General features: G+C 52.4%; 53 protein-coding genes and 2 tRNA genes (2 of these 55 only partly in view). 36 read left to right on the top strand and 19 right to left on the bottom strand.

Annotation, left to right across the window (positions count from 1 at the left end):
* Positions 1-305, bottom strand: the 5' portion of a protein-coding gene (locus CIP100161_RS08770; RefSeq protein ID WP_155873672.1) for an ABC transporter substrate-binding protein. Its footprint begins 1,222 nt before the window's first position; only the first 305 of its 1,527 coding nucleotides appear in the window; its start codon is at positions 303-305; its stop codon lies beyond the left edge, outside the window.
* 156 nt (positions 306-461) lie between these two features.
* Here CIP100161_RS08770 and CIP100161_RS08765 point away from each other — a divergent pair, with 156 nt between their 5' ends.
* Complete coding sequence (locus CIP100161_RS08765) at positions 462-2,288, top strand: BCCT family transporter (protein WP_155873670.1); 1,827 nt, start codon at positions 462-464, stop codon at positions 2,286-2,288.
* On the opposite strand, the gene CIP100161_RS08760 is transcribed toward CIP100161_RS08765, so the two are convergent.
* From CIP100161_RS08760 to CIP100161_RS08745, 4 genes are all read right to left on the bottom strand, one after another.
* Positions 2,266-3,219, bottom strand: coding sequence for an LLM class flavin-dependent oxidoreductase (locus CIP100161_RS08760; protein WP_155873668.1), 954 nt, complete (start codon positions 3,217-3,219; stop codon positions 2,266-2,268). The two genes, CIP100161_RS08765 and CIP100161_RS08760, sit on opposite strands and share 23 nt — an antisense overlap.
* Before the next feature lie 9 nt (positions 3,220-3,228).
* The gene (gene brnQ, locus CIP100161_RS08755) at positions 3,229-4,533 is read right to left on the bottom strand and encodes a branched-chain amino acid transport system II carrier protein (protein ID WP_155873666.1); all 1,305 of its coding nucleotides are present in this window, start codon (positions 4,531-4,533) and stop codon (positions 3,229-3,231) included.
* Between the two features lie 80 nt (positions 4,534-4,613).
* On the bottom strand, positions 4,614-5,744 hold the full coding sequence (locus CIP100161_RS08750) for a MalY/PatB family protein (RefSeq protein ID WP_155873664.1): 1,131 nt from the start codon (positions 5,742-5,744) through the stop codon (positions 4,614-4,616).
* 18 nt (positions 5,745-5,762) lie between these two features.
* Positions 5,763-7,622 carry an ABC transporter ATP-binding protein gene (locus tag CIP100161_RS08745; RefSeq protein WP_155873662.1) on the bottom strand — a complete coding sequence of 620 codons (1,860 nt, stop codon included), beginning with the start codon at positions 7,620-7,622 and terminating at the stop codon, positions 5,763-5,765.
* Positions 7,623-7,722: 100 nt separating this feature from the next.
* On the opposite strand from CIP100161_RS08745, the gene CIP100161_RS08740 reads away from it, so the two are divergent.
* The 5 genes from CIP100161_RS08740 to idi all read left to right on the top strand — a co-directional run bounded on the left by CIP100161_RS08740 (position 7,723) and on the right by idi (position 12,550).
* Positions 7,723-8,238, top strand: coding sequence for a hypothetical protein (locus CIP100161_RS08740; protein WP_155873660.1), 516 nt, complete (start codon positions 7,723-7,725; stop codon positions 8,236-8,238).
* A gap of 180 nt (positions 8,239-8,418) precedes the next feature.
* Positions 8,419-9,576: an HNH endonuclease signature motif containing protein gene (locus tag CIP100161_RS08735; RefSeq protein WP_155873658.1), complete on the top strand. Its 1,158-nt coding sequence runs from the start codon at positions 8,419-8,421 to the stop codon at positions 9,574-9,576.
* Between the two features lie 253 nt (positions 9,577-9,829).
* Positions 9,830-10,408, top strand: a complete 579-nt coding sequence (locus CIP100161_RS08730; RefSeq protein WP_155873656.1) for a DUF3558 domain-containing protein — start codon at positions 9,830-9,832, stop codon at positions 10,406-10,408.
* On the top strand, positions 10,409-11,980 hold the full coding sequence (locus CIP100161_RS08725; protein WP_155873654.1) for a hypothetical protein: 1,572 nt from the start codon (positions 10,409-10,411) through the stop codon (positions 11,978-11,980).
* Between the two features lie 18 nt (positions 11,981-11,998).
* The gene (idi, locus tag CIP100161_RS08720) at positions 11,999-12,550 is read left to right on the top strand and encodes an isopentenyl-diphosphate Delta-isomerase (protein ID WP_155873652.1); all 552 of its coding nucleotides are present in this window, start codon (positions 11,999-12,001) and stop codon (positions 12,548-12,550) included.
* Here idi and CIP100161_RS08715 read toward each other — a convergent pair.
* Positions 12,537-13,736 (bottom strand): alpha/beta fold hydrolase, encoded by a 1,200-nt coding sequence (locus tag CIP100161_RS08715; RefSeq protein ID WP_155873650.1) that lies wholly within the window; start codon positions 13,734-13,736, stop codon positions 12,537-12,539. The two genes, idi and CIP100161_RS08715, sit on opposite strands and share 14 nt — an antisense overlap.
* Between CIP100161_RS08715 and CIP100161_RS08710 the strand changes: the two genes are divergently transcribed.
* On the top strand, positions 13,735-15,744 hold the full coding sequence (locus CIP100161_RS08710; protein ID WP_155873648.1) for a M3 family metallopeptidase: 2,010 nt from the start codon (positions 13,735-13,737) through the stop codon (positions 15,742-15,744). The genes CIP100161_RS08715 and CIP100161_RS08710 overlap by 2 nt on opposite strands.
* Positions 15,744-15,944, top strand: coding sequence for a hypothetical protein (locus CIP100161_RS08705; RefSeq protein WP_155873646.1), 201 nt, complete (start codon positions 15,744-15,746; stop codon positions 15,942-15,944). The genes CIP100161_RS08710 and CIP100161_RS08705 overlap by 1 nt, the downstream gene beginning before the upstream one ends.
* A 146-nt stretch (positions 15,945-16,090) precedes the next feature.
* Here CIP100161_RS08705 and malQ read toward each other — a convergent pair whose 3' ends face one another.
* On the bottom strand, positions 16,091-18,259 hold the full coding sequence (gene malQ / locus CIP100161_RS08700; protein WP_155873644.1) for a 4-alpha-glucanotransferase: 2,169 nt from the start codon (positions 18,257-18,259) through the stop codon (positions 16,091-16,093).
* 96 nt (positions 18,260-18,355) lie between these two features.
* Between malQ and CIP100161_RS08695 the strand changes: the two genes are divergently transcribed.
* From CIP100161_RS08695 to CIP100161_RS08625, 15 genes are all read left to right on the top strand, one after another.
* Positions 18,356-20,185 carry an AMP-dependent synthetase/ligase gene (locus CIP100161_RS08695; RefSeq protein ID WP_155873642.1) on the top strand — a complete coding sequence of 610 codons (1,830 nt, stop codon included), beginning with the start codon at positions 18,356-18,358 and terminating at the stop codon, positions 20,183-20,185.
* A 75-nt stretch (positions 20,186-20,260) separates the two neighbouring features.
* Entirely contained in the window at positions 20,261-23,398 is a 3,138-nt protein-coding gene (locus tag CIP100161_RS08690) for a TIGR03773 family transporter-associated surface protein (protein ID WP_155874571.1), read from the top strand.
* A gap of 138 nt (positions 23,399-23,536) precedes the next feature.
* Positions 23,537-24,208, top strand: a complete 672-nt coding sequence (locus CIP100161_RS08685; RefSeq protein WP_003852345.1) for a hypothetical protein — start codon at positions 23,537-23,539, stop codon at positions 24,206-24,208.
* The gene (gene hemW, locus CIP100161_RS08680; RefSeq protein ID WP_155873640.1) at positions 24,198-25,331 is read left to right on the top strand and encodes a radical SAM family heme chaperone HemW; all 1,134 of its coding nucleotides are present in this window, start codon (positions 24,198-24,200) and stop codon (positions 25,329-25,331) included. Before CIP100161_RS08685 ends, hemW begins: the two co-directional genes overlap by 11 nt.
* Positions 25,332-25,370: 39 nt before the next feature.
* On the top strand, positions 25,371-26,408 hold the full coding sequence (hrcA, locus tag CIP100161_RS08675; protein WP_155873638.1) for a heat-inducible transcriptional repressor HrcA: 1,038 nt from the start codon (positions 25,371-25,373) through the stop codon (positions 26,406-26,408).
* A gap of 73 nt (positions 26,409-26,481) precedes the next feature.
* Entirely contained in the window at positions 26,482-27,621 is a 1,140-nt protein-coding gene (gene dnaJ / locus CIP100161_RS08670; RefSeq protein ID WP_155873636.1) for a molecular chaperone DnaJ, read from the top strand.
* Between the two features lies 1 nt (position 27,622).
* Complete coding sequence (locus CIP100161_RS08665) at positions 27,623-28,381, top strand: 16S rRNA (uracil(1498)-N(3))-methyltransferase (protein ID WP_155874570.1); 759 nt, start codon at positions 27,623-27,625, stop codon at positions 28,379-28,381.
* Positions 28,382-28,428: 47 nt separating this feature from the next.
* Positions 28,429-29,397, top strand: coding sequence for a PhoH family protein (locus CIP100161_RS08660; protein ID WP_155873634.1), 969 nt, complete (start codon positions 28,429-28,431; stop codon positions 29,395-29,397).
* Complete coding sequence (gene ybeY / locus CIP100161_RS08655) at positions 29,398-29,988, top strand: rRNA maturation RNase YbeY (protein WP_155873632.1); 591 nt, start codon at positions 29,398-29,400, stop codon at positions 29,986-29,988.
* Positions 29,985-31,313: a hemolysin family protein gene (locus tag CIP100161_RS08650; protein WP_155873630.1), complete on the top strand. Its 1,329-nt coding sequence runs from the start codon at positions 29,985-29,987 to the stop codon at positions 31,311-31,313. Before ybeY ends, CIP100161_RS08650 begins: the two co-directional genes overlap by 4 nt.
* A 10-nt stretch (positions 31,314-31,323) precedes the next feature.
* Positions 31,324-32,175, top strand: coding sequence for a pyridoxal kinase PdxY (pdxY, locus tag CIP100161_RS08645; RefSeq protein WP_155873628.1), 852 nt, complete (start codon positions 31,324-31,326; stop codon positions 32,173-32,175).
* Positions 32,176-32,227: 52 nt separating this feature from the next.
* Positions 32,228-33,145, top strand: a complete 918-nt coding sequence (gene era, locus CIP100161_RS08640) for a GTPase Era (protein ID WP_155873626.1) — start codon at positions 32,228-32,230, stop codon at positions 33,143-33,145.
* Positions 33,145-33,873: a DNA repair protein RecO gene (recO, locus tag CIP100161_RS08635; RefSeq protein WP_155873624.1), complete on the top strand. Its 729-nt coding sequence runs from the start codon at positions 33,145-33,147 to the stop codon at positions 33,871-33,873. The genes era and recO overlap by 1 nt, the downstream gene beginning before the upstream one ends.
* Before the next feature lie 19 nt (positions 33,874-33,892).
* The gene (locus CIP100161_RS08630; protein ID WP_166443163.1) at positions 33,893-34,627 is read left to right on the top strand and encodes an isoprenyl transferase; all 735 of its coding nucleotides are present in this window, start codon (positions 33,893-33,895) and stop codon (positions 34,625-34,627) included.
* The gene (locus CIP100161_RS08625) at positions 34,628-35,701 is read left to right on the top strand and encodes a VIT1/CCC1 transporter family protein (RefSeq protein WP_155873620.1); all 1,074 of its coding nucleotides are present in this window, start codon (positions 34,628-34,630) and stop codon (positions 35,699-35,701) included. It begins immediately after the preceding gene.
* Between the two features lie 7 nt (positions 35,702-35,708).
* Here CIP100161_RS08625 and CIP100161_RS08620 read toward each other — a convergent pair whose 3' ends face one another.
* Together CIP100161_RS08620 and CIP100161_RS08615 are read right to left on the bottom strand one after the other, a co-directional pair.
* Positions 35,709-36,137: a Fur family transcriptional regulator gene (locus CIP100161_RS08620; protein WP_155873618.1), complete on the bottom strand. Its 429-nt coding sequence runs from the start codon at positions 36,135-36,137 to the stop codon at positions 35,709-35,711.
* Between the two features lie 177 nt (positions 36,138-36,314).
* Complete coding sequence (locus CIP100161_RS08615) at positions 36,315-36,701, bottom strand: ArsR/SmtB family transcription factor (protein WP_155873616.1); 387 nt, start codon at positions 36,699-36,701, stop codon at positions 36,315-36,317.
* A gap of 311 nt (positions 36,702-37,012) precedes the next feature.
* On the opposite strand from CIP100161_RS08615, the gene CIP100161_RS08610 reads away from it, so the two are divergent.
* Genes CIP100161_RS08610 through CIP100161_RS08600 form a run of 3 tightly spaced genes read left to right on the top strand, consistent with a single transcriptional unit; the run spans position 37,013 to position 39,355 of the window.
* Complete coding sequence (locus tag CIP100161_RS08610; protein ID WP_155873613.1) at positions 37,013-38,398, top strand: glycine--tRNA ligase; 1,386 nt, start codon at positions 37,013-37,015, stop codon at positions 38,396-38,398.
* 25 nt (positions 38,399-38,423) lie between these two features.
* Complete coding sequence (locus CIP100161_RS08605) at positions 38,424-38,951, top strand: hypothetical protein (protein WP_155873611.1); 528 nt, start codon at positions 38,424-38,426, stop codon at positions 38,949-38,951.
* Between the two features lie 5 nt (positions 38,952-38,956).
* Entirely contained in the window at positions 38,957-39,355 is a 399-nt protein-coding gene (locus CIP100161_RS08600; RefSeq protein WP_155873609.1) for a DNA repair protein, read from the top strand.
* On the opposite strand, the gene CIP100161_RS08595 is transcribed toward CIP100161_RS08600, so the two are convergent.
* On the bottom strand, positions 39,352-41,367 hold the full coding sequence (locus CIP100161_RS08595; RefSeq protein ID WP_155873607.1) for a TPM domain-containing protein: 2,016 nt from the start codon (positions 41,365-41,367) through the stop codon (positions 39,352-39,354). The genes CIP100161_RS08600 and CIP100161_RS08595 overlap by 4 nt on opposite strands.
* A 54-nt stretch (positions 41,368-41,421) precedes the next feature.
* On the opposite strand from CIP100161_RS08595, the gene CIP100161_RS08590 reads away from it, so the two are divergent.
* A complete protein-coding gene (locus CIP100161_RS08590; protein ID WP_155873605.1) occupies positions 41,422-42,099 on the top strand; it encodes a YdcF family protein in 678 nt (225 codons plus the stop codon).
* A gap of 6 nt (positions 42,100-42,105) precedes the next feature.
* Positions 42,106-43,377: a deoxyguanosinetriphosphate triphosphohydrolase gene (locus CIP100161_RS08585; protein ID WP_155873603.1), complete on the top strand. Its 1,272-nt coding sequence runs from the start codon at positions 42,106-42,108 to the stop codon at positions 43,375-43,377.
* Here the strand turns inward: CIP100161_RS08585 and CIP100161_RS08580 are convergent.
* Both CIP100161_RS08580 and CIP100161_RS08575 read right to left on the bottom strand, forming a co-directional pair.
* Positions 43,367-43,606 (bottom strand): barstar family protein, encoded by a 240-nt coding sequence (locus CIP100161_RS08580; protein ID WP_155873601.1) that lies wholly within the window; start codon positions 43,604-43,606, stop codon positions 43,367-43,369. The two genes, CIP100161_RS08585 and CIP100161_RS08580, sit on opposite strands and share 11 nt — an antisense overlap.
* A complete protein-coding gene (locus CIP100161_RS08575) occupies positions 43,596-44,063 on the bottom strand; it encodes a ribonuclease domain-containing protein (protein WP_155873599.1) in 468 nt (155 codons plus the stop codon). The genes CIP100161_RS08580 and CIP100161_RS08575 overlap by 11 nt, the downstream gene beginning before the upstream one ends.
* 81 nt (positions 44,064-44,144) lie before the next feature.
* On the opposite strand from CIP100161_RS08575, the gene glmS reads away from it, so the two are divergent.
* On the top strand, positions 44,145-46,022 hold the full coding sequence (gene glmS / locus CIP100161_RS08570) for a glutamine--fructose-6-phosphate transaminase (isomerizing) (RefSeq protein WP_155873597.1): 1,878 nt from the start codon (positions 44,145-44,147) through the stop codon (positions 46,020-46,022).
* 10 nt (positions 46,023-46,032) lie between these two features.
* Positions 46,033-47,931, top strand: a complete 1,899-nt coding sequence (gene dnaG / locus CIP100161_RS08565; protein ID WP_155873595.1) for a DNA primase — start codon at positions 46,033-46,035, stop codon at positions 47,929-47,931.
* A 47-nt stretch (positions 47,932-47,978) separates the two neighbouring features.
* Here the strand turns inward: dnaG and CIP100161_RS08560 are convergent, their stop codons facing one another.
* The 3 genes from CIP100161_RS08560 to CIP100161_RS08550 all read right to left on the bottom strand — a co-directional run bounded on the left by CIP100161_RS08560 (position 47,979) and on the right by CIP100161_RS08550 (position 49,077).
* Positions 47,979-48,536: a neocarzinostatin apoprotein domain-containing protein gene (locus tag CIP100161_RS08560; RefSeq protein ID WP_155873593.1), complete on the bottom strand. Its 558-nt coding sequence runs from the start codon at positions 48,534-48,536 to the stop codon at positions 47,979-47,981.
* Between the two features lie 92 nt (positions 48,537-48,628).
* Entirely contained in the window at positions 48,629-48,871 is a 243-nt protein-coding gene (locus tag CIP100161_RS08555; protein ID WP_003852302.1) for a hypothetical protein, read from the bottom strand.
* 132 nt (positions 48,872-49,003) lie between these two features.
* A tRNA-Ile gene (locus CIP100161_RS08550) sits at positions 49,004-49,077 on the bottom strand.
* A 177-nt stretch (positions 49,078-49,254) separates the two neighbouring features.
* On the opposite strand from CIP100161_RS08550, the gene CIP100161_RS08545 reads away from it, so the two are divergent.
* The 4 genes from CIP100161_RS08545 to CIP100161_RS08530 all read left to right on the top strand — a co-directional run bounded on the left by CIP100161_RS08545 (position 49,255) and on the right by CIP100161_RS08530 (position 51,451).
* Positions 49,255-49,327, top strand: a tRNA-Asn gene (locus CIP100161_RS08545).
* Between the two features lie 69 nt (positions 49,328-49,396).
* Positions 49,397-50,167 carry a trimeric intracellular cation channel family protein gene (locus CIP100161_RS08540; protein ID WP_155874569.1) on the top strand — a complete coding sequence of 257 codons (771 nt, stop codon included), beginning with the start codon at positions 49,397-49,399 and terminating at the stop codon, positions 50,165-50,167.
* Positions 50,164-50,985 (top strand): serine hydrolase domain-containing protein, encoded by an 822-nt coding sequence (locus CIP100161_RS08535; RefSeq protein ID WP_155873591.1) that lies wholly within the window; start codon positions 50,164-50,166, stop codon positions 50,983-50,985. The genes CIP100161_RS08540 and CIP100161_RS08535 overlap by 4 nt, the downstream gene beginning before the upstream one ends.
* A 169-nt stretch (positions 50,986-51,154) precedes the next feature.
* Positions 51,155-51,451 (top strand): hypothetical protein, encoded by a 297-nt coding sequence (locus CIP100161_RS08530; protein WP_155873589.1) that lies wholly within the window; start codon positions 51,155-51,157, stop codon positions 51,449-51,451.
* Here the strand turns inward: CIP100161_RS08530 and CIP100161_RS08525 are convergent.
* A complete protein-coding gene (locus CIP100161_RS08525; RefSeq protein WP_155873587.1) occupies positions 51,448-52,257 on the bottom strand; it encodes an HAD-IIA family hydrolase in 810 nt (269 codons plus the stop codon). The two genes, CIP100161_RS08530 and CIP100161_RS08525, sit on opposite strands and share 4 nt — an antisense overlap.
* A gap of 36 nt (positions 52,258-52,293) precedes the next feature.
* Positions 52,294-52,581: an acyl carrier protein gene (locus CIP100161_RS08520; RefSeq protein WP_232053138.1), complete on the bottom strand. Its 288-nt coding sequence runs from the start codon at positions 52,579-52,581 to the stop codon at positions 52,294-52,296.
* A gap of 66 nt (positions 52,582-52,647) precedes the next feature.
* Here CIP100161_RS08520 and CIP100161_RS08515 point away from each other — a divergent pair, with 66 nt between their 5' ends.
* Positions 52,648-53,613, top strand: a complete 966-nt coding sequence (locus CIP100161_RS08515) for an alpha/beta fold hydrolase (protein ID WP_155873585.1) — start codon at positions 52,648-52,650, stop codon at positions 53,611-53,613.
* Here the strand turns inward: CIP100161_RS08515 and CIP100161_RS08510 are convergent.
* Positions 53,558-54,787: a glycosyltransferase family 87 protein gene (locus CIP100161_RS08510; RefSeq protein WP_155873583.1), complete on the bottom strand. Its 1,230-nt coding sequence runs from the start codon at positions 54,785-54,787 to the stop codon at positions 53,558-53,560. The genes CIP100161_RS08515 and CIP100161_RS08510 overlap by 56 nt on opposite strands.
* Positions 54,788-54,969: 182 nt before the next feature.
* Between CIP100161_RS08510 and CIP100161_RS08505 the strand changes: the two genes are divergently transcribed.
* The gene (locus CIP100161_RS08505) at positions 54,970-57,216 is read left to right on the top strand and encodes an acyltransferase family protein (RefSeq protein ID WP_179951831.1); all 2,247 of its coding nucleotides are present in this window, start codon (positions 54,970-54,972) and stop codon (positions 57,214-57,216) included.
* Between the two features lie 27 nt (positions 57,217-57,243).
* Here the strand turns inward: CIP100161_RS08505 and CIP100161_RS08500 are convergent, their stop codons facing one another.
* Positions 57,244-57,671 carry the 3' portion of a DM13 domain-containing protein gene (locus tag CIP100161_RS08500; RefSeq protein WP_155873579.1) on the bottom strand. It continues 214 nt past the right edge of the window, so only the last 428 of its 642 coding nucleotides appear in the window; the start codon falls outside the window, past its right edge; it ends in the stop codon at positions 57,244-57,246.

Raw genomic sequence — 57,671 nt, 5'->3', positions numbered from 1 at the left:
ACATATTCCTTACCATCTGGCGATACCGTCCAGCTTTGCGCCAACCACGGAATGATGGTGCCATCTTGCTGGATTCGCACAAGGCCCTCGTACACATTACCCATGAGTGCCTGGGGGATTGCTGCACCAGAGACAGTGGTGAAGTCGAGGGAAGCAGGCGGTGCCGTGAGTCCGAGAGACACAGCCTTTGCGGAGGTAGAGATGTGAAGCGCTTGAGATGAAGTCGATCCGGCCGAGCAACCGCTCAGCCCTACAATGCCGGCTAGTGCCAGTGTTGCCACCGCGCTCCGGGAGAAGGAAGTCATAAGAACACAGGGTAGCCGGTGGTATGTTCGGGGTTGAAACTGCACGGAACGTGATCTTGGTCAGTTCCCTAAAACGGGGGGATTTGCGGTTATTTATATGTTTGAAAACCAAGCAGAAATGGGTATCCCCCGCCGCGTTTTATTAGGGTTTTTATCATGTCCGACCCTATAGTCGCAGAACCTGTTTCTGCTAAAAGACCTTTTTTAGGTCTTAAAACAGACCCGTTTATTTTCCTAAGTTCGCTGGGATTTGTGATCGTTTTCGTTATCGCCACAATCCTCCTCGGCGAAAAAGCCAGTAGTGCCTTCACTACCATCGCCCAAGGCCTGCTAAAAAACACCGGCTGGCTCTATATCGGCGGTGTGAGCTTCATGTTCATCTTCCTCATCGCGATCTTTATCTCCCGCTATGGGCGTTTGCGCTTAGGCGATGACGATGATGAACCCGAGCACGGACTCATTGCTTGGTTCTGTATGCTATTCGCAGGTGGAATTGGCGCTGTTTTGATGTTCTGGGGAGTGGCGGAACCTCTCAATCACTCGGTGAACGTTCCGCAACAAGACGCTGAGCCAATGAGCGAGCAAGCCATTACCGAGGCTTTTGCTTATACCTTCTATCACTTCGGTATCCATATGTGGGCAATTGTCGCCCTGCCGGGTTTGGCACTGGGATACTTCATCTACAAGCGTAAGCTGCCGCCACGCGTGAGCTCTGTGTTTGCACCTATCTTGGGCTCGCGAATCTACTCACTGCCAGGCAAGCTTATCGACGCCCTCTCGATCATCGCCACCACCTTCGGTATCGCCGTCTCCGTGGGCTTGGGCGTATTACAGATCAATTCCGGACTGAAGCGCCTATGGGGCGTGCCCGAGGTCAGCTGGGTTCAGCTCGCCATTATTTTGATGATTACCGTCATCGCCTGCATTTCCGTGGCATCTGGGCTGGAAAAGGGCATTAAGCTGCTGTCCAACATCAACATCGGACTTGCAGTACTACTGATGATCTTCGTACTGGTCACTGGCCCAACACTGACCCTTTTGCGCTTTACCACTGAAGCCTTTGGCATTTACGCGGACTGGCTGCCAAACCTCATGTTCTGGACCGACTCCTATGGTGATAACCCCGGCTGGCAGGGTAAATGGACCGTGTTCTATTGGGCATGGACTATTTGTTGGTCGCCTTATGTGGGCATGTTCGTGGCCCGCATTTCCCGTGGTCGCACAGTGCGCGAATACATTGGTGGCGTTCTTGCCCTCCCAGCGATCTTCTCTGTTATTTGGTTTGCGATCTTCGGCCGCGCGGGTATCGAAATTGAGCTGAACAGCCCAGGTAAACTCACCGGACCTATCGTCCACGACGGCGATGTGCCATTTGCACTCTTCGGTTTCTTCCACGAGTATCCCCTGTCAGGGCCAGTTTCCGCACTCGCACTCCTTGTAGTGGTCATCTTCTTTATCACCTCTATTGACTCCGCCGGAATGGTCAACGACATGTTCTCCACGGGCGAAGAAGAAGTTTCACCCGTCGGTTACCGCGTGCTGTGGGTTGTAGCAATCGGCGCAGTTGCAGGTGCGCTACTGACCATCTCGCCGAATTCCGGCATCGCCACCTTGCAAGAAGTTGTCATCATCGTGGCCTTCCCATTCTTTATTACCCAATTCATCATGATGTACTCCCTGATTAAGGGCATGACGGATGACTCGGCAGCTGAGCGACGCATCCAAACTCGCCAGTGGCAAAAGACCGACACTGCCGAAAAATTGAAAGCACACGAAGCAATGCCAGCACCAGGCTATGACCTCGAAGGCAACGAACTTCCGGTGGTCGCACTGGCTCATGACGAAGACGGCAACATCGTTATTCCTGGCAACGTTGTCATTGAAGGCGACCTAGGCGTGGTCGGCGACATGGTCGAAGAGGAAGAAGAACCAGGCTTTAAGATCGTCGAACAAACACGACCTAAGACACAAGAAGACTGGTAATTTCCACAGCCCGCATGGTGTCCTCCCACGAAGGCGACAATAACGACACCATGAGCTCATCGGCTCCACATCGGCGCTGAAACTTGGCGAGGTAGTCACGTACTGCCTCGCCATTTCCTATAGCGGTGTATTTCAACATGTGGTCAATGCGCTGGCCTGCGACGGTATTCATCAAAATGTGGAGTTGATCGTCGCTGAGATTTCTCCCCGCGCGAAGGCGATGCCGTTTTACTGCCTCCAACTGTTCGTGTGCCTGCGATAACGTGTCTGCTGCAACGACGTTGACGGCCGCAATAACATAGGGCGCATCCAGTTCCTGTGAAGGAACAAAATTGTCGTGGTATGTGCGAATTGCCTCGTCGAGGTGCGTCGGTGCGAAGTGGGAAGCAAAACCAAAAGGTAGACCAAGTTTTGCCGCCAGATGGGCGCCGAAGAGTGAAGAACCCAAAATATAGAGTGGGACGTTTGTCCCCGCGCCGGGGATGGCAGTAATGCTTGATGTGCCGCTGAGGTACTGGTACAGCTCCACTACGTCTTCGGGGAAGGATTGCGCGGCGTGCGGGGAGCGTCGTAACGCTTGGGCTAGGGTGGTGTGATCCGTGCCGGGTGCGCGGCCTAAGCCAAGGTCAATGCGGCCAGGGTAAAGTTCTGCGAGCGTGCCAAATTGTTCTGCGATGGTGTAGGGGGAGTGGTTGGGAAGCATGACTCCACCTGCACCGAGTCGGATCGTAGATGTGTGGGCCCCCACGTGCGAGATGAGCACTGCGGGGGCAGACGACGAAATCGTGGGCATGTTGTGGTGTTCGGCGTACCACACACGTGAAAAACCCGCCGCCTCAGCTTGCTGCGCTAGGGCGACGGAACGTTGGAAGCTGTCGCGTGGACGTTCGCCTTGGTAGATAGTGGCGAAGTCGATGAGCGACAGCTTCATGGGAGGATCCTAACTCTTGTAAGCGAGGGCCTTGTCAATGCTTAGACCGATAACGAAGCCGATCAAAGCGGGCCAGATCCACGAGAGACTGATGTCATGGAATGGGGCCCAAGCAAGGGTATCGCCTGCGATGACTGTAATTGCAGACCACAGCGTAACAGCCCATGCAGGAAGGCGGAAGCCCCAGAACAAGTTCAGGTTTTTGACCAGCATTTCGATCACGGTGATGGCGACGAGAGTGATTGCGATGGGGTAGATGAAGGTGATGACAGGTGCTGCCACTGCGAGGACTTTGGCCAGACCCAAGCTGCCGACTGCGAAGGATACGAGTGCGAAGATGAACAGCCAGCCCTTGTAAGAAATACCTGGGATGAGGCGGTTAAAGAATTCGCTTGTCGACGCCAACAAGCCGACTGCGGTGGTCATGCATGCGAGTAGGACAATCAGGCCGAAAATGACTTGGCCTGGGGTACCCATGGTCTGCTGCGATGCTGAGGAAAGCAGTGCCGCGCCATCTGCAAAACCTTGACCGTTCGGAATGATGTGGCCCATGTAGCCCAAGCCGAGGTAGATAATGCCGAGCAGACCTGCGGCGATCAGTGAAGCCTTGACGGCTGCACCAATGACTTGGCGCTCGTTGTTGCCGCCTTGGTAGCGCAGAGACGAGATCACCAAGATACCGAAGACCAATGCCGCAATGGAGTCCATGGTCATGTAGCCCTCGAGCAAACCACTGGTGAGCGGAGCCTCACGATAGGAATCGGTGGCAGGTGTTGTGGTGCCATTGAGCTTGAATACTGCCAAGGTGACCAAGATGACCAGCAGGATGAGCAGTGCTGGGGTAAGAATTTTGCCCAGCTTATCGACGATTCCCGTTGGGTTAAGCGACAGTAGTAGCGCTACAGCGAAGAACAGAGCGTTGAATCCTACTGATGCTGCTGTGGATGGCTCCGACATCACTGGTTGGATGACTGTGGAGTAACTGACGGCGCCGGTACGTGGGATTGCGTAGAACGCACCGATGGACAAGTAGGCAATGACTGCAAAAGAGAGATTGAACCATGAGCCGGCGCGGGATCCGAGATCGCGGATGTCGTTTCCGGACAGTGTCATGGCAACAATGGTGATTGCTGGCAACGCGACACCGCCGAGGAGGAATCCGATAATAGCGGGGGTGAAGTTTTCTCCAGAGCTGGCGCCGAGCACGGGTGGGAAAATCAGGTTTCCGGCGCCAAAGAACATGGAGAACAGCATGAGTGCGGTGGCGATGATTGCGCCACCGGATAGCTTCTTCTCAGAGGTGGGAGAGGCCATGGTTATTCACAAACTTTCAAATACGGGTTAAAGCTTTCCCACAATATAACACTAAGTTCCCATAAGGTGAGATTCGGGGGTTATGTGTTATGGGACACGGCCTTTGCCATGCGGTCGATTGCTTCCTCCAAGATCTCTCGGGAGGTGGCAAAGTTGAGTCGACAATACCCTGTGCCGTCTTTGCCAAACCATGCGCCATCATTCATTGCTACCTTGGCTTTTTCAATAAAGAATTCTGATGGTGATCCTTCAATGGCGGTATCTCTGAAGTCAATCCACATCAAGTAGGTGGCTTGCATTGGAGTGATCTTGGCACCTGGGATTCTTTTCGCAATTTCATGGAGCAAGAAGTCATGATTGCTTTTGAGGTACGCCACTTCTTGATTTAGAAAATCTGTGCCATGCCGGTAAGCGGTTTCTGCTGCGATGAGGCCGAGGGTAGAAGCACCATCTTTAATCACGGGACTGAGTTGCTGCCAATGCTCAACATCGGAGGGGTTACTGAAGATGATTTGGGCACACTTGAGGCCTGCGATGTTCCATGCTTTAGATGGTGCTGTAATCGTAATGCATACGGACGCTGCTGTGTCTGATACTCCAGCGGCGACGGTGTGCTGCCCGTTGAAAACTAAGGGGGCGTGGATTTCGTCTACAAGTACGCGAGCATCGTAGCGGTGTGCAAGGTCGCAGAGTTCGTTGAGCCATTCAGGGGCGAAAACCATTCCGAGCGGGTTATATGGGTTGCACAGCAGAATGGAACGTGCACCAGCTTGGAAACCTTTTTCTACGTCGTGTAGGTCGATGCCGCCAGTGGCATCGATAAATATGCCTTCGCGTTGGGTCGCAGAGAGTAGATGAAAAAATGGCGGGTAGGCGGGGGTCGGAACTATCACTTTGGATTGCGCCGGGGTGAAATGATCGATCGCGATATAGAGTCCGCGTACTACGTCAGGGATGGGAAATATCCATTCGGGGCATGCTTGGTAGCTGTAGCGATTTGCATAGAATTCTGCGGTTGCTTGCGAAAGTAGGGAGCCATCGGGTGGATATCCGAAAGATTCTCTTTGAACTGCGTCAGTTATGGCTTGGTGTACGGCGGGGCAAGTAGAAAAATCGGATTCTGCTACCCACAGTGGTAGGACATCTTGTCCATACCGTGTCCATTTCATGGTGTTGCGAGTGCGGAGATCTTCAATTGATGGGAATTGCATCGGTTAGCCTTTCTTCACTCATGAATGGAACCCAAAGCGTTTGAGTTGTTCTTTACTGTCATCGGAGGCGTTGGCAGTCAGTTTAAGGAGTTCCGCGTAAATTCCCCCTGAATGTGCGAGTTCTTGTGGCGAACCGATTTCATCGACTGCACCGTTTTTCAAGGTGATAATTGTGTCGACATCCGCGATCGTTGAAAGACGGTGGGCAATGATAAGCGTCGTGCGCCCTCGCATGAGTTCTTCCAGGCCGGCTTGTACCGCGAGTTCAGATTTTGTATCAAGCGCTGATGTTGCCTCGTCGAGTACGAGAATCGGTGCGTCTTTGAGCATTGCACGGGCAACTGAAACACGTTGCTTTTGCCCGCCAGATAACCGCAAACCACGTTCGCCGATCAGGGTGTCGTATCCCTGTGGGAAGTTCACGATGAAGTCGTGGGCATTCGCCCGCTTGGCGACGGCGATGACTTCCTCCAAGGATGCATCTGGGCGGGCGTATGCGATGTTTTCCCGTACGGTGCCAGAGAACAAATTGGATTCTTGGAACACCACTCCGACAGTTGCCCTTAGATCTTCTGCTGAAATCTCGGACGTGTGTTGACCGCATACATTGAGCGCGCCGTGGGTTGGCTTGTAAAGGCCTAGTAGCAAATTAACTAGTGTAGATTTGCCACCGCCTGATTCTCCTACTAAGGCGATTTTTTGCCCAATATTTGCGTGGAATGACACATTGTGGAGTACTTCTTCGCCTTCGTTATAAGCAAATGAAACATTGCGGAAGTCGAAAGCAGGTTGTTCTACTGCGGGTACAAGTGGCTTAGTAGGAGCAGTGTTGAGCTCGGGAAGACCTGTGGTGGCTGTCGCTGCAGAAATCTCTGGATTAACCGTTGGCTCAAGCTGTTGTTCCATTACTTCGAAGTAATCTTTCGAACCGGTAATAGCTCGTTGAGTTGTGTCGACCATCCAGCTCATCATTGTCATTGGTGTGCGCGCCATATTGACCAACTGAATAAGGAGGACCATATCGCCCAAAGTGAAATAACCGTGAAGAGTGCGATAGAAAAGTACCAGGTAGATAGCAAAGAATACGAGATTCATGCTGCCGGTGCGCAGCGTGTCCATGAAGTGCCAGAATCGGGATTGCTGGCGGGTGAAGGTTACTGTTTCTTCGTAGTGTTCACCAAAGGAACGTAGTTCTCTGGTTTCTGACACGAAGCTTTTGACAACCTTGACTTGGCTTACAACCTCAGCAAATCGACCTCCGGCCAAATCAATTTGCTCGTTTTTTTTCCCCTCTATTACTTGCCATTTCTTACTCGTTAGGGAAGTAAGCCACATATAAATAGGAATGATTGTTGCTAGAAGAACCGCCAAAGGCCAGTAATAGGTTGCAGCAATTCCCAAAACCGCGGCGACAGATATCAACATTGGAAAGAAGTTATTAGCCATTGCTTGAAGTGCCTGCGTGATCGAAGTGATCGAGCGGTCTAAGCGGGCGATAATTGTTCCGGTAACTTGGTCATCAAAATACCGTTGCGGCATTCCTAGGAGTTGGGCGAAATACCTCGTTGAGAGAATTTGACGGAGCTTAGCTGCAAGCACGTCACCGACGTAACCACCTATGTTGTTCAATATTGTGTTCGCAAGCTGTGCGACCAAGAGGCCTAAAGATAGCCAGATGACCCTTTTTGTTGCATTATCAATTGACATATTGCCATTGACGGCTTCCACGATGGTGTCGGTCGCATCTTTAATGATGAAGGGAGTAATCAGTGCTAAAACGGCTACCGTGATTGCAGAAAGCACCACGCCGACGTAAAACGGCCATAGAGCCGAAGCACTACGTAAGATCTTTGCTATAGATCGCACAGTTGAGTCCATCGCTTTCGATAGTTGAGAAGTCAGCAATTCCTAATGGTGCCACACATAGCTGTTGCGTAAAATTGAGCGAAGTCCGATTTCATTATTGATGAGGAAGTTAATGATCATGTCCGTTTCACTTACACGTTTTACAGTAGGGGTAGTGCTATTTGCCTCTGTAACAGCACTAGCAGCTTGTAGCTCTGATAAATCAGACACCCCTAACGTGGCGGTGACGACGACTTCCGAGTCAGCGGCTGAGTTTAAAGAGAAAAACGTTAGCCCTGTCAAAGTCGAATTTATTAACGCCCCCGAAAAAGACCCCGGATTAAATGTTGAGTGGCAGATTCAGGGAACTGGTTACAACAGTGAGGGATCCGGATCTGTCGTTTATGTGAGAATGAAAAACCTAAATGAGGTTGCCATCCCGGCAGACGCCTTTGACGATCCAGTTCTCACAGTAAATGGTACGGAAGCGTCACGGGTGGAATCGGGAACCGTTGATTTAGACCTCCCGCTTGGGCCGGGTGCAACTACAAATCTCCAATTCGCCTTTGATACTGGATACGGCAGTTTGAGTGATGCCAAGCTAGTCTTGGGAAATTGCATTTTTGAAGGAAATCTAAGCAACATCTAGAGCAGCCCCCTAAGTTTCTCGAGCTCTAATTATCAGAGACCCCTAGCGGGTCTCTTTTTTGTAACACTAGCACGGTTCGAAAAAAATTGCGAATAATGCTTGTAAGACTTGCGGTGAGCGGGTAGGATGAAGGTATCCAAAGGGGGAAAATTAGAGTAATTAGGCCATTGAGGAGGGGAGATGGCATTTTTTCGAAACTGCGATCCTGATGATCCGTTATGTATGGACGAGTGTAGGCTGCAGAAATTCGAATATTTGCGCTGGGTTCGTCTATTGCCTGGTGGTGATGAAGATGTGCTCTCATATTGTGCTTCCATTGGTGCGAGGTTGGGGAAGTCTGAGGGATATGTGTCACGGCGTATCGACGCTTTCTCCATGCTGTTGAAGCTATCCAAAGTGCATGAATTGCAGTTAAAAATGTGGCATTTGGACATCACCCGTTTGATGGTTATCGCGCAGGCGTTGTCGGGAGTTGAAAAAGAAGTAATTGAGGAAATTGATGCACCTTTATCAAGGTTCTTAACTCCCAAGCGTGATAATCAAAAAATGCCCGGACCAAAAGCGATTAAGAAATTTATTGTCGACTTATTGGTAAGGGTGGAAGATGCTGTAGAAGAAGCGGACTCGCCCCAAGAATTAGTGATAGATTTTTATGATGCTGGAAACGGCAAAACGGGAATTAATGCGGTTGTAGATAATGCAACTGCCTCCATATTCCGAGATCAGTTAAAGCGGTTGGCAAAAGCGCATAAATGTGACGATTCTTCAGCTTTGCTATTGATGGCTACTCAAGAAGGAAAATCTGTAATTATCAACTTCTATAAAGGGGATGATTTTGGCGAACTCATGACAGCTGACGGGTATAGGTTGAGTAGAAAGTCAGTTGATCTTGTATTTCCCAATGCTTCGCGACGATCTCTAGAAGGGGTTGAAAAAGTGGAAACCTGTGGGTATAGCTTCACTCCATCGATGCGTGCGTATATCCAAGCTCGCGACGGTGTCTGCAGGTTTCCAGGATGTTCGATCCGTGCAGTTAGCTGCGACATAGATCATGTCGAAGAGTATGACCTAGGGGGAAAGACTGCTGCTCGAAATGCTCAATGTTTGTGTCGAAAGCACCATAATCTGAAAACCTCTAAGGCTGTTGATTGTGAAATAAGTGGAGATGCATCGGTATCGTGGATCCTTGAAGATGGTACGAAAGTCGTAACACTTCCGGAGGGGATATTCTCCGCGGACAGATTATTTGGCCAAACTTTTGCACAAAGAGTTGTGGACAGGATTCGTCGCCGCAAGCTGCGTATGCGTAAAAATTTATGTGACGATGCGCCATTTTAGCGGGGGTAGCTCATATTCTACTGACCTTGGGTTTTGCACATTTTGGGGCTAGACGAAAGATGGATGGGAACCTAGTTTTGGTCTCACAACGTCTAAACATTGTGAGTGCGACTGCAAATTGTTTCCTTCACAGGTTGAGGAAACGGTGGCAGGCGTGCCGTTCAATTTCCATTTGTGGGTACGCCTCCGGTCTCCATGGCTTAGACAGGGACGGAGCCGTCATGAGTTTCTAAAACAAGGGGGAAATAACCTCATGCGCCACCTCATCCGAGGAAAACATGCACAGTCGCACTCGAAACCAGCGGTGCTTTACGCGTTGCTGGCCACGCTGACCCTCGCAGGGTGCGAAGGGAGTTCGCCTTCGAGCTCGGCTCAAAGGACTTCAACCTCATTGAGTCCTGAGTCTGCTGAAGCAACTTTCTTCAATCCCTGCGAGGTGCTCAGTGCGGAAGATTTCGCGGAAATGGGATTGGTTCGTACTAAGGATCCAGTGACGACTCGACGAGAAAAAATGATCTATTGCGGTCTTACCAAACTTGGGAAAAATGCAGCCGATGGATTTTATATGGTGTCATCGGATGATTTAGACAAAGAGAGAATTTCTCAAAAGGTCACATTTATTGACAGTAAATTTAAAAATCAACTGCCAAATTCATATACGTATGAAATCAACGGAAGTCTAATGACGGAAAACTGTGAAGCGGCAATTGAAACTAGTCGTGGTCGCCTTTCAGTTTCTGCAGGTTCGATGATTCCCAATAGAAAATTGTCGGATTTTTGTGAAGAAGCACATGAATTGTTAGTAGATCTATACAAGAAATCAGGGGGATAAATGTTGATTCAGATTGATTCAAATGTTCTTTTCGCCAATGTGGGTATTTTGGGAAACATCGTGTCCACAACAACGAATGGCATCGGAAGTGCTGGTAAAACAACCCTAGACGGCCATTACTCCAGTATTTCTGGTTTTGATCAACTTGGTGCGAGTCACGGTGCTGTCATAAAGGGTGGGATTGGCTCTGCGATGAAGACTATGCAGCAGTTGACTGAGCAGGTTAACTGGCTGAGAGAGGCACTAAATTCGAGTCGATTGGCATTTTCATCGCAAAATAATTTTGTTTCTAGGGGGATGGATATTGCTGATGAGGGAGGCAATGTCGGTGGGGAAGAAGTAGTTTTCCCGAATCGTCCGGATGTTGTCTATGAGGATTTCTCTTTCCCTCAACCGGTGGTTCAGAAGGCTTCGTCAATCGATGAGCTTGCGGCTGCGTTTGCTTCGACAAATGATTCAGAGGTTGAAGAGGCTGTCGCGACCTGGAAGTCTTTGTCTGAGATGGCAACTGAAACTTCCCAAGATTTGCGCAATGTGGCAGCTGAAGTCGGAAAGCACAATCACGGAGCTGTCTTTGATAAAGCGGTGGAAAGAATCGGTGAGATTGCAGCGAATGCGGAATCTTTCGCAGCAAATGCCTCCACTATGGCTAATCATGTGGGGTTGATGTCGCAACTAAAAACTATGCGAATGTCGGATGTGTTGTCGGTGCAGCAAGTGTTAAGCAAAATTGAGGATCCGATGGAGCGCAAGGTTCTTGAAGAAGAATTTCTTTCGCGGCTGCAATCAGCGATCCAGTCAGACGTTGGACAAAGCGTTCCAGTGATCCGAAACTTAGTTACGATGCGTTCTACCGGCGGTAATTCGGGGCAAAGCATTGCAACGGGTATGGAGGCTATCGCGGGTAACGGAAAGTTTTCTCATACGGGGCTTAGCTCAGCGGCTGGTGCTACTTTGCAACCTGCGGCAATGGTGCAACATTCGAATAACTTAGGTGACTTTGCTGCGGTCAAAACTGGAGCCGGTCAGTCAATTGATCCTTTTAACTTGTCAACACAGCAGGCTGGCTGGAAAAGCCCAGATTTCCCACCAAGCGCTGGAGCATCTTCTGGTCTGAACCCCATAAACGCTCCGTTTACCAGTGCACATTCAAGCATGCCTGCATCCGCGCAGACGGTATCCACACACCCCAGTGCTGCTACTGGGTTGGGCGTTACTCCGATTGGTCCGCGAGCAACAGCGATGGCAATGCATCCAAGTGCAGGGGGATTGCATAACTCTAAACTCCACGATACTGGTCTAAACGGTACCTCTAAGATAGGCAGTTCCAGCATTGCGCAATTGGGGGCATCGCCGCAGTCAGCTTCGTTCGGTACTGCTGGAACGCAGCCTGCTCATAGTGCACGCATGTCTCCGATGATGGGTGCCCCGATGGCGGCAGCTGCTTCAAAGAAGCGAGGAAAAACTAAGAGCGTGACCAGCAGTGTTGAAGAAGATAACAACGTTGCGGCGCTGTTGGGAGAGTCTCCTGCCGTGGTTCCTGGCGTCATCGGAAGTTGGGTGCGTGGATAACCGTTAAGGTTATCTGTTATGAAAGACGTTGAACTGGTTGTGCTTGCCGACGAATTCGGCAAGCCGTCCGGCACTGCTGTGAAAAGTGAAGTACATACTACGGATACTCCTTTGCATTTCGCTTTTTCTTGTTATGTGCGAAACAATAAAGGTGAGCTGCTCATTACTCGGCGTGCACTTAGTAAAAAGACATGGCCCGGAGTATGGACTAACTCTGCTTGTGGGCATCTTATGCCGGGGGAAACCTCTGAGCAAGCGGTTACTCGCAGGGTCCCTCACGAGATTGGGATTTCCCAGGACAAATTAGTCAACATCGCTTGTGTCTTGCCCGATTTTAGTTATCGCGCTGTGGATTCACGCGGCATTGTGGAGTGGGAAATCTGCCCAGTATTCACTGCAGAGGTGACTGACGATACTCTCATGCCTGAAGCTGAAGAAGTGGACTCGTTAGTGTGGGTTGAACCAAGCAAGCTTATACATGCAGTGCATTCTGCCCCATTTGCTTTTAGCCCATGGATGGTTGAACAGTTGCAGCATGAGGCGCTTCGTACAGCACTTACGACTTCATAAAACCTGTGCGAACATGGGCTAACGGATCAGTGATGATGTGGTCTTGGGAACCGTCGAGACGCATACGTATAACACTGCGACGTTGTCCATAAGGTTGCCAAAGCGGGTCGTACCCACGGGCAAAGATCACTGCTATGTCGTGAACTTTGCCCGTGCCGAAAATTTCGGGAAGGTCCTTGCAGTGCAGTGCTGGTTCTCCGGCGAACTCAATCACCCATGGATTTCGTGCCGCAGCAACGCGTTCAACCCAGCGTCGGATCATAGAATCCGAGGTGAGCTGTGCGAAGTAGGTGTCGTCGGGAAGCTGCTCGATATATTTAGGCAGAGCATCTAGTCCCTTTGCTAGGTACTTGCGTATGTACTTGGACCAACGCGAGGCCTGGAGTTTTTTCACCCCAACAAAGTCGGCGCATTCGTCGGTAGTGTAGGTGATCACTGTAGGTAGTGTGACCAGCTCTTTCGCGTTAAAAGGGTGCGGGCCAAATGCAAGGTCTGTGAAGTAACGCCGGCGTAGTGAGGTTTCAGCACGGACTACTTTTCTGCGTGGCAAGCGCTCGAGTCCTGTTTGAGTAACTGGCGCAGATAACGCCCAGCGGGTAGCGCTTCTGCGATCGCCGCCGCGAGGGAATGCTGGGGATGACACCCATAGACGGCGAAACAGCCCTGTGTAGTGGTCGCGGCGAGCCAACCATAGTGCGATTCCGCCACCGGCACTATTACCCATCACTGTGACATTTGTGGGATCGCCACCAAAGATTTCAATATTTTCTTGGACCCACGCCAACGCCACAGCGCAATCGTCGATGCCACGATAATGGTGGGATTCTTCCGCGGCAAAGGGGGTAAAACCTTGAATTCCGAGGCGGTAGTCAATGCTGACCACTACAACTTTGTCCTCGGCGAAGGTGCGTCCCGAAATATCATCGCGGGAGCCTTCGAAATAGGCGCCACCGTGGATATAAACAATGACGGGATAATCAGCGTAGCGATGAGCTGCTTTAGGTGCGGTGATCGTCGCATGGAGTTCAGTCCGATAATTGTTGTGGTAGTCGCCTTGGGTGGGGCTAAAACAGCGAACTGCTGCGGAGTACTCGGAGGGCAAGGTGGCGTAGGCGACGGCGTCGAAAAGCGCTGCATTGCCGTGGACGGTGCCGGTGTACGGTCCCATGGTGATCTGCTCGGACATGGCGTTAACTTTAGTACGATTGCACTTTATGACTAATCCTTTGCTTCAACCTTCCACCTTGCCGTACCAATTACCGCCATTTGCGGAAATTCGAGTAGAGCATTATTTCCCAGCTTTTACTGAGGCACTTGCACGTCACAGTGCAGAAATTGCTGCGATTGCGAACAATCCAGAACCTGCCACTTGGGAAAATACGGTCGAGGAGCTCGAGCGAAGTGGTCGCGATTTGGAACGAGTGGCGGCAGTCTTTTTTAACTTGCATGGCACGGATTCCAGCGCAGAAATGGATGAGATTGCAGCTGAGATCGCACCACGGCTTGCCCAGCATTCGGATGAGATGTATCTCAACGCTGAACTGTTCGAAAGAATTAAGCAATGCACGCCACCAGCGGATCCAGAGTCGCAGCGCTTGCATGAGCACATTATCAGGACATTTACTCGCCACGGTGCTGGCCTAGAAGACGTTGCACGTTTGAAAGAAATAAATGCGCGGTTGTCGGTGCTCTCGGATAAGTTTGGTCGTAATTTATTAGAGTCCACGCAGAAATTAGCTGTGGGATTTTCCTCAAAAGAGGAGCTCGCGGGGCTAAGTGATACTCGCATTGAGTCGGCTGCCGCTGATGCGAAAGCATTGGGACGCGACGGCTATGTGCTTCCGCTAGAGCTGCCAACGGTTCAAGGCGAACAGAGCTCGCTAGTGAATCCGCAATCTCGGCAGCGGGTATATGAGGCGTCGCAACGTCGAGGCGCCGAAACTAACCCTGAGGTGCTCGTGGAAATGGTGCAGCTACGGGCTGAGCGAGCCGAATTGTTGGGATACCCAACCCACGCGGACTATGTGATTTCTGAGGAAACGGCTGGAAGTGCCGAAGCCGCGCGCAAGCTCCTCTATGATTTAGCGCCAGCTGCAACCGCGAACGCCCTCGGAGAAAAGAAGCTGCTGTCGGAGGCTGCAGGAGAAGAGATCAATCCTGCAGATTGGCCGTACTGGGAGTCCAAGGTACGCCTGCGCGATTATGCGCTCAACGAGGAGGAACTATCACAGCATTTCCCGTTGAAGAAGGTGCTTGTCGACGGAGTCTTCTTCGCAGCACATCGCCTCTACGGTATTACTGTGGAGCCTCGTCCCGACTTAGAAGGCTACGCCCCTGGTGTCGATGTGTGGGAAGTTAAGGAAGAAGACGGCAGTGGTATCGGGCTGTTGCTGACTGATTACTACGGGCGGCCGTCGAAACGCGGTGGTGCTTGGATGAGTAGCTTTGTCGATCAATCGGAGTTGTTGGGTACAAAGCCTGTTGTGGTCAACGTGATGGGGCTGACCGCACCAACCGATGGTTCGGATGCACTGCTCAGTATTGATTCGCTGACCACCGTCTTCCACGAGTTTGGTCACGCGCTGCATGGTTTGCTTTCGCAAGTGCGGTATCCCACGTTTTCGGGAACTAATGTGCCACGCGACTACGTGGAGTTCCCATCGCAGATCAATGAAAACTGGGCGTTTGAACCAGAAGTATTGCGTAACTATGCGCCGAATCTTCCTGCACATGTGGTTGACGCTATTGAAGAAGCACGCCAGTTTGGTCAAGGTTTCGCCACGACCGAGTACCTTGCTGCGGCGATCATTGATCTCGCGTGGCATTCGCTGACCAGCGCACAAGCCCAAGCGCTATCTGCAGCCGATATCGAAGAATTTGAACGTCGCGCGCTCGAAGACGCTGGGATCGAAGGCGTACAACCTCGTTACAAGTCCACCTACTTTAATCACATTTTCGCAGGTGGATACTCTGCTGGGTACTACTCGTATCTTTGGTCCGAAGCGCTTGATGCGGATGGATTTGACTGGTTCAAGGAACAACAAGACCCCCGCGTTGCCGGACAACGATTCCGTGATCTTGTACTATCACGCGGTGGTGCCGACGATTTCACTGAGGCATATGAATCACTTCGTGGTCGCGAAAAAGACGTGGCACCTTTGCTGCGGCGTAGGGGCCTATCGGGGGCCATGTGATGTCTATCTTTGACGCCCCCAGCCAGATACTCACCACAGCACCACTGTGGATACAAACCCCTGTGGTGCTGATCGTGGCAGTGCCATTGTGCGCAGCGCTGGCACTGGTCTGGTTAAGGCTTATCGACGTCCTCGGTGCAAGGCTACTGCGCGCAAAACGGTGGGCAGAGGCTAAAGTAATGAAGCACACTGACGAGTAGGAAAGCAGGAAACCATGGCTAATCCAGAGGAGCTAAGAAAACAGGACCAACGCCTCCCGAAACGAAAGAGGAAATATCCTCAATCGCGGGTGACGCAGGCCCTGTACCTCCTGATTATCCTCGTCGTAATCGCGTGGCTTTTAAGCCTAATGTAGGCGAGTCGACGCCTTGGTTACCGCTTGATAGACGGGGTTTTCGGCCAAGTCCTCGATAAGAACCGGTGTACCGGACTCATCACATAGCGGAATACACCAGTTCGGGTACTGATCTGAAGTAGTACCCGGCTGGTTCTGCGCACGCTTATCAGCTACCAGATCTACCAAAGCGGTGCAGGTTAGTGCTGATGGTGTACCAGCCAAGAAGCGGTGCAACGCCGAAAGCAACTCGATGGATGTACCGCGGTCGGCACGTTCCACCCCGTGGAAATCGGTAGGGACGATGGACTCAAATGCACCCGAGTTGCGGACCACGTTGAGGATGTCTGCCTGCCAGTTCAAATCCTCGGCATACTCAGTTGCTACATCGGTGGTAAGAATTCCGAGTTTCTCACGCAACGCAATGTGCTCGCCAGCAAGATAGCCGGCAGTTGGTGGCAAGTCGTGAGTGGTCACCGAGGTCAGTGCCAATTGGCGATACTCGTGCTGCTTGCGGGGGCCGCCTTCTGGGGAACTTTCAAACCAGAGCACAGAGGTGCCCATGATGCCACGGGAAGCAAGGAAGTCCTGAACCCAAGGCTCGAAGGTGCCAAGATCTTCACCAATAACCACAGCACCTGCGCGCTCTGCTTCCAAAGCAAGCACACCGACGAGAGCATTGTGGTCGTAGTTGACGTAAGTGCCCGTCTGTGGAGACTGCGTACGTGGAATCCAGAACAACCGGAATAGACCAAGGATGTGGTCCACGCGCACACCACCAGCGTGACGCAGCACAGTACGTAGTAGGTCACGCCAAGGGATGTAGCCGGACTCAGCCAAACGGTCTGGGTGCCATGGTGGCTGAGACCAGTCTTGGCCTTGGTGGTTGTAGCTATCTGGTGGCGCACCTACCGAAGCACGGGCGACTAAGGTGTTGGCAAGGGAGAGCGCGTCGGCACCCGCTGGGTGAATGCCCACGGCGAGATCGGCGATGATGCCAATGCTCATCCCAGCGTCGGTGGCACGGGTTTGAGCAGCACCAAGCTGCTGATCGCAAATCCACTGCTGCCACATGTAGAACTGGATAAGAGATTCTTTTTCCGGAAGAGCGGCATGTGCTGCGGAGCTTTCCAAAACTGCTAGCTCCTGATCGGCGCACCACGAAGCGAAATCACGCAGGCCTTGGCCTTCGGTGGCGATAAAGTCCTGGAAGTCCTGCTCACGCGCAGGTTCGCGCTCCACATTGAATACCGCATGCAGAACCTGCAACTTGGCATCAAAAATTGAATTGCGCTCAATCTTTTCAGGGGAGAGGTTAAGCGCAGTGAATTCTTTCGTAAGCTCGGCGATATCATCGTGCAGGTCATCGTCGAGAAGCAAGTGCTCAGGGATATCTTCGATGCGGATATAAATGGGGTTGATAAAACGCCGCGTAGTAGGCAAGTATGGGGAATCCTCCACTGGTGGAATCGGCTCAGCAGCGTGCAGAGGATTAATCAACAGATAATCAGCCTGTGGAGCGAGCGTCTCAGCCAACAAGCCGAGGTCATTGAAGTCACCCATACCCCAAGAATTCTTGCTGCGAGCCGAGTACAGCTGCGTCATAACGCCGCTAACAGGGTGCTCTGTATACTTGTCGGCGGTGGACAAGCGCGCCGGGGTCACGATAAGGAAACAGCTCGACGTCAGAGCGTCTGAGGTCAATGTGATGGTGTGCCAACCCAATGGGAGATCGGTTGGTAGCTGGAATGATGCCTCGCCCCAAGTAATGCCGTCTACTTCACGGGGAGGCGTCCAGTTTTCAACCTGGGTGACCTCCGCAGTGGAGCCGTCTTCTAGCGTGATGGAGATCTCTGCAGGAGCGCCATCATGTACGTGGACGTTGAAAACGTAGGGATCGCCTTTAACAGCAACTACACATCGGGGGAGGGGGCGGGTTGCTTCGGCGTCGTAACGCTGTTGTAGGGCGTAGCGGATTTGATCCTCGCTAGGCATAGGCCCAGTCAAAGGCTCATGGTCGGTGGCGGGTTCGTCTTCATTTCCGAAACAAACTCCGAGGGATCGCAGGGTCTTGACCAGCGTGTCATCCGAAACTTCCACGTGTGCTCCACCGAAACCGGAGTACGACGAAGAGATTGCGTGGGCAGCGGCCAGCTCGCGTAACAAATCTGAGTAACTCACAGTTAACTATTCTGCCATTAACCGCCTGTCTCAAACGGTTTTCGGCTAAACCGACTACATTTGTTGGCGATAGCAGTCGTACAAGGAGAATCATCGGTGCAAGAAGTAACCGCAGAGGCTAAATACACTATCGGCCCAAATGAGACCTGTTTGACCGCCATGTTGGACACCGCTAAAGCGCGTCCTTTTGGTGTGATGTTTACTCGTCCCAAAAATTATGAGTGGATAAATGTCACATCCCAAGAGTTCGTTGAAGAGGTCTTTGAGGTGGCAAAAGGGCTGATTCAGTCCGGTGTGGAACAAGGAGATCGCGTGGCGTTGCTCTCGGAGACGCGCTACGAGTGGTCGCTACTCGACTTCGCCATTTGGGCGGCTGGTGCAGTATCTGTGCCAATTTATGGCTCCTCCTCGTTGCGGCAAGTCGAGTGGATCATCGAGGACTCCGGCGCAGTATTCGCCATCACCGAAACTCGCGAGCACTCCGAGTTAATGAAGAACCTCGTGCTTGGCGACGACGGCCACCCAGCGCTCAAAGGATCCCCCTCGCAGCTACGGCGCATCGTGGAGATCAACTCCTCTGCAATTTCCACACTGAAATTTGAGGGACGCGACGTACCTGATTCCGTCGTGGAGGAACGCATTGCCAACACGTCGTCAAGCGACCTTGCCTCCTTGGTGTACACCTCGGGCACTACTGGTCGCCCCAAGGGCTGCCGCCTGACACACTACAACTGGTTATCGCAGGTACGTGGGCTTCTCACAAACGATATTGGAGCCATTGCGGTACCAGGCAACCGTGTGCTGACCTTCCTGCCACTCGCACACGTGCTGGCCCGAGCTGTGTCGTTAGCCGTTGCGATCGGCGGCGCAACGCAATCTCACTGGTCTGACTTCTCAACCATTTCTGTGGAATTCCAGCGTGCTCGCCCCAACCTGATCCTGGGTGTGCCACGCGTATTTGAAAAGGTGCGCAATGGTGCGGCCGCAAACGCCATGGCGGCTAGCCCTATTAAAGGCAAACTGTTCCTCGAGGCAGAAAAGGTCGCACAAGACTACTCGCGTGCACTGGATACCTCAGAGGGGCCAAGCCGTGCACTGCAACTTAAGCACAAGGCATTCGACAAGCTGGTCTACCGCAAGATTCGCGAGGCCATGGGCAACGCTGTGCGTTACTGTATCTCCGGTGGCTCCGCGATAAGCCCCGACCTCATGCATTTTTTCCGCGGCCTCGGAGTGCCCGTGTACGAAGGCTACGGCTTGACCGAAACCACGGCAGCTGCAGCGGTAGACTTTGCCAACCAAGAAATCGGCACCGTCGGCCCACCAGTCGGTGGCACTTCGATTCGCATTAACGACGACGGCGAGATCCTGGTCAAAGGCAACATCGTCTTCGACGGTTACTGGAAGAACGAAGAAGCCACTGCCGAAAGCATGCATGACGGCTGGTTTAACACAGGTGACCTCGGCGAAATCCTCGAATCTGGGCACCTTGTTATCACCGGACGCAAGAAGGACCTTATCGTTACCGCAGGTGGAAAGAACGTCTCCCCGGGTCCTTTGGAAGACTCGCTGCGTTCGCACCCACTGATCAGCCAAGCGATGGTGGTTGGCGACGGAAAGCCATTTATTGGCTTGCTGATTACTCTCGACGAGGACATGCTCAAACGCTGGAAGCTCAACCGCAACATTCCAGAAAGCAAGACCGTACGGGATCTGTCCTCTGACCCCGTACTACGAGCCGAAATCCAAGATGCTATTAACTTGGCAAACTCTACTGTTTCGCATGCGGAAGCAATCAAGAAGTTCTACATCTTGGACCGCGATCTGTCGGAGGAAGCAAACGAGCTCACCCCAACGATGAAGGTAAAGCGTAACGTTGTGGCACGTCGATACGCAGATGCTATCGACGCTCTCTACGGGCACTAAACCCCGTTAATTGACATCGGATTTCATTAGAGTAAATTTGTGCATAATTGCACATCTAAATCAATAAGGAATCCGATGTCATCCCTCATCCGCCGTCGCGCCTTCGCGGTGCTCGCAACCATCTCCCTTGTGGCCCCCGTACCAGCATTCGCTGGCCCCAATGACAACCTCATTGTCCGCACGAAAGTGCATGTGGACTCGCCCAACGCATTCTGGGACAAAGAGGCGGACAACTTCACTCTCAAATCAAAGAGCGGGGATGTTCTTCCGATTGAAAAGACAGTTAACTGGGTAAGCAAAGGGGCAGTTGATCTCGGCGAATATGTGTATCGAGTGCCAGAATATAATCGAATGAGTTTCTTGGGTGAACCTGGTAAAAGGCTTTACTGGAGCGGCAAAGTTGAAGGAGGGAAAGGTGCGCCTATCTGGGCGGGCTTCGGTGCAGATATCGGGCTTCCAACTGAAAAATTTCGAGATAAGTCTTTCAACCTAGAGATTGATTCGTTTGACGGCTCCGGAAAAATGGAGCTGTTCCGAGGCACTGGTGCACCAGGATGGCCAGTCGAACGACTATGGTCGTCCCATGAAACGGGGCTTCGTGCAACATGGATTGATAAAGGCAACCATACACATAATTTCACTACCTACAGCAAACCTGGTCAGTACGAAATTACATATCGAGCTTCTGCACGTACTGTCGACGGCAAGCTTATTCAATCTGAACCACAAAAACTTGTGTGGCAGGTAGGAGGATCTGAACCAAATAAAAGCGGTTTAGGGGACGTTAAAGAAGCATATGAACATGCGGAAAGCTACGGCTCTGAAACTGGTGGGAAGTTTTCTATACAGCCATATGTAGGTGAGAAGTATAGTAAAGCTAAAGGTGATATGACCCAGCTGAGTTTTGATACTGGAAACTCAAAAGATTCTGGACATGCGGTTTTCTTTATTGACGGCTACTACTTGGCGGAAGTCCCCGTAAAAAACGGTAAAGCCGAATGGATTGAAATGATCGGGGACGATGATTCGGATTTCCAAGTCGTATATGTGCCTAGTAAAGAATCGGAAACCAAGCGCTGGATTTCCAAGAAAATTACGGCGCATACTGATCCAAATGGCGAGCTAAAAGAAACTGCTGAATCTACGGAAGATTTTCCTGTAGGTAAAGCCAAAGAACCGGCGCCAGAATTTAACTCTGATGAAATAGTTCCCGATAGTAACGTTGTAAGTGTTTCAACTTCAAAATTGCCCTCATCAGCTGAGGAAAATGATGAAGAAGCCGAAGGGGATATTAACATGACTGTTGCCCCTAACGACGATAGGCTCGTCCTTCAAGTTAAAGGCGGTTACTATTCTGCAGTTCCTGGTGTAGACCTCAACGACCTTGTAGCCAACAATGCTGCAGATTGTCCTACAGATTTTATCAGTTACCCAGGGCATCGAACTATGCGGCAGAACGTGGACGGTTGCGAAGAAGAAGGCTATATCTTGGCGCTTGATATCATCCCAACCTCCCGCACAATGGTGGGAGGCAAAGCTACCTTAGTTGATTATCTTGGTGATAAATTCCGCGAAACTAAGCCTACTGATGTTCAATTTGCAAAAACTGAATCTATTGCGTCTTCAAAGAACGAAGGCGAGGAGACTGAAAAGCCTGACGGGGGAGTTTCTAATTCTCATGATATTGATGAAGAATCAGAGAATGTAGAATCTGAGGGCAATGATACAGACGGACCTATTATTGATATCACTCACGGGCATGTAGATATTGCCCCACGTGATAACAACGACGAATTAGCCTTGATGCTGAAGGACGAGAGCGGAATTGCCTCAGATGAAGCAACATGGCGTGATCCTCAGAAAGTTCGATTTATTGTAAAAGAAGATCGACTTATATCCCTGAAGGACGATTCCAGTATCCTAGGTAAAAAAGGTACAAAAGTTTACATTTTGCCAGAGTCAGGCAGCCAGTCTAATTTCCATCCTTGGCCTGGCTTGAGCACTGAAGAACTGTACGCAAAAACAGGCAAGAACTATTCTTTCAACTTTAATACTAAATCGAAACCTGAAAATGGTAAATGGGTAGCTTTTACCGGTGGTACGTACGGAAACCCATTAAATGTTATTGCTGATTCTTCGAAGCCATCAACTTTTAAAGCCGAAGGTTCCATGCATAAGCATATGTCGTGGGGTTTTAGTGAGCCTGGTGTCTACGAGATTGAAGTAACCGTAACTGAAGACGGTGGAAAGAAAACCAAGCCCGCAATTCTCACCTTTGTCGTCGGGGATACTGCAAAACCTACTGGCAACAAAATCGCAAACGGTAACCACGATGATAAGGAACTCATCGAGCCACTGGTTGTAAAGCCAAACAAGCCAGTGCGAAACAGCGAGAAAGCTTCTGATAATGAACAGGGGAGCTTGCGACCCATCGAGACAGGGCACCTTGATTTCGGGCCAGCTTTTGTTAACGACAAACTAGGCTTCTACATCGGTGATGAGTCGGGGCGTGCTACGGATACCACGGATGCTAGCGGACATCATCTGCACGACCCAAACAAAGTAGTACTGGTGGTTGGAGCCAACCGTAAGCGTACGCTTGGTAAGGAAGTCCCAGTAAACGAAGATACTGAATTTATCGGTAAGAAAGGGGATACCTTCTACCACCTGCCACTATCTGAGGATCACTCGGCTATCTGGCCTGGTTTCGACACCAACAAGATTGCTCATGCCTTCCCAAAGGGAATGGACATTGAGATCAAGCCAGAAAGTCAACCTGAAGGTGCGCGGTGGTATGCTCACCGCTTCTCTAATTTGGGTACTTCTGCACAACGCATTGCGGATTCCACAGGCCCTGCTCGCATACATAGTGATAAGCCATTTCACTCGCATCTTGATTGGATCTTCACCGCGGCCGGTACTTACAAGATCCAAATGCGTGCGGTCAATGACACGGATGCGACAGACTGGACCACGATTACCTTCGATGTTGACTCGAATAACGCTGCTAAGGAAAGCGTCGATAAGCCTCTGAAGGCTGCCACACCACTCAGCGGAGCTCCGGTGCCCAAGGCGTCGGAGTCGGCAGGCAAGTCCAAGTCGGGTCTGCTGGCCAACACTGGTCTGAGCGCCGCGGAGTGGCTGATGGCATTGGCTATGCTGCTCATCGGTGCCGGATTCTGGATTTTGGGCATGAAGCGCATGCGCGACTAAGAAACCTTTTCGACTCACGGCGGGGCATCACCGATACACGCACCAACTGGTTTACAGTTCAGGTTCGTAGCCGGTGATGCCCTCACGTCATTGGTAGTAGTGCATAGTTTCGTCACATCTGGAAAAAGGGGTCAGTGAATGCAGGTTATTCATCGCCACCGTGAGCTGACCCAAGAAATCTTCAACATCGGCGACGAAGTAGCAACCTACATAGAAAACCTCGGGGAAGCCATCGCCGATTGGGATGCGGAGCTCGTAGAAGACTGCGTAGCTGAGCTCAAAGACATCATCGCCGAGGCCCGCCACGATTCCCGTGTGGTGATCAACGAACTCGTGGGAATTCGCCAAGCACTCACCTCAGGTTTGGCATCCGGAACAGTGGGCATCTCCGACCCCGTTGTTGAAGACGTGATCCGCCCAGTAGTGGTCACCGCCGACTCTCTGCGTGATCGCTTTCCCATCCGCAATTCGCCTGTGATTGTTCGTGAGCTCTCGCTTGCGCTGGAAGCGCGCACGGACCTTGTATGTTCGGTACTCGATAACGCCGTGCAATGGGAACTGCAACAAACCGAACGAGCAGCCCGCGACCTCAACTCGGTCAATGTTGCACTGCTTTACGCCCGTGTTGGAGAAATTGTGTTGTCGGCGGCACAAGCGTGGCTCGACGTAGTGGCGGTAGAACACCCCGGTTTTACCCGCACTATGAGAGGCGCACACCCGCCACGATTCCTCAACGAACGCGCGCGTATCGACGCCATCGTGGCAAAAGTAGCAGCTAAACGCCAAGATTCAGGAAAATATGTCGGATAGCTTCGGAGTCTATGTCCACGTCCCGTTTTGTTCCTCCCGCTGCGGATACTGCGACTTTAATACCTATACCCCTGGCGAGCTTGGCGGAACAGCATCGCCCGAAAGCTACCTCGATGCGCTTGAAAAAGAACTTGAGCTAGCCGCAGCCTCGGGAACCACACGCCCTGCAACCACGGTGTTTATCGGTGGAGGCACACCATCGATGCTAGGCGCCAGCGGGCTAACACGCGTTCTCACCGCCGTGCGCAACAGCATCGGTATTGCGTCAGGCGCGGAAATCACCACCGAATCCAACCCTGAAACAACCTCACCAGAGTTCTTCTCGGCGCTGCTCGATGCCGGTTACAATCGCATTTCTTTGGGAATGCAGTCGGCGTCGTCAAGCGTGTTGCGCGTATTGGAACGAAAGCACACGCCTGGGCGGGCTTTCGACGCCGCCCGCGAGGCACTGAACGCAGGCTTTGCCCACGTTAACCTCGACATGATCTACGGAACGCCCACCGAAACAGACGATGACGTTCGGCTTACCTTGGATCGTGCATTGGAAACCGGTGTCGACCACCTCAGTGCGTATTCACTCATCGTGGAAGACGGCACCGCCATGGCACGAAAGGTACGCAAAGGCCAGCTACCGCCACCGAATGAGGATGTGTACGCCGATCGCTACGGGCTTATCGACACCGCGCTGCGTGCCCACGGTTTTGACTGGTACGAGGTATCCAACTGGGCAAAACCAGGCGGTGAATGCCAGCACAACCTCGGCTACTGGCTCGACGGCGACTGGTGGGGAGCAGGGCCTGGCGCGCACTCGCACATTGCGTCTCGACGCTTCTTCAATGTGAAACACCCGAGCACGTATGCTCAACACCTTGCCGACGGGCAACTGCCGATCAAAGAGGAAGAGCTCCTCGATAGCACCGAGCGCCATGAAGAGTCTGTCATGCTCGGGCTACGCTTGCGTCAAGGACTTGAACTGTCGCGGTTTACCGAAGCAGAACGCGCCGTCATCGAAAAATATGTAGGCCTAAAACTCCTGCATACTTGGGATGGTCGTGTGGGTCCAACCCAAGAAGGGCGCCTGTTGATCGATGGGATCATCGCCGATATTTTGGTCGCCTACTAAGGTAAATAGGGTAAACCGTCAGCGACCTTAGGGGAGACAATGGCTGGAGCTACCGATCAGCGTAGGCAAGAAGTGCTGCGTGCGATCGTTGCCGACTACATCGCATCCCAAGAACCTGTGGGATCAAAAGCACTGCTAGAACGTCACAACCTCAAGGTCAGCTCGGCTACAATTCGCAACGATATGGCCGTGCTGGAATCTGAAGGCTACATCGTTCAGCAACATGCAAGTTCTGGGCGAATCCCTACCGAAAAGGCATACCGCACTTTTGTTGATTCCATCAATGACATCAAGCCGCTTTCCGTTGCGGAGCGCCGAGCTATTTTGGGATTCTTAGAACGAGGCGTTGATCTTGAGGACGTGCTCAAACGATCTGTACAACTGTTGAGCCAACTTACTCGACAAGCAGCAGTTATCCAGCTGCCTAATCTCAACGTGTCCCGAGTAAAACACTGCGAGGTCGTACTGCTGAGCCCTGTTCGACTACTACTCGTGCTTATTACCGATAATGGCAGGGTAGAGCAACGCAACGTAGAAGTAGACCAGATCTGCGAACCGGAGCATGTGGCAAAAATGCGCGACGTTCTCAACTGCGTACTGGACAACAAAATCCTGAGCGAGGCCTCAGCGTCGCTTGCCGAGCTGGCAGCAGGGGAGATTCTGGTCGATCCCGATATTCAGCCGATGATCCTGCGTTGTGCCACAGTGTTAATTGAAACATTGGTGGAACAGCCCAATGATCGCCTCATATTAGCTGGGGCTAGTAACCTCACCCGTATTGCGAGAGAAATGCCATCCTCACTTCCGACCATGCTGGAGGCACTCGAAGAACAGGTCGTGGTGCTCAAACTGCTTACTAATGTGCGCGACCTTGGGCATGTGAGCGTGCTTATTGGCGAAGAAAACGAAGACGAACAGCTCCGTGATACCTCGGTTGTCACCACCGGCTATGGTGCGCAAGGTGCTACCCTCGGTGGGCTAGGGGTAGTTGGTCCCACTTTTATGGACTATTCGGGAACAATGTCCAAGGTCTACGCCGTTGCACATTATGTCAGTCGAGTGCTCAGCGGGGGCTAAGTTAGGTCTTTGCCTGCAATCTCGATAACATTATTTGTTTCACTGATCAATTGAGAGGGAAGTTTTTCGCACCGTGGCACGTGATTATTACGCAATCTTGGGCGTCGAACGTGACGCCACCGATAATGAGATTAAAAAGGCCTACCGTAAATTGGCCCGTAAGTATCACCCAGATGTGAACGATACGGAAGAAGCTGCTGAAAAATTTAGCGAAATCTCCATTGCCCAAGAGGTGCTTCTCGACGCAGAAAAGCGCCGTATCGTCGACATGGGTGGTGACCCGATGGCCCAAGGTGGAGGCGGTGCCGGCTACGGTGGTGGTTATGGTGCTGGTGGCGGACTCGGTGACATCTTTGAAGCATTCTTTGGCGGCGGTGGCGGCAGCCGAGGCCCACGTTCGCGTGTTCAGCCAGGTAGTGACGCCCTCCTGCGCACCACCTTGACACTAGAGGAAGCCTACCTAGGTACGAAGAAACCCATCACTATCGATACAGCTATCTTGTGTGACCGCTGTGAGGGCACTGGCTCGAAATCCAAATCAAAGCCAAACGTGTGCGGTACTTGTAACGGTAGCGGTGAAATCCAGCAGATGCAGCGCTCGTTCCTCGGTAATGTGATGACGTCTTCGCCATGCCCAACCTGTCGAGGCACAGGTGAAGTCATCCCAGATCCATGTGATAAGTGTGGTGGCGATGGCCGCGTGCGCACCCAGCGCGACCTCATTGTTAACGTTCCAGCAGGTATCGCTGATGGCATGCGTATCCGCATGGCTGGCCAGGGCGAGGTAGGCCCAGGCGGTGGACCTGCAGGAGATTTGTATGTCGAGGTGATGATGCAGCCGCACCCAGTGTTCCAGCGTGAGGGTAATGATCTGCACATGAGTGTGCACGTGCCCATGGTGGATGCTGCTTTGGGCGCTACCACCTCGGTGGAGTCTTTGTCTGGCGATGCCATTGACTTTGAGATCCCCGCAGGTGTTCAACCCGCAGAAACCATTGTTATTGAGGGCAAGGGTATGCCACAACTGCGAGGCGAGGGCTATGGCAACGTGATCGCTCACGTTGAGGTATCCATTCCTACCCAGCTAGATGAGCGTTCCAAGGAACTGCTGAATAAGCTTCGCGACCACCGTAGTGATGAATCGGCAGTGCGGACTGCTGACGAGTCAGATGATTCGCTCTTTGGGCGCCTCCGCAACAGGTTCCGCCGCTAATATGTCGCTTCCAGTTTTTATCTACAACCTCGAAGACCTCATTGCCGGTAAACACGGTGAGATTCCTACCGGCAATGTTGTCCTCGATGGGGCAGAAGGTCGCCACGCGGTTAGCGTTAAGCGCATGACCGCGGGCGAGCAGGTCAAACTGATCGATGGCCGAGGCAGCTGGGCTATAGCCACAGTGGCGTCGACAAGCGGTAAAAGCACACTGCACCTTCATGTCACTGAATGCTATAAAGAACCCGCACCAACACCGACAGTGACCGTTTTCCAAGCGATTCCGAAATCTGAACGCTCAGAACTTGCCGTTGATCTGCTTACTCAAGGCGGCGCCGATGCGATTGTTCCGTGGGAAGCACATCGGTGCGTTGCCAAGTGGGTGGGAGCTAAACGATCTAAGGGCGTGCTCAAATGGCAGCAAGCAGCGATCGCCGCAGCAAAACAATCGAGGCGCACTCGAATCCCCGAGGTAGCCGAACCCATGACCACCGCTCAGATTGCAGAACGACTCGAACAATTCGACGTTGTGCTGGTGCTCCACGAGGATGCCGCAGTGCCGTTCGCTACGGTTGAAGTTAGTACCGCGAAGTCAATTGCCTTGATTATTGGCCCAGAAGGCGGAGTGAGCCCCGAAGAAGCAGAGGTATTCCGCCAAGCCGGTGCTCGCGCCGTAAAACTCGGCCCCGAGGTGCTGCGGACTGCATCAGCGGGAATCGTGGCGCTGGCTGCTCTCGGAGTACAGACTTCTCGCTGGTAGTGTGGCAAACAACGAACTTTTACTCTCAGATAGGTTGAACCGAAACGTTGGCTGACTTTATAACTCGTGCCATTGAACTGGACGAGCAATACTCTCAAGCAATTTTGGGGATTAATGATCAAAACCTCAAAGTGCTGGAAAACCTACTCGATTGCACCATCTTTGTGCGTGGTACCCGAGCGACGCTCAGCGGACGCGATTTTGAAGTTTCTCGTGGTATTCGCGTGCTGCAAGAGTTACAGTCCATGGCGAAACGCGGACACGCGATTAGCCCAGATGCCGTGAAAAATGCAGTGGCAATCGTCGCAGAAGACACCCCGCATTATGTGGGTGCTGTGCTGGCAAGCGACATCGTGGCACGTCGCGGCAAAGTCATTCGAGCTAAAACCCTTGGCCAGAAAGATTACGTTGACGCGATCGACCACAACACCATTGTGTTTGGCCTAGGCCCCGCAGGTTCCGGAAAAACTTATTTGGCGATGGCTAAGGCCGTGCAAGCTTTGCAGGCTAAACAAGTCAACCGGATTATTTTGACGCGTCCTGCAGTCGAAGCCGGCGAAAAGTTGGGATTTTTGCCTGGCACGCTGAACGAGAAGATCGACCCCTACCTGCGCCCGCTTCACGACGCTTTGCGCGACATGGTGGACCCCGACATTATTCCGAAGCTCATGGAAGCCGGGATCGTGGAGGTCGCGCCGTTGGCTTATATGCGTGGTCGTACTCTTAACGATGCGTTTGTGATTTTGGATGAGGCCCAAAACACGACTCCTGCCCAGATGAAGATGTTTTTAACGCGTCTCGGGTTTGGATCCAAGATGGTTGTTACCGGCGACATTACGCAGGTGGATCTGCCAGGTGGGCAAAAATCTGGTTTGCGGTTAGTGCACGATATTCTTCGTGGAGTAGAAGGCGTGCACTTTGCCGAGCTCGGTTCGGACGATGTGGTTCGCCATCAACTTGTGGGCCGGATCGTTGATGCTTATGACGCCTACGAAGAACAACTAAAGGACAAATAGATGAGTATCGAAGTTGTCAATGAGTCTGGCTTCGACGGAGTAAACGAAGAAGCGCTTATCGACGTCGCCACGTTCGTGCTCGGCGAGATGGACGTCCATCCCGACGCTGAAGCCACCATCTCCATTGTGGATGTTGCCACCATGAGTGACCTTCACGTGCGCTGGATGGACCTCGAAGGACCTACCGATGTGATGAGCTTCCCCATGGACGAACTAACCCCGGGCATGGGGCGCCCCGACGCTCAACCTTGTGGGTCTGCGATGCTGGGGGACATCATCTTGTGTCCGGAATTTGCCGCTAAGCAAGCAGCCAAGGCTGGCCACGATGTGGGGCATGAATTGGCACTTTTAACCACTCATGGCTGCCTGCACTTGCTAGGTTACGACCACATCGAGCCAGAAGACGAACAAGAAATGTTCGCCCTGCAAAACGAGCTGTTGCAGGACTGGTACGCGCACTGCGAGCGACGAGGCATCGAATTTCAGCCAAAGCCGAGCAACGCAGGAGCATTTCCTTCCGCTGCTGACCGTGCAGAACTAGACAAACTAGTTCCAGGTGGCGGAATCCCTGCTATTGGGGATCCGCAGTGAGCTCTGTAGTTTTAGGGCTGATTACCCTTGCTGCTTTGCTGTGCTCAGGATTGTTGGGAACCGTCGAAGCAGCAGTCAGCTCCATTTCGCTTGCTCGTGTGGAACAAATCGACAAAAACAAAGAAACTCGTGCGTCACGTGTGCTGCTCAATGTCGTGGAAAAACGCGCCGAGCACATCAACCTGCTTGTACTGCTCAAAACCTTCCTTGATGTGACAGCCGCGGTGTTTGCCGCCATGCTCACTCTGGAACTCATCGATAATGAGACCTGGGCGCTTACTGCGGCGATAGTGGGCGTAGCGCTCGTGACGTTCACGGTTGTCGGGGTATTTTCTCGCACAGTGGGACGCAAGAATCCTTACACAGTGTCCTTGTCCTCGGCATTCTTGCTCAGTGCGCTAGCGAAACTCTTAGGGCCTATTGCGCGGTTACTCATTCGCATTGGCAATATCATCGCGCCAGGTCCTGGTTTTAGAGACGGCCCTTACAACACCGAAGTCGAACTGCGTGAAATGGTCGACATCGCCCAAGAGCACGGCGTAGTAGAAATCGAAGAACGTCGGATGATTCAATCCGTTTTCGATCTTGCGTCGACAACCGCGCGATCTGCGATGGTTCCTCGTACCGATATGGTGTGGATTGAATCAGGAAAAACTGCGGGTCAGGCGACTAGTTTGTGTGTGCGATCAGGATTTTCGCGTATCCCAGTGATCGGGGAAACCGTCGACGACATCATCGGTATCGTCTACCTCAAGGACCTAGTTCAGCGCACCTACTATTCCACGGATAGCGGGCGGTCTGTGCTTGTTGATGACGTTATGCGGCCGGCAACTTTTGTGCCAGACTCTAAAAACCTCGATGCGCTGTTGCACGAAATGCAACATGACCGCAACCACATCGCCATGCTGGTAGACGAGTATGGCGGAATTGCGGGTTTGATTTCGATTGAAGACATCCTCGAAGAGATCGTCGGTGAAATCGCCGATGAGTACGATGACCGAGAAATGGCTCCGATCGAACGATTAAACGATACGGAGTTGCCTACCTATCGCGTTGTATCGCGATTGTCTTTGGATGATCTTATCGAGACTATCGACGAGGATCTTGACCGAGAAATTGAGTTCAGCGAGGAAATTCTCGATCAGGTTGATACCGTGGGCGGACTCATTGCCTTTGAAAAAGGCAGAATCCCGTTGCCGGGTACCACAGTGACCACGTCTGGTTTGCAACTTCAAGCCGAGGGCGGACGTGATCGCCGCGGTCGGATTCAGGTTCGATCTGTGCTCGTGTCTGTTTTGCCTGTCGAATCGCTTTCCGAACTATAGGATGAACCCCATGAACATTTTGTCGATCCAGTCCCATGTATCCTATGGCCACGTTGGTAACTCTGCCGCAGTGTTCCCATTGCAACGTATTGGGCATGAAGTATGGCCGGTTCATACGGTGAACTTTTCTAATCACACCGGCTATGGGCAGTGGGGTGGCGAGCTCATTCCTGCAGCACAGGTGCGTAACGTGCTCGACGGCATTGAACAGCGCGGTGCTTTCGGGCGTATCGACGCTATCTTGTCTGGCTACCAAGGCGGTTCCGACATTGCTGATGTGATCGTTGACGCGGTTGCACGAATCAAAGAGGCGAATCCTCAAGCTGTGTACGCCTGCGATCCAGTTATGGGCAATGCCAAATCTGGCTGTTTTGTATCGGATCTCATCCCGCCATTGCTGCGCGACAAGGTGGTTCCAGTAGCAGACATCATCACACCTAACCAGTTCGAGTTGGAGTACCTTACGGGCGTGCCAGCGCATGATACTGCCTCGACGCTTGAAGCCATCGCTGCAGCTCGTGCGATGGGACCCGACACCGTCCTCGTTACCTCGGTGCGTCGCCCAGAAACCCCCGATGATGCTATCGAAATGATCGCTGCTAATGAACAGGGCGCATGGTTGGTACGGACACCGTTTATTGATTTCAAACGCAATGGTTCCGGTGATGTGACAGCTGCACTGTTTACGGGGCATTATATTCGCGAGCGTAATGCAGCAGACGCTCTTGCACGTACAGCATCATCAGTATTCGATCTGATTGAAACTACCTTCAAAGCGGATTCGCGCGAATTGCTTATTATCGAGTCCCAAGAAGCCATCGCGCATCCTCGCCTTCAGTTTGAGGTTGAGCAGATCGCCTAACATTGGCATAGAATCACTTTTTTAAGTTCTTTCACACAACATAAGGAGATAGGTGAGTTTCACCGACACACCCGAGGGATTTCGCTCTGGGTTTATTAGCTTCGTTGGACGACCCAACACCGGAAAATCCACGCTGACCAATGCTTTGGTAGGGGAGAAGATTGCGATCACGGCTAACCAGCCGGAGACAACGCGACACCCTATTCGCGGCATTGTGCATCGTGAAGATGCACAGATCATCGTGGTAGACACCCCTGGTCTGCACAAGCCACGGACTCTGTTGGGCGAGCGCCTCAACGAGGTTGTGAAAGACACCTATGCCGATATGGACCTTATTGCCATCACGGTTCCTGCTGATGAGAAGATCGGTCCAGGTGATCGCTGGATTCTTGATGCAGTAAAGAAGGTAGCGCCAAAGACTCCGCTGCTTGGCATTGTGACCAAGGTGGATAAGGCGAGCCGTGACCAGGTGGCAGTTCAGCTCATGGAGCTTCACGCGCTGCTTGGTGGTAATTCCGAGGTAGTGCCAGTTTCTGCGGTTACCGGTGAGCAACGCGACGTGCTTCTCGACGTGATCACGCGCCTGCTCCCTGAAGGTCCGAAGTTCTACCCTGATGATCACATCACTGATGATGACACGGAGACTCGACTTTCGGAACTGATCCGGGAGGCAGCATTGAGCGGACTCAAAGATGAGCTTCCGCACTCCGTAGCAGTGCAAATTGATGAGATCTTGCCAAATGATGAGCGTGAGGGAGTCCTCGACGTTCATGCGGTGATCTATGTTGAGCGCCCAGGACAAAAATCGATCCTGATCGGTAAAGATGGTCGCCGCCTTGGTCGCATCATTCACAATGCTCGCCCTGAAATTATCAAGATTTTGGGTAGCAACGTGTACTTAGACCTTCGTATCAAGGTGCTAAAGAACTGGCAGCAAGATCCAAAGCAGCTAGGCCGACTAGGGTTCTAGTGCGTCGAGAAAGTTATCGGGAGCGAGCCCTTGTGGTTCGCTCCTACGACTTTGGTGAGGCAGACCGCATTATTGTGCTCTTTACCCGCGGTCGTGGCATTGTACGCGGTGTTGCTAAGGGGGTACGGCGGGCAAAAAGTCGCTTTGGTTCACGGCTGCAACCCTTTGTAGAACTTGATGTTCAGCTCTATCGTGGCCGTAATCTGGAGTCCATTACAGCAGCCGACACCGTGGCATACTTCGGGGCTAAGATCATTGATGATGTCACACGCTTTTCGGCTGCCAGCTCGATCTTGGAAGGCGTCGAAAAGCTCGCGGTAGGAGACGAGCCTCGTCTTTTTGATCTCACTGTCACAGCGCTGAAAAACATGCAGACTTGTGCGCATCCGGTCGCTGAAGTAGACACTTTCTTACTTCAAGGAATGAACATTGCTGGTTGGGCACCCAGCCTGTTTGACTGCGCTCAATGTGGTACTGCCGGGCCGCATCATGCTTTTCACCCCAGCCCAGGCGGGGCCGTGTGCGTGCATTGCCGCCCCCCAGGTGCCCAAGAAGTCGATCCAGAGACGTTGCATATGATGTGGCTCATGCAACAAGGCCACCGTGACGCTGTAGCTGAAATAGGTACACCAGAGAGGTATCAGCAAGCGCACGCATTAATTCGGTCCCACCTGTCGTGGCATGTGGAACGAGGTCTTGCCAGCCTCAATGTGCTTGACCAAGTGTGATAGTGGCAGAATAGTCGGGGTGACCAAGCAACTCGTACCTCCACAGATTCCGCAAGAGTTCCTCCCGCGGCACATCGCGCTCGTCATGGACGGCAACGGACGATGGGCAACTAATCGGGGCCTCAAGCGCACCGAAGGCCATAAACGCGGTGAAGCTGTCCTCCTCGATATGGTGGATGCTTGTATCGCTATGGGTATTCCGTATCTGTCGGCCTATGCCTTTTCCACCGAAAATTGGCGGCGCTCCACCGACGAAGTCCGCTTCCTCATGGGATTTAACCGGGACGTCTTGCGGCGCCAACGCGATGCCCTCAACGCAAAAGGAGTGCGAGTCCGTTGGGTAGGGCGGCGCCCACGACTGTGGCGCAGTGTTATTAGAGAGCTGGAAGCTGCAGAAGAGCTCACTAAGAACAACACCACCATGACGCTTGCCATGTGCATTAACTACGGTGGCCGTGCAGAAATCGTCGATGCCGTCCGTGAGATTGCTCGTCGATCTGCAGCCGGAACGCTACGCCCCGAGGAGATCACTGAAGATTCCTTCACGCAGTTCCTCGATGAGCCCGACATGCCGGATGTTGATTTGTTCCTGCGCCCATCAGGGGAAAAGCGCACGTCTAATTTCTTGTTGTGGCAGTCTGCTTATGCGGAAATGGTGTATCAAAACAAATTGTTTCCTGATTACACACCTGAGGATTTGTTTGCAGCAGTCGAAGAATACGCTCGACGCGATCGCCGGTTTGGGGGGAACTAAATGACAACAACGCAGCCCACATCTCAACAGATCAAGCGATGGCGCCAGTATCTTGCCAACGAACGCGCTGAAGCCGCATTGTATCGCGAGCTAGCCCACCGTAAAGACGGCGAAGAACGTGAGATCCTTCTTGCGATTGCGGAAGCCGAAGCGCGACACGAACAGCATTGGCGTAATCTTCTCGGCGATTATGTTGGCATGCCCAAAAGCCCCGATTTGTCGACTCGGATGCTGGCATTTTTGGCGCGGAACTTTTGGTCAGTTTTTGCCCTCGCACTGATGCAGACTGCGGAGCAGCGTAGTCCCTATGCAGACGATGACGACGCCACTGAACAGATGAAAGCCGATGAGGCTATCCACGCAGAAATCGTGCGTGGGCTTGCGGCTCGTGGCCGTGAACAGATGAGCGGAAACTTCCGAGCTGCAATCTTTGGTGCCAACGATGGTTTGGTATCCAATTTTGCATTGGTGCTCGGCGTGGTTGCTTCAGGTGTCAGTCCTAATATTGTGTTGCTCACTGGCATCTCTGGTTTGCTCTCGGGTGCGCTATCGATGGGCGCGGGGGAGTACATTTCTGTAAAGAGTCAAAACGAGCTTCTCGAGGCATCGACGCCGCACCCAGGGACGAAGAATTACATTCCGCAGCTTGATGTGGATGCCAACGAACTAGCACTTGTCTACCGTGCGCGTGGGATGTCGGAGGCAGACGCTGAGCAAAAAGCTGCAGAAGCATTTGCCAATTTGCGTAATGCTGAAGATCAAGCGATTGTCGACGTACCTCGCGACGAGGAGCCCAGTAACGGTGCATGGTCCGCGGCGGTGTCTAGTTTCTTCTGTTTCGGATTTGGCGCACTGATCCCCGTGGTGCCGTACTTCTTTAGCGTTTCAGGTGTTGCTGCAGCAGTGATTTCTACAGTGCTGGTGGGAGCTGCACTGATGATCACCGGAAGTATCACCGGAATTTTGTCGGGCAAACCACCACTAAAAAGAGCGCTACGCCAGCTCATCATTGGTATGGCCGCAGCGGGCGTGACCTACCTCTTAGGCAAAGCGTTTGGAGTAGCGCTCGGATAAAAAAGACTTATTCGGCTGCTGCAGAGCAGCTTTCGCAGAGGCCGTAGATTTCGGCATCGTGCCCAGTTACTTGGAACCCATGTAGCTGGGCTACTTCTTTAGCCCACTTTTCTACTGGGCCGCCATCGATCTCCACGGTGCGTCCGCATTGAGTACACACCAAGTGGTGGTGGTGTTCATCGCTCAAGCAGTGGCGGTAGAGGGTTTCGCCATTGGACATATGGAGAACATCGACTGCTTCGATGTCTGAAAGTGATTGCAAGGTCCGGTATACAGTGGTCAGACCGACCTTGAGATCGCGTTTTGTCAGCTCTTGATGGATCACTTTGGCAGAAGCAAAATAATCAAGATCTTTAAGAACCCCAACGACAGCGGTGCGCTGACGGGTGCTACGAACCCCCAACTTGGGGACTGAACGATCGATGGTGCGATTCATAGAGTATTCCTTAAGTTTTCAGGATGTGGCAGTTAAAGAGACTGTGGCCAGAACTCTTTCAACGCTTAGCGTACTCCTTTTTCAGCAGAATGTTGAGATGGTGCCCGATTGAAAACACTGCGTTTAGCTGGGAATGCAAGGTAGCGGGCTTGTTAACGGTGTTGAATTGAAAATATTTTAGTGGGAAACGGCAGCTGTTTTAGAAACTTTTTGAGAGAGCTGACCAACTTTTGCGATGATGTCGATGATCATGGGTTCTTTGAGGCGGTAGATAATTTGGCGGCCTTGGCGCTCATTGTCAATGATATGAGCTCGCTTGAGAACTTTAAGGTGCTGGCTGATAAGTGGCTGGCTGCCGCCAAGGGCTTGCACTAGTTCGAAAACGTAGTGATCTCTCTGGTGTAGTAAGAGCAGGATTTGGATTCTGATACTCGAGTCGAGAGCACTCAAAATGCCAGAAATCAGTGATGGTTCTTCCTGTATCACGTCAAGGTTGTGATCTGAGGACATCACGGTGGCATCTCCCAGCGCATACAGTGATGATGGGCGCGGAGAAGTTTCCATTGGGACTGCTACTTTCTAATTGTTGAAAAGATGCGATGTAAAACGATTGCATACTGCCACTGTGCAAGGGATCGAAACGGGGTAGCAATAGTGATTACTTAAAATAAACTATGTCACGGGATGCTATATCGCCTAAATTTCCTCATTTTTTACCTAACCAAATTGGGGTATTCTGTACGAATTTGCGTTAACAGGCTTACAGGTCGAAGAAAAAGTACTTGACGGGTTAGACTGTCACGAAGGTACGGATATAAAAGGAATAACCTCCGTCGCCGTTTTATCTCACTACTTAAAAGGAGCTGTTCAATCCCGTGGCACAGAACAATGTCATTGACACGGTCGTCAACCTCTGTAAGCGTCGTGGCCTCGTTTATCCCTGTGGTGAGATCTACGGTGGCACCCGTTCCGCATGGGACTACGGTCCATTGGGAATGGAACTGAAAGAAAACATTAAAAAGCAGTGGTGGCGCACCTTTGTTCAGGCGCGTGCGGACGTCGTGGGCCTCGACTCGTCCATCATCTTGCCTCGTCAGGTATGGGTAGCATCCGGACACGTTGCCACCTTCACTGACCCCCTCGTGGAATCTCTTCATACTCATAAGCGCTACCGCGCCGATCACCTGATCGAAGCTTATGAGGCAAAACACGGCCATGCGCCAGAAAACGGTCTCGCCGATGTTCCAGACCCAGAAACCGGTCAGCCGGGTAACTGGACTGAACCTCAGATGTTCTCAGGTTTGATGAAAACCTACCTCGGCCCCGTGGACAACGAACAAGGCCTGCACTACCTGCGTCCGGAAACCGCACAGGGCATCTTCGTAAACTTCAAGAATGTGATGACCACGGCTCGTATGAAGCCTCCATTCGGTATCGCGCAGGTCGGTAAGTCCTTCCGTAACGAAATCACCCCAGGTAACTTCATCTTCCGTACTCGTGAATTCGAGCAGATGGAGATCGAGTACTTCGTGCCAGAAGAACTGGCTGATCAGAAGTTCAACGAATGGGTCGATGACTGCTGGAACTGGTTCGTTGACCTCGGTATCAACCCAGACAACATGCGCCGCTTCGATGTTCCGGAAGAAGATCGTGCGCACTATTCCAAGGGCACCATTGACATGGAGTACAAGTTCGGCTTCCAAGGAAACCCATGGGGCGAGCTGATGGGTGTTGCCAACCGCACCGACTACGACCTTGGTTGCCACATCAAGGAATCTGGCGAGGACTTGAGCTATTTCGATCAAACAACCGGTGAGCGCTACGTGCCGTGGGTTATTGAGCCTTCCTTCGGTCTCACTCGTGCACTCATGGCTTTCCTCGTCGACGCATATTGCGAAGACGAAGCACCAAACGCCAAAGGTGGTGTGGACAAGCGCGTTGTACTCAAGCTCGATCCGCGTCTTGCACCAGTCAAGGTGGCTGTTTTGCCATTGTCCAAGAAGGACACTTTGACACCGGTCGCAGAAGAAGTTGCTGCGAAATTGCGTAAGTTCTGGAATGTCGACTACGACACCTCCGGTGCTATTGGCCGCCGTTACCGTCGACAAGACGAGATCGGCACGCCATTCTGCGTGACCGTTGACTTTGACACCCTCGAAGATAACGCCGTGACCGTTCGCGAACGCGACACCATGACCCAAGAACGTGTGGCCCTCGACGATCTGCAGTCTTACCTCGCAGCTCGTCTGATCGGCTGCTAATACCTCCTAACTCTGGAAGGAAGCCATGGACTTCACTAGCTGGGGTAACCGTCGAAAAAATCACATCGACCTTTTCGACGACCATGACAACACCATTGCGACATTCCCCATCGACATTCATGCGGTGCAAACCATCGACGTCGATGGAGCCGCATGGACCCTAAGCTCCGACAAGAAAACCTTGCGCGCCACCATCGACGGCGGTAAGGAGTTTGTTGCAGACGCAGGGGAAAAGGGATTCGCCCGCTCAAAGCGAATCGAGATATCTCTCGGTGATCGGAACGTTCGCGCAATCAATGAGAACAAAAATGACTGGGTTTATGTTGACTCTGATCCAGAGGAAACAAAAATCGGCCAGTTCTCAGGTGGAAACAGCGGTGTTCGAAAAAGCTACACTGAGTTTGAAAAAGATTCCGGACTGAACCTACAACAAAAAGTGTTCCTTTCTGCTGTAACGAGGACCGAGCTAGAGGCCAAACTCAGCAGCTTCACCTTGGGCCTGTTCTTCTTCCTCCTGCTTCTCATGCCAGCAGTCGTGTGGGCACTGCTCTAACGCACATGACCACTTACTGCTGGTGCGGCGAAAAGCTCCTCGACTACCAAGGGCGCATAGTTGCCCAAGGTAGTCGAGGGGCTTTATCTATTGAGGGACGAATGATTCGGGTTGACGTCGCACGCCCGACCCCTTGGACCTGGAAATGCAATGCCAAAGCTTTGCAATCAACTGCGCACACACAAGCCGGAATGAAATGCATCACCGTTGAATGTGCTGGTCGCAAGTACGTGATGCGGCGAGTAGGGTGGCGTCGCCGCGAACTCGTAGACTTAAGCGGACACTGTCTTGCACAGATCAACGGATTATCTATCGACGCTGGCAGTACGATTCCGAAAACGGACTTACTTTTTGCCGTCTACGTAGCTCGGCTTATCGACACCCCCTTCGACGTGCGAATCTAGAACGAACCGCCTCGGAAACCTCCGCCTCCGCCGCCACCGCTGAAGCCGCCTCCGAAACCACCGCCGAAACCACCACGGTGATTATTCGACAAAATCTCATTGAGTACCATTCCGGTGATAATGCCACCCATACCGCCGCCACGATTAGACGACTGACGCTGCTGGTAGTCGCGGTAATCGCGCTTTGCCAGCGATAACGCTGAGCGTGCTGTGCGATCAGCCTCACGTGCGAAATCTGTTGCCCGGACCACGTCCGTAGACGCAGCATTGTGCGCTTGGGCGAGAAGTTTCTCGGCCTCGGCGAGTCGAGTTCGAGCAGCCGACTTAATTACTCTGCCGCGAGTGCTAATAAAATCTGAGGTCGTTTGAACACTCGATTGTGCTGAAGATAGCTGCTGTTGGAACACCATCGAGCGTCGCTCGTGATCGGCAGCTGCATCGCGTGCATACGCCAGCTGGATATCGAGCGCGGAATCTGCTGCAGTAAGCATCGACCACGTCTCAAGAGGATCTTGTTCCGCATGAGCGTGGGCAAAATCAAGTGCAGATCGGGCATCAACAACGCTGGCATCAAAAGCAGCCCAACCGGCTTCAGGAGTGATCTGATCATTGGATTCCCGCAATTGTTGTGCTTCGGCGATCTCATCAGAAATCTCCGTAATTAAGGCAGGGATACCGGATCGAGCCGTTGAGATATTGGAATCAGCATGTTCGATGGCCGCGATAAGTTTGTCAGCATTATTTGCCGCATTTTCCGCATTACGGATGGCGTCGACAAGCCCTGCTTGCTCGCCGGCGGGCCGTGAGGACAACTCGCGGGCAGCATCGAGGCTTCGCTCAGCTTCAGTGATACTGGCCTGCGCTATATCCAGATTGTCCTTGATAGAAGAGACTACTGAATCGGAGTACTGTGCACTGACGCTCTCCAACGTGCTAGCAGCGCCGGGCAGGCGTTGGCGCAGATCCACAATGCGTTGAGTCAAATTGAGCAGGACGGAGTCGGCATTGACCAACAAATTACGGAGTTGGGCAAAGTTGGCGGCCTCGGCATCGAGCGCGTCGTCGGCAATCCCGCAAGTAGACACTATTTGAACGTAAAGGGCGTGACGTTCCGCAGGATTCGAGGTGCTTTGCGCCTGCTGGTTGAGTGCGAACGCCTTATGCAACGTAGTTGTGGAATCGTTCATTGCTCGGCGGAAAGCGCGCGTACGCTCCGCACCAAATTCGGCAACGGCGATCTCGAGTTCTTCTTTTGCTCGACGAATCGACTCGTCCGTGCTGACTAATTCTTCCTGTGCTAGTGCAGCTAGGGTATCCGTCGACAAAGCATGAAGTGCTTGGGTATCCGCAGGATTGATGGAGCGAGCAGACTCAAAGGTGTGCTTTTGAGAGGCGGTGCGCTTACGGCGACTATAGGCCCATAGACCGCCACCAGTAGCGGCGATACCGAGTGCACCAGCACCCAGCCAAGCGTTGTCGACCGAGGATGTGGGGCCAGAGGCCGGTGAGGACGAAGCCGCGGAGGTGTTAGTGGCTTGATCTACAACGCCATAAGCTGCGCCCGCCCAGTCTTGTTCTAAGAGGTGGTCGTAAGCGGCGTTGTACATGTTGTCAAGGGCATGCGGATCCCAATCTTCGCCGCCGTTAATGCCAAACTCGCGAGTCTTTACTGCGACAGCGAAAACTGCCACATTTCTATCTCCATTGGAGCGAACCGCCTGAGTCGTCCAAACTTCGGGGGTGACATCGTCAAATGAATCAACGAAGATGATGCGGATTTGCCGACGAGTTTCTTGTTGGAATTGCTGAACCTTCTGTGTAATACCGGCAATGTCATCGGGACTCAGTACCCCTGACTCGTCAGTAACTACTTCCACATAGCGCTGAGGTGCGGCGGCTTCCACGTGGATGGCTGGCTGCGGCAACGCTAATGCGGCAGTGGGCAAGCCCACAACAGAGGCTGCCAGTGCGATGGCGGACAATCTGGATGCCTGCTTTATACTCCAATGCATGTTCACCAGCTTAGTCAATGTGGGTAAGAACATCGTGGGGGGAGAAGATCTGGCATGCTAATGGGTATGAAGCCACTTCGGTTATCTGCAATTCTTGCAAGTATTCCACCGCTTGCGATGGTGGTGCGCGGCCGCATTCGTCCTAAGAACTCCCGTAGGCGTTTTCCTACGATTGTTGTGTTAGGTACTGCGCAGTACGACGGTGTGCCATCGAGGCAGTTTGCTGGCCGGTTGAAATGGGCTGCTGAGCAGTGGCATTCGCAGCACAGTCAAAAAGTTGTCACCGTCGGTGGAAAGCTGCCAGAGGATCGCTTCACTGAGGCGGCGGTGGCGCGAGAGTACCTGATTAAAGAGCACGTGGATTCCGATTTAATCGTGGCTGTTGAACAGGGGCACGATACACGGGGTTCGCTTCGGGCCGCGTTACCAGAGCTAGAACAACCGGTATTGATTGTTACCGATCCTAACCACAGCCTGCGGGCTGAGCTTATTGCCCGTTCGGAAGGCATTGCTGCGTGGGCGTCGCCTACTCCTTATTGTCCCACGACTTTTCCGCGGTGGCAGTGGTGGTGGACGTTTGCGCACGAACAAGGCGGCCTTGTCGTCGTGGCGATCGAACTCGTAGTTGGAAAAGCGGCAGCGCAAAAAGTAGAAGACGCGTTACGACGCATCCAAGCCTGGTTGCGGCCGTCGCGACGCGCACGTCACGAGCAACTTCGTGAGGAGCGGTGATCTTTTATGTTTAGCTATTCTTCTTCCGATTGGCAGCGGCGTTTCGACGAACCTGAAAAACCCAGCCGAATTATTGCGCACCGCGATGAACGTGGTCCTTTTGCCAAGGATCGTGCTCGGGTATTGCATTCGGCAGCTTTACGTCGGCTAGCTGATAAAACACAGGTGGTGGGACCCCGCGACGGAGATACCCCGCGTACACGGTTGACGCACTCGCTCGAAGTCGCCCAAATTGCGCGCGGTATTGGTACGGGGCTTGGCCTTGATACTGATCTGTGTGAGATGGCTGGGCTGACACACGACATCGGTCATCCGCCCTATGGACACAATGGCGAAAAGGCCTTGGCAGAAATAGCCGAAGACTGTGGCGGGTTCGAAGGAAACGCTCAAACGCTACGAATTTTGAGCAAGCTTGAGCCCAAGGTCGTTGATCAGGCGGGGGAGTCCTATGGGCTTAACCTCACTCGTGCTGCCCTCGATGCAGCATGTAAATACCCGCTCACCAAGACAAACCCCGACGGTAGCGTGAACAAAAAATATGGATGCTATGACGAAGATGCCCATATTTTGCAGTGGGTCCGTCAAGGCCATGATGATGCCTCGGCATGTGTGGAAGCCCAAGTAATGGACTTCTCCGATGACATCGCCTACTCCGTTCACGACGTAGAAGACGGGATCGTATCTGGGCGAGTACACCTTAGGGCGCTGTGGGACTTTGTGGAGCTTGCAGAGCTCGCTGAAAAAGGTGTACGAGCTTTCGGCGGTACTCCAGAAGCGCTTGTCGACGCCGCCGATCATCTGCGCGAACTGCCGATTATTTCTGCGGCTGCAGATTTTAACGGATCACTGCGCGGCTACGTTGACCTTAAAGCTATGACGTCCCAATTAGTTGGCCGATACGTGGGCGCAGTGATTGAAGCATCTCGGGCTGCAAGTGATACCGGGGTATTTGGTCGTACCACCGGAAAAGTTGTCGTACCAGATCAAGTATTAGCCGAGGTCACACTGCTCAAAACGATTGCTGTGCTGTATGTGATGGACGATCCAGCACACTTGCAGCGCCAAGACCGCCAGCGTGAGCGTATCTACCGTGTGTACGACTACCTCGTAGCCGGTGGCAGGGGAGCACTAGATCCCGTGTTCCGCCTGTGGTGGGAACAAGCAGAAACCGATGCACAGCGGCAGCGAGTCATCATCGACAACATTTCCTCGATGACAGAATCACGCTTGGAACGCGTCGCAAAGCAATCGGCTGAGCTCAGCGGCTTTATGGGGTGATGACGAGGGCAACGCGTTCGTTGACAAGCACACGCATCACGCGCTCCGAGTCAGCCACCGAAAGTTGCCAAGATCTGCAATTGATACGAGTCACATGGAATTCACGCAAGACATCCGCCAACCCATCAAGATTGCGCGGTGCACTGCGAGAAGGCTCTAGCTGAGCCATCACACTCGCATAAAACTCGTCGAGGCTGCGGATACGAGAAACAGAAATACTAGTGGGCATTGGGGATCTCGCAGAAACTCTCGTAATGGTCATCGGTGTAATACCACTGCTGTGGGCTTGTCTTGGAACCACCACCAGTAATAATGCGACGCTCACCGCGATGATGCAGACCTGGAGTTTCTACCGTGTACTCACGATAAAAATTACGATCCTTTTGCGGTAAATGCCCCTCATAATTGCCAAAGCGCACCCCATCATTGTCTGGGTAATCAAAGGGGCCACCCGCAGTAATATCGGCGATCGTATCTTTTACCTGCGGTGGCAAGGACTCCACAGGACATTCGCCCTCGTTATGCCGGACAGCTGAGGTGGCTGGCGCCTGCTGAGGTGAATCCTCAGAAGGCTGTAGGCCGAAGTAACCAGCGGCAACAGCTATGGCAAGACCGGCAACGGCAGCAAACAGCGACTGTGGTTTTTTATGAGAAGGCGTAGATTTCGCACCAGACATGAGTACCATTGTCGCACATCAATGAATGAGATGCTGACCTACTACCTGCAGAAACTGCACTAGCACAAAGAATACAATATAGTGCGATGTATGTGTGGAATCGTTGGATTTGTAGGCAGGACATCGGTACCTGACCGTGATTATTTTGCTCTCGATGTGGTTCTCGAAGGGCTGCGGCGCTTGGAATATCGAGGATACGATTCCGCAGGCGTTGCCGTAGTTGCAGACGGTGCAGTGAGCTTCCGTAAAAAAGCTGGCAAGGTGCAAGCCCTAGAACAAGAGCTGGAAGCAAGCCCCATGTCACAATCGTGCCTGGGTATTGGGCACACTCGGTGGGCAACCCACGGTGGCCCCACCGATGCCAATGCACACCCACATGTTGTGGATGGCGGCAAGCTTGCCGTTGTACACAATGGCATTATTGAGAACTTTGCTGAACTAAAATCCGAGCTTTTGGGCTTTGGATACAACTTCGTCTCAGAAACGGATACGGAAGTAGCCGCAACCCTTCTTGGGCACATTTTTAATAACGAGGCCAATAAAGATCTCACTCGTGCCATGCAGCTAACCTGCCAGCGCCTTGAGGGAGCTTTTACGCTTCTAGTCATTCATGCAGAAACCCCTGATCGTATTGTTGCGGCACGTCGTAACTCGCCACTAGTGATCGGTATAGGTGAGGGGGAAAACTTCCTCGGTTCAGACGTTTCTGGGTTCATCGACTACACCAAAAACGCTGTGGAAATGGACAACGACCAGATCGTGACCATCACTGCTGACGGATACGACATCACCGACTTCTATGGCAATCACGCCGAAGGCAAGCCATTTGTTGTGGAATGGGATGCACAAGCTGCTGAAAAAGGTGGCTTTGAATTCTTCATGGAAAAAGAAATCCATGAGCAGCCTGCTGCAGTTCGAGATACCCTCATGGGGCGTTTCGACGAGTCCGGAAAGCTCACCCTAGATGAGTTGCGTATCGACGAGTCCACCCTGCGCAGTATCGACAAAATCATTGTGATCGCTTGTGGCACCGCAGCGTATGCAGGCCATGTCGCCCGTTACGCCATCGAGCACTGGTGCCGTATCCCCACCGAGGTGGAGCTTGCACATGAGTTCCGCTACCGCGACCCCATCGTGAATGAGAAAACCCTCGTGGTGGCCTTGTCGCAGTCGGGTGAAACCATGGATACGCTCATGGCTGTTCGTCACGCGCGCGAACAAGGTGCGAAGGTGATTGCTATTTGTAATACCAACGGATCTTCTATTCCACGTGAATCTGACGCATGCCTTTATACCCATGCCGGACCAGAAATCGCAGTGGCATCCACCAAGGCATTCCTGGCGCAGATCACCGCAACCTACCTTTTGGGCCTGTACCTAGCTCAGCTGCGCGGCAACATGTTTGCGGACGAGGTCAATGCCGTCCTTAGCGAGCTGCGCAATATTCCTGACAAGGTGTCGGCAGTTCTCGACGGGGTAGAGGATCAAGTCAAGACCTTGGCGCAAGATATGAAAGATTCAACCTCCGTGTTGTTCTTGGGCCGCCATGTTGGTTTCCCTGTGGCTTTGGAAGGCGCACTGAAGCTCAAAGAACTGGCGTATCTGCACGCCGAAGGTTTTGCCGCTGGTGAGCTCAAGCACGGTCCTATCGCCCTGATCGAGGAAGGCCAGCCCGTCTTTGTGATTGTTCCGTCGCCGCGTGGCCGCGATTCTTTGCATGCGAAGGTCGTGTCCAACATTCAAGAAGTTCGTGCACGTGGTGCCATCACGATCGTTATCGCAGAAGAAGGCGATGATGCTGTGGAGGCATATGCCAACCACATCATTCGCATTCCGCAAGCACCTACACTGATGCAGCCACTGTTGGCTACCGTTCCACTGCAGATTTTCGCCTGTGGTGTCGCCGCAGCCAAGGGATTTGATGTGGATCAACCGCGCAACTTGGCCAAGTCTGTGACGGTGGAGTAGAACACTCACTATGGCAGGCAAGGGTCGAATACCGGACAGTGACATTCAGGCGATTCGTGAGCGTACCCCCATCGAGGAAATCGTAGGGGAGTACGTTCAACTCAAGCCTGCCGGAGCGGATTCGCTGAAAGGCTTAAGTCCGTTCAAAGAAGAGAAAACGCCGTCCTTTCATGTGCGGCCCAACCATGGATACTTCCACTGCTTTTCTACCGGAAAAGGTGGCGACGTTTTCTCCTTCCTTATGGAAATGGAACAGCTGACTTTCCCTGAGGCTGTAGAAGTTTGCGCCGAAAAAATCGGCTATCAGATTAACTATCAGGGTGGAACCACCGGGGCTCGGCGCGAAGAACCTGGCACACGCAAACGCCTCATTGAAGCGAACCGTGTGGCCCACCAGTTCTATCGCCAACAATTAGAAACCCCAGAGGCGGCAGTTGCCCGCCAATTCCTCCTCGATCGAGGATTTTCTCAGCAGCATATCTATGGTTTTGAGTGCGGTTACGCGCCTGAGGGCTGGGACACCATGACCAAGTTCATGCTGCGCAAAGGCTTTGAATTCAAAGAACTAGAAGCAGCGGGCCTTTCGACAATGGGACGACGCGGTCCCATTGATAGATTTCACCGTCGGTTGCTCTGGCCAATTAAGTCGGTCTCCGGCGATGTGATTGGTTTCGGTGCGCGCAAGCTCTTTGACGACGACAAACTCGGTAAATACATGAACACACCCGAGACGTTGTTGTACAAAAAATCAAAAGTGCTCTTTGGGCTAGATCTGGCGAAAAAATCTATCGCTAGCCAACACCAAGCTGTAGTGGTGGAAGGCTACACGGATGTAATGGCCATGCATGCAGCGGGAATGACCACTGCTGTGGCAGCCTGTGGCACGGCTTTCGGCGAAGAACACCTACAAATTTTGCGTCGATACATGCTTGACGACGCCTACTTTGCCGGCTCCCTCATCTACACCTTCGATGGTGATGAGGCTGGGCAAAAAGCTGCCATGCGTGCCTTCGAGGGCGATCAGAAATTCAGTGGACAGTCCTATGTGGCCGTTGCCCCCGACGGCATGGACCCATGTGATCTGCGCCTAGCAAAAGGCGATGCAGCAGTGCGTGACTTGGTGGCACAACGTGTTCCCATGTTCGAGTTCATCATTCGAACTTTGATTGCGGAATACCCTTTGGACTCAGTGGAAGGGCGACTCCAAGCGTTGCGGCGCGCCGTGCCCATTGTGGCGTCGATACGCGATCGTGCCTTGAAAACTGAATACGCTCGGCTCTTGGCTGGTTGGGTAGGGTGGCCTGATCCTAACGAGGTTTTGCAACAAGTCCGAGCTGAGGAACGCCGACCTAAAACCCAGCCTCGTCAGCGCAGGGCAACTCGGATTGACTCTGACAATCAGCCAGCGATGACTCAGTCCATGCTGGTCATGCCGGACAGAAAAGAGCCACGGCTATGGCCGCAGCGAGAGGCTCTCAAAATCGCGCTACAATACCCTGAACACGCAGGGGAGTATTTTGATAGCCTTCCCGATGATGTGTTTACCCACGAGTCTTATGCGGCAGTCAGGAAAGCAATCGTGGCCGCTGGTGGATGTAGCGATGCGATTCGTGGATCAACGTGGCTTGACGCTGTCCGTGACAATGTTCACGACATGGTGGGCAAATCGTTGGTATCTGAGCTGGCCGTCGAAGACATCATTTTGGACGAGTGGGGGCTCGAAGCTCACACAGATACCACGCTGGCGCGATTGATGGAACAACGTATTGGCAACCAAATTGCCCAGCTCAAAGGTGCAATGCAGCGCATGCGACCCTCAGAAGACATGCAAGCGTATAACTCTTTGTTTGCGGATCTCGTGGCTCTGGAACAGAACCGCCGTGAACTTTTAGAAAAGATTTTTAAATAGAAAAGTGCCGCAAAGGACAACACCATTGCGGCACTTTTTCTGTGTTTTTAAGAAGCGAAAGTGACAGGAACCTCGGTCACATTGCGGAAGCCCTCAGTGTGATCGCCAAAGACCTTGATTACGCACTTGTCGGTCTTGCAGTCTACGCCCTGACCGGTGGCTGCAGCGGTGAGGTTTACTGTAGCGGTGCCATCGGAGTTAAGCGTGGTGGTACCAGTGCCGTCGGCCTTGATCCACGCCTGTGCGGAAGTATCAGCGCGTTGTCCGGTGCATAGTGGTGCTGGGGCGCCAGTAGGTGTAGTGGCGTTGCAGATAGCGGCATAGTAACCAACCTCTGGGTTAAGGCCAGAAAGCTCTACAGTGATGTTTTGACCATTGGTGAGGTTCTCGGTAGCGGAAGCCTTAATCTCAGCATTCTTGTCGTCGCTAGGAGCCGCCATAGCAGATTCAGAAGCCGCAGAAGGCTGAGCAACCTTAGCGCTGGTAGCGGTATCTACCTTGGTGTCCGAATCAACTTGGTGTGGGGGAGAACAGGCAGAAATTGCAGCCCCGAGAGCCAAAACAGCAGCTGCGGTAGTGAGGGAACGACGAATGCGGTGAGCCATAAAGACTTCCAACCTTTCAGAGAGTAAAAGACGTATCTACGTTGGTATCGAGCATACGGTAAGGGGGCACTTACTACCACCCCCGCAGTCTCCTAATCGTGGTCAGGTTCCAGAATCACGGAGTCGTCGTTACGCCTGAGGTTTTTGACCTCTTTCATGCGTGGCTGTGGATCAAGCTTATTTGCAATCGCCTTGCGGGTAGCCGAAACAGCCTTGTGCGTTACTGGAGAAGAGACTGCTGCCTGATAGCCCTTCTTGATTTGCTCGTAGCGACGACGGCCCGCCTTCGTTCCAAAGACATATCCGGCAGCTGCTCCGACGACGAACTGAATCATAGTTATCCCTCACATGTTGATATAGGTAGTCACACTCAGATCAACTTCCCACAATAGCGAGATTCCCGCATCTTGGAGTGCGGGTACGAAAAAGCCGGTGCTCTTTGTTGAAAAGAACACCGGCTGTTCCTGTGGGGCCACCGGGGCTCGAACCCGGGACCAACGGATTATGAGTCCGTGGCTCTAACCGACTGAGCTATAGCCCCACGCCTTCATGTGAAGACGTTAGTTATTATAGACAGAAAGTGGCCTCAAGCGTTAACCGGTAAACGGACTGTTTAAAAATGGCTTTTGACCTCACGATTTGTCATATGTGTGCTTAAGTGGATATAGTTCTATCTCGTTGCAGGGAACACCGCAAAGGAAGTTCTAAGAGCAACTGATCCCCCATAGCTCAATTGGCAGAGCATTCGACTGTTAATCGAAGGGTTACTGGTTCGAGTCCAGTTGGGGGAGCAGCGATCCCCAGTGTTTAGGCACTGGGGAATTTTTGTTTATGTTGGGTTTATCGCAGTGGGCTCCGTTATGATTACCCGCGTGCATTCAGTAGATCCTCATATCCTGACGATGTATCAGATCTTTGATCTCATTGGCGTCGTACTCAACGGCGTGATTGGTGGGACCATTGCGCGACAACGAAACTATGATGCGGTCGGCTTTGTTTTTCTTGCGCTGTTTTCCGCCCTTGGAGGCGGTATGCTTCGCGACGTCCTCATGCAACGCGGTACTGCTGCAGCAATCGCTGATTCTCGCTATTTGGCACTTGCTATCGCTGGCGCAGTACTCGCCTTGGTGATTCACTTCCAAGGCCGAGCATGGGAAATCTTTAAAACTACGGGCGATGCCATCATTTTGGGCGTGTGGGCCGTGACTGGGTGTGTGAAAGCACTGAGCTTTGGTATGCCCCTGACAAGCGCGGTATTCATGGGTGTGCTTACAGCCGTAGGTGGCGGAATGATTCGCGATATCTGCACCGGACAAGTGCCTGGAATTTTTGGTGGCGGCCCCTTGTATGCCGTGCCCGCGCTGGTTTCGAGCGTAACAATGGTGGGGTTTTATACACTCGAACACAACGCGCTGGGGATGATTATTTCGCCGATTCTAGGTAGTGGGCTCGCCATCATTGCCTATTGGCGTGGCTGGATCCTATTCCGCAGTACCGAGTGGGCGCCTGTCAATATGACTGCGGCTCAGGTGGCAGCATTGGCGCGTAGGTCGGAACGACGTGGTTTTAGACGTGGGCGAAAGGCTCGCCAGCCGATAACCGGTGAATTCCCCGTACAATCGGGAGAATGAACTACCTTGAGCGTTTGGTTGAGTCGTGGCCTGTAGAACGGTGTTCTGCAGCCGTAGTTGCATCTGATGCGGTAACTACCGCCGGCGAGGGAAATGTGCGCTATGAACTCGCAAGCGTGACCAAACTGCTGTCTACCTATGCGGTGCTCATCGCCGTTGAAGAAGGTGTGTTTGATCTAGATACCCCGTGCGGACCTGAAGGCGCTACAGTGCGGCATTTACTTGCTCATGCGTCGGGTGTGGGTTTTCGAAGCACCGATGTGTGTAAAACGCCGGAGCAGCGTCGGATCTATTCTTCCTACGGTTTTGAGCTTCTAGCCGACGCTATCGCCCACGAAGCAGATATGCCGTTTGCGCAGTATCTCGATGAGGCGGTGTGTCAGCCGCTAGGGATGACAAACACTCAACTGTGGGGTTCTGCTGGGCACGAGAGCTATTCCACAGTCAACGACCTTGTACTCTTTGCTGGCGAGATTCTGCAGCCGACGTTGATTGCAGAAGAAACCCTTGTGCAGGCATGTACTGTCCAGTTCCCAGAGCTTCATGGGATCGTGCCAGGCTATGGCATGTATAAGCCGTGTCCTTGGGGGCTGGGATTCGAGATCAAAGGGGAGAAAAACCCACACTGGACTGCAACGAGCATGCCTAGTACGACTGTTGGTCACTTTGGACAGGCCGGAACGTATCTGTGGGTAGATCGGGAGTCTGAGCGTGCAATGGTTGCACTAACCAATCGTCCTTTTGGGGATTGGGCAAAGCCGCTGTGGGCTGAAACAAACGCTGGAGTATGGGAGCATCTCGATCACTTAAACCTCTAGTTGTACTTGAGAAAACAGGGGATGAAGTGAGACTTTAGGGTTGGAAACGGCTCCAAGGGTGCGGTAAAAAAGGGCATACCTTTTCACGACTGGGTCCGTTGGGGAAGACGAAACCCGTCTTACGGTGCACACAGTGCGGTGCGCTGGTTGATAGTGGAAACGGTTACCCATGCACGAAGAAACATATGCAGTGCTTCGCGTAGAAGCAATGCCACGACAATGGCGTCAAGCGCTGGAGAACGTGATGGCAAAAACTATTGCCAGCCCGCCGCCTAGTGCCATGCCAGGAACAGATCCGCTAGAAGCGGTCTGGTTCACCCCGTGGCGCACCAACTCGTGGCAGCCCAATACTGTGGACTGCCAACAGGTGCTCAACGGGACGTTGGATGAGCTTCGCGTGCTCAACCAAGAAGTAGCGGCGTTGGCAGCTACCCAAGGGTTTAGTGCGTGCGTAGAGTTTGTTTAACGCGGTTCGAAGTCGGCGTAGTGGCCATCTCCGAAGGGGTCGAGGATACAATCCGCTAGATCAGCTATCGAGTTGACGATGCGCGTTGGGCGGAACGGATACTTATCCACTTCGGCGTCGTCGGAGATGCCAGAGCGCACCAGAATAGTGCGCATACCTGCTTCGAGGCCGCAACGAACGTCAGTGTCCATGCGGTCGCCGATCATCACCGTTGATTCTGAGTGAGCCTTGATGTTATTCAATGCGGTTCGCATCATCACTGGGTTTGGTTTACCCACAAAATAAGGGCTTTTACCTGTGGCTGCGGTAATTAGTTCAGCTACTGCGCCAGTGGCAGGCAAAATCCCCTTAGGGGCGGGACCAGTGACATCAGGGTTTGTGCAGATAAAACGTGCACCATCGCGGATGAGATTGATGGCGGTGGTAATAGCTTCAAAAGAATAAGTGCGAGTTTCACCTAAGACCACAAAATCAGGGGAAGAATCTGTGAGAATCCAACCCGATTCATGTAATTCGGTGGTTAAACCAGATTCGCCGACTACATAGGCTGTACCCTGTTTAGTCTGTTGAGACAAAAAGGTTGCGGTGGCCTTAGCCGAAGTCCAGATGCGGTCTTCGGGAATATCGAGTCCGGTAGCGCGCAAGCGAGCAGATAGATCTCTCGGGGTGTGGATCGAGTTATTGGTCAATACCATGAAATTGATGTCGTTATCTTTGAGGCGTTTTAAAAAGACATCGGCACCAGGAATCATGTCGCCCTCTTTGATGAGGACACCATCCATGTCGCTAAGGTAAGAAACTGTCATGCGGGGTTCGCTTCCTTTCTCCGAGGAACTAGTGGGTTATTGATCAATCAATTGCATCAAGTCATGCACGGTACGAGCAGGAAATACATCGGCGTCGTGAAGCTCGATGCCGCTTTCTTGCTCAAGGCGAACTGTAATTTCAATACGATCCAAAGAATCAACCCCAGCATCTTCCAAAACGGTATCGGGAGTTATCTCCTCAGGATCAAGACCTACGCGTTTGAGCACTGCACATACCCGCGAAAAAGCGGTCGCTTCCTCTTGAGAATTGGAAGAGGGCTGATCGGATTGCAACTTCAGTAGTTGGTCTTGCAAAGATGCCAAGGGGATACGTCTCCTGCACAGGGGGTAACAACAATTATGACTTTACGCAGGCGTAGCATTTAATGCATGCGACTGCCTCGATTGACTTCCACGGGACGGCGTCGACAAGTCTTAGCACGCGCTAAAAAGACGCCCGTCGTTCCCATTCATTTTTTCAGTGAATCCCGCGTAGCCAATGGTGTTCATTACTATCTCAATGGACCTGATGACGCAGAGGTCACCATCGTTTTTATCCACGGTTTTACTCTCGCCGCATCCGCATGGCATCTCCAAGTCGCGCATTGCGCTCCGAATGCACGCTGCTTGCTGATGGACCTAAGAGGTCACGGTGCCACCGGAGAATTTTCGGTAGGAGAGTGCACTATCGACGGCGCAGCTGACGATGTCTCCTCTGTTATCGCTGCGGCTAAAATCAAAGGGCCGATCGTCATAGTTGGACACTCACTCGGCGGAATGGTGGCGATCAATCTATTGGGACGTTATCCAGAAATTAGGCAACAGACTGCTTCTGTCATCTTGGTCGCTACCGCAATTGAGTCCTTTGCCAGCCAAGGAGTACCTCAGATCCTTGCTTTACCAGTGGTAGAAAAAGTTCGCGATGCCGTAGAAGCATCACCTACAGAAACTGCTCGATTACGTGAACAAATCGCCGCCTTCGTAGCACCCACCCTTGCTATGACGGTATTCCAAACACCGATGCCCCGCGAGATCGTGGACTTTCATGCAAAGTTGATTAACGACACCCCATTGTCAACCTACGTAGGATTCTTAGACGATTTGCAAGAACACGATGAGATCGACAATGCGCGGGCACTAAGCGGCATCCCCGGGATAGTAATTGTGGGCGAACAAGACGCTGTGACTCCACAGAGCCAATCGGAACGCATCGTATCTCTGTGGTCCGACGCAGGATTACAAGTTGCACCTAACGCCGGCCACATGATCATTCTGGAGCAACCAGCGATCGTCAATAAAGCTATCGACCAGATGGTGCAACAAGCAGCTCGGAATGCGCAGAAGGACGGCGTATAAGCGCCCATACTGCATAGACGACCGGAATAACGAGCCACGCCAACACAGAGCGCATGTCGAGGAAACCACGTGCCCAAGGTGTGTGCTCGTAGAACCATGAAGCGTTATAAAACAACGCCCAAAACGCCAACCACATTACAGGGTGACGCATGGGGGATCCCTTCCGCACAATCGTCATAGCAAGAGGCAACAACCAAATGCAGTAATAGCCCTGAACAAGGCCACTCGACATCAACACTGCGCAGAACAACACGCCAATGGAACTAAACGCCCAAAAGACGGCGTCGGAACGCTTCCATTTAGTGAGTGCAATAACTGCGATAAGCGTAACCAGCCACAACAGCACAATAGCAGTGGTTGTAGCGCCCGAACTCCAGCCATAGCGCATAGCAACGCCCTGCAAGGAGCCATTATCGTAACTACGAGGAGTGCTGATGTACGGTAACAATTCCGAGAAATAGTCACTCGGTTGATTCATAAAAATCCACCCCACTGCAAACAACACAATCATTACACCGGCGCCCATGAACAGCACTGAGAAATGCAATGTGAGCAAGCTAATCAACGCCATGGCGAGAAATTGCGGCTTGATGGTGATACATATTCCTAGGGCAATACCTGCGATCCAGACCGGATACTGTTGCAATTCGCGGAAAAATGTTCGAACGAGTCCTACGGGTTCAGTTCTCACGCGAAGCGTGCCCCACACATAAACCACCAACATGAGTAGCAAAAAACCATTAATGTTGGTCAGCCCTAGGGTGCTTACTATCGGCTCATGAGGATAGAAAAACGCAATCACAAAAATTGGTAACCATAAGGAAGACCACGTGCCCGTGAGCATTCGTGTGGCTAGAGCTAGAGCAAACAAAATGCAGACAGCTCCGAGGAGCATCATGACCCACGTGGCAAAGGTTTTATCGCTAAATATCCCGATGGGACTCAAAAGCGCAGTCGCGCCGGGTGAGTAAAGATAGTGGGGATCGACAGTGGAGTAGTCTTCGTCGTAAACCCGCGCACCAGAAGTAAACTTTTTGACCGCATTCCAAATGGGCGTGAAGTCACTTCCAATTCCTTGAGAAGGCAGCACATATACAGCACGAATCACAAATGGTACCGCTATGATCCATGCAATGATGGTGGCAAAGTGTTTCTTCCACGTGTGTGCATCCATGCGTATATAGCTCCTCGTGCAGCCCCAGCTAGAGAGTCGGTGTGCGCCACCTCGAACCAGCTGTTTTAGACTGGCAAGGTACATCTCGCTCAAGGTGCTGCTTCTCGAGCGCGCAACGAGGGATTTTATCTACCGTCCGCCAAGTTCGCCACCGACACCTGATCAAAGTTGAAATCGAAATCGTGACCCTGCCTAACGAGCCTAACCCCATAACCGCCACAGCCCCACGGAAAATTTACCGCACCGACATTGACGGCCTGCGAGGTCTTGCCATTGCACTGGTTGTGATTTTCCACTGTTTTGTCGGGCGAGTTTCGTCCGGCGTGGATGTATTCCTATTTATCGGAGGCTACTTCTTTTTTAGCTCCCAGCTGAAAAACGCGCTATCTGCGCAAGGAACCTCTTTTGTTTCTGCAGTGGTACGAATTATGCGGCGCCTATTCCCGGCGCTGTTAGCAGTCACACTTGCCACGATGCTGCTTGCATTAGCGCTATTTTCCAAGGCGCGATGGAAGCATGTAGGAGAAGATGCCGTCGCATCACTGCTCTACGTTCAAAACCTCAACTTGGCACGTGATGGGCAAGACTATGCGGCCATTGGCCGTGACGTGAGCATTTATCAACACATTTGGTCGATGTCCGCCCAGTTACAGATTTATTTGGCCAGCCTTATTGTGATTGCGGCATTTGGTTGGCTGTGGCGTAGCGTGATCAAAGGGAAAAACTCCGCAGCGCAGGCGATTATGGCAATTATTTTGGCGGCAGCAACGCTGTCGAGCTTTGCTTACGCGGGGTACTTGCAGCAGATCAATCAAGGGCTTAACTACTATTCGCCATTAAGCCGTTTCTGGGAGATTGGCCTTGGTGGATTATTCGGTATGCTCCTCGGGCTCAAGAAGGTCCGCACCGTGGCCCAAGGGAGTGCGCGCTGGTGGCAACTTCCCACAGGAGTCATTGGTATTGCGGCGATTCTCTTTACTGGTTTGTTTCTCAACGGAAGCCAAGAATTCCCAGGCCCGTTGACTCTTATTCCGTTGGCTGGTGCGGCGCTGGTAATCGTCGCAGGCACAAACCCTACACGGTGGAGTGTCACCACTGTGCTGGATATGCCCATCTTCCAGTTCTTGGGCCGTATTTCTTACAGCCTTTACCTGTGGCACTGGCCATTGTTGGTCATTGCTACGCGATACTTTTCTTCTGGGCCAGGTAACGGTGAGGCTCAGGGCATGGGTATCACTCGTACTTTGGGAATCCAAAAAGGCATCGCGGTAGGCGTGAGCGTTATCGTGTTGTCTATTCTTTTGGCTTGGTGCACCTTGCGATGGGTGGAATCCCCCTTACGAGGAAAGGTGAAAGCACCACGAACAGTCGCGTTTGCTTTCCCCAGTAGGATGATGCTGGCCCAACTGGGCGGAACTGTCATTGTTACCGTGCTGACGCTGACTCTTGCTCAGCAAATTCAAGAGTTACGTCCGAGTGCATCAGCGCAGAAATTTACCGGTGAGCCCAGCGTGGTATTTCCTGGTCCCTATGCATTTTTGATTAATGCTGATGCACCAGAAGTGCCACCAGTGCCGGATGCTGCCAACACAGCAGAGTCTATGTATCCAGCTACGGATCGCGATCAGTGCTCTTCGCTTTACGACGGCTCCGAGCTGGTGCTTCACCATGGGCGGAATACGTGGCCTGAGGAATGCGCTTTTGGCGATGTAAATGCACGCCGAACTATGTATCTTTATGGCAGTTCGCATGCAGAACATCATTTGCCAGCATTGGACATTATTGGTCGTCGACAAGGTATTAAGATCATTCCGCTGATCAAGATGGGCTGTTATCCAGGACTGAGCCTGCCGCGAAAAGACGGCCAACCTTATCCTGAATGCGCCGAGTGGCAAGAAAAGGCTATGCAGCACATGATCGACAATCCGCCGACGGACGGTGTCTTTATGATCAACACATTGCCGCATCTTGGATTTATGAATAACGGAATTGTTCCTGATGACAAAGCAGAAATCGTTCCACCACAATTCGAATCAGTGGCGCGACGATTGAGCTCCAATAACATTCACATCTGGGGGCTACGTGATACTCCATATCCGCGTGACGAAAAAGGCCAGCTGGATGTTCGTCTCTGCGTCTCCGACGGGTTTTACCAACCAGGTAACACTAAAAATGACTGCGGTATGAAGCGCAGCGATGCTCTAGCAGAAACAAATCCTGCAATCGACGCATACCAAGGAATCGACATCACTCATCTCGATCTGACCAATGGACTATGTAACGAAGAGCGTTGCCCGGGAGTGGTTGGCAACATGTTGGTTTATCGCGATTCTTCCCATATCACTAACGTGTATTCCGAAGCATTGGCAGGGGAGCTAGAACGACAAATGTTCGGCACCGAACTACCCGAACTAGGTGGGCAGTGGTAGCCGAACATATGGCGGTAATAATTGGCGTTAGCTCAACTCAGCAGCGCCGAAGGAGACGTTGAAGTCATCGCACCACAGCACGATTGAGGTCCACTCGTCGAAGTTGACGTCGTCAGGCAGCACGTAAACTTGGTTGCCTACATTGCCCTTAATGGGTGCAACATCAAAGTGCTCGTGATCTTTGGCAACAAACCAGCCGCTCTTGCCTGGGATGACAGGTGCTTTGCTCAACCACACGTGAACGTCAGGGCCGTTCGATGTAGCCAAATCGGTCAACACCAGCTTCTTTTTGCCATCGGTATCCACGATCAAGGTTGCGGTTCCAGAAGTCTCGTGTTCGTGAGATATGAACTGACCTTGCCTAGACTCAGCTTTAGGCGGGGTCATAGCCTCCGACTCGGTTGGCTGAGCGGGTGCCATCGTCGCGTGCGCAGCAACGGCGGCCGGAATCTCAT

This window comes from Corynebacterium rouxii (assembly GCF_902702935.1).
GTDB classification, from domain to species: domain Bacteria; phylum Actinomycetota; class Actinomycetes; order Mycobacteriales; family Mycobacteriaceae; genus Corynebacterium; species Corynebacterium rouxii.
This window is presented reverse-complemented; position numbering and strand designations above follow the sequence as displayed.

Bases quoted from the DNA above. Each gene is read 5' to 3' on its own strand.
- hrcA (WP_155873638.1), top strand. From the start codon at position 25,371: ATGGCTGGAGCTACCGATCAGCGTAGGCAAGAAGTGCTGCGTGCGATC.
- CIP100161_RS08625 (WP_155873620.1), top strand. From the start codon at position 34,628: ATGACAACAACGCAGCCCACATCTCAACAGATCAAGCGATGGCGCCAG.
- idi (WP_155873652.1), top strand. From the start codon at position 11,999: ATGAAAGACGTTGAACTGGTTGTGCTTGCCGACGAATTCGGCAAGCCG.
- CIP100161_RS08740 (WP_155873660.1), top strand. From the start codon at position 7,723: ATGATCATGTCCGTTTCACTTACACGTTTTACAGTAGGGGTAGTGCTA.
- CIP100161_RS08765 (WP_155873670.1), top strand. From the start codon at position 462: ATGTCCGACCCTATAGTCGCAGAACCTGTTTCTGCTAAAAGACCTTTT.
- CIP100161_RS08665 (WP_155874570.1), top strand. From the start codon at position 27,623: ATGTCGCTTCCAGTTTTTATCTACAACCTCGAAGACCTCATTGCCGGT.
- CIP100161_RS08725 (WP_155873654.1), top strand. From the start codon at position 10,409: ATGTTGATTCAGATTGATTCAAATGTTCTTTTCGCCAATGTGGGTATT.
- CIP100161_RS08540 (WP_155874569.1), top strand. From the start codon at position 49,397: ATGATTACCCGCGTGCATTCAGTAGATCCTCATATCCTGACGATGTAT.
- glmS (WP_155873597.1), top strand. From the start codon at position 44,145: ATGTGTGGAATCGTTGGATTTGTAGGCAGGACATCGGTACCTGACCGT.
- CIP100161_RS08730 (WP_155873656.1), top strand. From the start codon at position 9,830: ATGCGCCACCTCATCCGAGGAAAACATGCACAGTCGCACTCGAAACCA.
- dnaG (WP_155873595.1), top strand. From the start codon at position 46,033: ATGGCAGGCAAGGGTCGAATACCGGACAGTGACATTCAGGCGATTCGT.
- CIP100161_RS08515 (WP_155873585.1), top strand. From the start codon at position 52,648: ATGCGACTGCCTCGATTGACTTCCACGGGACGGCGTCGACAAGTCTTA.
- CIP100161_RS08605 (WP_155873611.1), top strand. From the start codon at position 38,424: ATGGACTTCACTAGCTGGGGTAACCGTCGAAAAAATCACATCGACCTT.
- CIP100161_RS08585 (WP_155873603.1), top strand. From the start codon at position 42,106: ATGTTTAGCTATTCTTCTTCCGATTGGCAGCGGCGTTTCGACGAACCT.
- CIP100161_RS08745 (WP_155873662.1), bottom strand. From the start codon at position 7,622: ATGGACTCAACTGTGCGATCTATAGCAAAGATCTTACGTAGTGCTTCG.
- pdxY (WP_155873628.1), top strand. From the start codon at position 31,324: ATGAACATTTTGTCGATCCAGTCCCATGTATCCTATGGCCACGTTGGT.
- CIP100161_RS08580 (WP_155873601.1), bottom strand. From the start codon at position 43,606: ATGCCCACTAGTATTTCTGTTTCTCGTATCCGCAGCCTCGACGAGTTT.
- CIP100161_RS08595 (WP_155873607.1), bottom strand. From the start codon at position 41,367: ATGCATTGGAGTATAAAGCAGGCATCCAGATTGTCCGCCATCGCACTG.
- CIP100161_RS08620 (WP_155873618.1), bottom strand. From the start codon at position 36,137: ATGAATCGCACCATCGATCGTTCAGTCCCCAAGTTGGGGGTTCGTAGC.
- CIP100161_RS08735 (WP_155873658.1), top strand. From the start codon at position 8,419: ATGGCATTTTTTCGAAACTGCGATCCTGATGATCCGTTATGTATGGAC.
- CIP100161_RS08525 (WP_155873587.1), bottom strand. From the start codon at position 52,257: ATGACAGTTTCTTACCTTAGCGACATGGATGGTGTCCTCATCAAAGAG.
- brnQ (WP_155873666.1), bottom strand. From the start codon at position 4,533: ATGGCCTCTCCCACCTCTGAGAAGAAGCTATCCGGTGGCGCAATCATC.
- CIP100161_RS08600 (WP_155873609.1), top strand. From the start codon at position 38,957: ATGACCACTTACTGCTGGTGCGGCGAAAAGCTCCTCGACTACCAAGGG.
- CIP100161_RS08560 (WP_155873593.1), bottom strand. From the start codon at position 48,536: ATGGCTCACCGCATTCGTCGTTCCCTCACTACCGCAGCTGCTGTTTTG.
- ybeY (WP_155873632.1), top strand. From the start codon at position 29,398: ATGAGTATCGAAGTTGTCAATGAGTCTGGCTTCGACGGAGTAAACGAA.
- CIP100161_RS08685 (WP_003852345.1), top strand. From the start codon at position 23,537: ATGCAGGTTATTCATCGCCACCGTGAGCTGACCCAAGAAATCTTCAAC.
- CIP100161_RS08615 (WP_155873616.1), bottom strand. From the start codon at position 36,701: ATGGAAACTTCTCCGCGCCCATCATCACTGTATGCGCTGGGAGATGCC.
- CIP100161_RS08760 (WP_155873668.1), bottom strand. From the start codon at position 3,219: ATGAAGCTGTCGCTCATCGACTTCGCCACTATCTACCAAGGCGAACGT.
- CIP100161_RS08510 (WP_155873583.1), bottom strand. From the start codon at position 54,787: ATGGATGCACACACGTGGAAGAAACACTTTGCCACCATCATTGCATGG.
- CIP100161_RS08705 (WP_155873646.1), top strand. From the start codon at position 15,744: ATGTCTATCTTTGACGCCCCCAGCCAGATACTCACCACAGCACCACTG.
- CIP100161_RS08535 (WP_155873591.1), top strand. From the start codon at position 50,164: ATGAACTACCTTGAGCGTTTGGTTGAGTCGTGGCCTGTAGAACGGTGT.
- CIP100161_RS08555 (WP_003852302.1), bottom strand. From the start codon at position 48,871: ATGATTCAGTTCGTCGTCGGAGCAGCTGCCGGATATGTCTTTGGAACG.
- CIP100161_RS08710 (WP_155873648.1), top strand. From the start codon at position 13,735: ATGGCGTTAACTTTAGTACGATTGCACTTTATGACTAATCCTTTGCTT.
- hemW (WP_155873640.1), top strand. From the start codon at position 24,198: ATGTCGGATAGCTTCGGAGTCTATGTCCACGTCCCGTTTTGTTCCTCC.
- CIP100161_RS08690 (WP_155874571.1), top strand. From the start codon at position 20,261: ATGTCATCCCTCATCCGCCGTCGCGCCTTCGCGGTGCTCGCAACCATC.
- CIP100161_RS08575 (WP_155873599.1), bottom strand. From the start codon at position 44,063: ATGGTACTCATGTCTGGTGCGAAATCTACGCCTTCTCATAAAAAACCA.
- CIP100161_RS08750 (WP_155873664.1), bottom strand. From the start codon at position 5,744: ATGCAATTCCCATCAATTGAAGATCTCCGCACTCGCAACACCATGAAA.
- CIP100161_RS08590 (WP_155873605.1), top strand. From the start codon at position 41,422: ATGCTAATGGGTATGAAGCCACTTCGGTTATCTGCAATTCTTGCAAGT.
- CIP100161_RS08530 (WP_155873589.1), top strand. From the start codon at position 51,155: ATGCACGAAGAAACATATGCAGTGCTTCGCGTAGAAGCAATGCCACGA.
- CIP100161_RS08715 (WP_155873650.1), bottom strand. From the start codon at position 13,736: ATGTCCGAGCAGATCACCATGGGACCGTACACCGGCACCGTCCACGGC.